Below are 51,802 nucleotides of genomic sequence, written 5' to 3' on the forward strand. Positions count from 1 at the left end.
ATAACTCATTCTATACGTCTTCGTCTTTCTGGTCAATCTCGTTGCCTATCCGCCTTCGTCTTGTCCGCACCGCGTCGCAAATAGACGAATTCGTATTGTCGCACTCCCTTGTTGGTTTTACGAACTTCGGCCGCCTCGACGGCTTCAGTCGTCCAGCGGGCTCTTCAGCCGCAGAACATCGTTGCGCGCTACGTGAGTGTAGATCTCGGTTGTCCGCGTGCTGGCATGTCCAAGGAGCTTCTGGATGTAGCGAATATCGATGCCACGCTCGTGCAGGTGCGTGGCGAAAGAGTGTCGCAATCCGTGAATCGACACGTCCTTTGTGATTCCGGCTGCCGCACGGGCCCGTTCAAAGACCTTTTCAGCGCTGCGCTCTGTCAGGTGTCGCGATGGATCCTGTCCCGAAAAGAGCCACGGTCCAGCGCGATAGTTTCTCAAATAATCGCCGAGCGGCGCCCGGACAGCCTTCGCCAACAGAGTGTAACGATCTTTCTTTCCTTTTCCCTGGCGGACCCGAATGACGCCGCGGTCGAGATCCAGATCCGATAAGCGCAATGCCACCAGCTCACTGACGCGCAATCCGGCGGAATAGCAAAGGGTGAGCAGCAGTCGGTGCTTTTCATTTTTCGGCTGCTGAAGCAGACGGTCGACTTCTTCGCGGGAAAGCACGACCGGCAAATGCCGATCGCGCCGGACAGGGGGTATTTCGGCGCCAATCGAGACCCGGCGCACTTTCCCAAAGTAGAATTTCAGCGCTCCGGCGGCGATGCGCAACGAAGTAGCTCCATGACGCTCCGCGATGCCGTGCAGGAATTCGCGCACATCCGCCGGCTGGATTTGCGCGGCTGGTTTCCAGCATTCGAGCAGAAGCTCCCGCGCCCAGTAGTAATAGGCGCGGATTGTTTTGCGACTGTAGTTGCGGATTCGTAGCTCACGTACCAGATCGCCAAGCTCAAAGCATTGGCGCAGGTCCAGCATTCGACCAAGCAATTTACGCATTTGTCGGTGCTGAGCGCTGCCCATTGGCAGCTCGTAAAGATGCTCAGCAACGCGCCGGGCATCCGGCAGGGCGAAACTGAGCCGCTCATGGACGTCGCTAGCGGCGTTTTGTCCGAGCTGCAGGCAAGCCAGCGTTGGACCGCAGTAAATCAGAACAACGCTTCGCGTCGAAATGCGGCCAGGGGTGCTCGGTCGATGCAGAACCATGTCCTGCCAGCGCACGTAGACGCGGCGCGACTCGTTCCGTCCCCTTTTTTCTGCCAGCCCCAGGCACGGCTTCGCCCAGTGAGTCCCAGGCGCTTTTTTCGCCGTCCCCTCACCGAGCTTCAGCAGACCATGTTTTCCAGACCGGCTTGTATGCTTTCAACAATTTTATCATTCATGGTCCCTGGCAATTTGCGGCGCAGTCGCCTCCGGCATCGCTGCGCTGCAGGGCGGCCGGCTGGTTGACGTCGAGGGCGGCGGTCTGGCGGCTGTAGTTGCACATGTCCTCAGTCTATCGCGGACGCCTCGCCCCTTCGCCCACCGGCGATCTGCATCTGGGCCACGCGCGCACCTTCTGGAGCGCATACAGTCGGGCGCGGGAGCGCAAGGGGCTGCTGGTTTATCGGGAGGAGGATCTCGATGTAGCGCGCTGTCGCCCGCAATACGCACAATCGGCGCTGGATGATCTGCGCGCGCTGGGCATCGTCTGGCAGGAAGGGCCGGACATTGGCGGAATGCTTGGTCCGTACAAACAAAGTGAAAGACAGCATTTCTACCAGGCGGCGTGGCGCGCGCTCAAGGCCACAGGCTTGATCTATCCCAGCGCCCATTCGCGCCGCGATGTGCAACGCGCCCTTTCGGCGCCGCAGGGCGAGGAAGAGAGCGAAGCGATCTTTCCCCCGACGCTGCGTCCGCCGCCAGGCGAGGGACAGGATGCGGCCTCGCCCGGCGATTGCAACTGGCGCTTTCGCGTTCCCGACGGCGAAAGCATTGCCTTTCTCGATCGACGACTTGGCCTGCAACGCTTCACCGCTGGCGTCGATTTTGGCGACTTTGTGGTCTGGCGCAAGGACGGCTTTCCCTCCTACGAACTGGCCGTGGTGGTCGACGATGCGGCGATGAAGATCAGCGAGGTGGTGCGCGGCGAGGATCTCTTGCTTTCTACGGCGCGGCAGCTCTTACTCTACCGTGCGCTGCAACATGCGCCGCCGGAATTCTACCACTGTGCGCTGGTGCTCGATGAAAACGGACAGCGTCTGGCCAAGCGCAGCGCGGCTTACAGTCTGCGCGCCTTGCTTGCTGAATGTGGCGGCGGCGAAGCGCTGCGCCGCCGCTACAGTTTTCCCTGAGCGCCTCGGCCTCAGCGCGCTGCAGCGGCGCCGGCGATCTTCAGCGCAAGCATGCGATTCAGTGCGTTGATGTAGGCGCGCGCGCTGGCCACCAGGATATCCGTATCGCTGGCATGACCGGTGAAGCTGCGGCCCTCCTGTTCGATGCGGATAGTCACCTCGCCCTGTGCGTCAATGCCCTCGGTGACGCTGCGCACGCTGAATTCCGTCAACTTGGGCTGCAAACCGGTGATGCGGTTCACGGCGCGATAAATCGCGTCCACCGGTCCCGTGCCAATCGATGCGTCGCTTCTGAGCTGACCCTCGGGATCGGACATGCGCAACGTCGCTGTAGGAATGGCGCGATCGCCGGCAGAGACCTGCACCTGATCCAGCTGCCAGGCCGGGCTGTCGCCTTCGCGCAGACTGTCGTTGACGATGGCCTGTAGATCGCGATCGTCCAGCGCCATCTTCTTGTCGGCCAGATCCTTGAAGGCCGCAAAGGCGCGGTTCAGTTCGTCTTCGCCCAGATCATAGCCCAGCTCTTTCATGTGTACTTTGAAGGCGTGGCGACCGGAGAGTTTGCCCAGCACCAGCTGCGTGCCCTGCGGAATGCCAATCTCCGTGGGGTCCATGATCTCCCAGGTTTCGCGCAGCTTGAGGATGCCGTCCTGGTGGATGCCGGAGCTGTGGCGGAAGGCGTTCTTGCCGACAATGGCCTTGTTCCACTGCACGGGCATGCCGGAGTAGGTCTCCACCATTTTCGAGGCGCGATAGAGTTCGCGGGTTCGTATGTTCGTATGGAAATTCAAGAAATCCTTACGAGTGGCAATAGCCATCACCACCTCTTCCAGCGAGGTGTTGCCGGCGCGTTCGCCAATGCCGTTGATTGTGGCCTCGATCTGCCGCGCGCCGTTCTGAATGGCGGAGAGCGAATTGGCCGTGCACAATCCCAGGTCGTTCTGGCCATGAAAGGAAAGCACGGCCTTGTCGATGTTCGGCACCTTTTCGCGCACCGAGCGAAACAGGTCGCCCAGTTCCTCGGGGATTGCATAGCCCACGGAGTCCGGCAGGTTGATGACGGTGGCGCCGGCGGCGATACAACGTTCCACCATCTGGTAGATGAAATCGCGATCGGAACGCGTGGCGTCCATTGCCGAAAATTCGACGTTCGGCGTAAAGCTGGCGGCCAGCTTGACCATCGCGGCGGCCTGCTCCAGCACCTCTTCCTTGTCCTTTTGCAACTGATGCGCCATCTGGATGGCGCTGGAGTTGATGAACACATGGATGCGCGGATCGACGGCTTCCTTGACGCCCTCCCAGGCGGTCTGGACGTCGCGCGGTATGGCGCGCGCCAGGGCGCAGATCGTACAATCTTTGATGACGCGCGCAATCTGCTGCACTGCCGCCAGGTCGCCGGGACTGGTGCAGGGGAAGCCGGCCTCGATGACGTCGACGCCCAGTCGCTGCAACTGCAGCGCGATCTCCAGCTTTTCATCCGGCGTGAAGGCGACGCCGGCCGATTGCTCGCCGTCGCGCAACGTGGTGTCAAAAATATAGATTCGTTCGCTCATTTTGCTACATCCTTATCGAAGATTTCAGCGAGGGGCAGGGCCCGAAGGGAGGAGGCGCGGTCGCACGCGACAGGAGCGTCGCCGCGCCATCATAGTGCGAGATTCAGCAGCAGCAGTTGCGCGGCGGCCGCAAGGCCAATGTGAAAGCGGGAAATCATGCGCGCGTCTGGCTCTGTTTTGAGCATCGGCGCCGGGGCCCCTGGCGTCAACAAAATCCTGAGGCCTTAGTGCTCAGCGGGCGACGGCGCAGCGGGCGGCGCGGGCGCCTCGCTCTCGAAGAGTTCCACCTGCTTGCGGATGCCGATGCGAAAGACCGCCGAATTGACATAGAGCGCATCAGGCGGCGAGCCGTCGCTGCGTTTGAGCTGCGTCTGCACCGCGTGTCGACTGCTGAGCTCCGTTACCGACTCCAGGAAGATGTGCGTGTTGCTGAACAGCCCGCTGTCGAAGTGCTTTCCCAGACGATAGGCCAGGATGAAGCTCTGTGAGAAGACCGGTCGCCAGTGAGATCGCGTATCGGTTACAACGACTCGATTTTCGGCAATCAACAGACTGTAGTAAGCCTGGCCCCAGTTCAGGCCCAGTGCAATCTGAAAGTCGTCGCCAAAGTAGCCGAGATAGAGCGTGCCATAGGCTTGCGCCTCTTCGTAGAGATAATCCATGCGCCTGGCAAACACGCCCTGGCGCGGCAGCAGCAAGATCGACAGGGCCTCTTGCGGATCCTGCGAGACGCGTCCGTCGTCGGGATAGTTATCCAGCACGCCGCGGTAGGTGCGCGGCGAGTTGAGCGTCAACTGCAGCGCCACCAGCGGATAGATCCACGTATCCTTTAGAAATTCCAGGCGCTGCGGCTGGGAACTGACATTGTAGAATCCGCGCGAACGTTGCTTGTGGCGCGAATGCGCCAGCACGCCCTCTTCATCGCCGCCCTTCTTGTAGCCAAAGTCTTCCACCAGCTGCGGCTTGTTGGTATAGAAGCGCACGCTGGCGCTTTCCAGACCGACAGCAATGTGCACCGTTTGAAAATAACTTTCGACGGTCTGGCAGGCGCCGGCTGCCGGCAAGAGCGCAGTCAGCGCAAATACTCTGGCAAGTGAACGAAGCTTCATGGCTGCAGCGCCCTTCAGGGATGATAGGCGCCGGCGCCCGGCTGCAATTGTTCCTCGCGCGGCACGCCGTAGAAGCGACGTCCATCGCGCCGCAAAAATCCGCGCAGCAGCAGATCGCCAGCCAGAATGACCAGAGCCTGCGAGGCCTGCTCGTTTCGGGAGCGATCGCCATCGTTGTTGGCGGCCATCAATTGATGAACAATTTCGCGTTGTTTGGGAGTCAGGATGCCCAGCATCGCGCCGGCCAGCCTGGAATCGCCGCTTTGAAAAACGCGCGCCAGCACTTCCGGGGGCGTGCGTTCCACCACGTAGTAGAGCGCCAGATTGTCGAAGAACAATAGATCGCTAGCCTTTTGAATGGGCGAGGCGGAAGAGGAGGCGCTCACCGGGAACAGGCGGCGAAAGATCGACGGACAGTCAAGGACGAATGACTGCATTGCAATGGCGATTGTCGGGACGATCGGTATTTCGTAGGAGCAGGTCGTAGTCTTGAGTCGCCCGAATATGACCGAGTAGGGCGCAGGCATGGGCGCCCGCAACCGGCAAACAACGCCGCGCTTAGAGTCGCAGCATCACGTTCAGTCCAAAAAGCAGGATCGGTCCTTGGCCCACGCCCTCGCCGCGCGTGCGCACATTGATTTCGCCGCCGGCGCTGAGCGAGGGCCCGATCAAAAGCGTATCGCTTGCCGCAAACAGATAGCGCAGCTCCAGCGTCGGCTGCAACACGTCGATTGTTGTGCGGCCCTGACGTTTGCCCTGCAACGTATGAAGGTTGCGCCACTCGGCCGGTGCAAAGAGCGCCACAAACAGCCAGTCTTCATCGCCGACAACGCGATCCAGTCGATTGCGACGCTGGTCGCTCCAGGCAATGTTCAACCGCCAGTAGTCCGCGCGCAGTCCCAGACCCCAGCCCTCGGCATTGGCGGAGTTCGAATAGAGCATTCCAAGCGAGGCGCCGGCGCCGCCGCCGCGTTCATCATCGTGAGCGCCAAAGTCCTGGCGAAAGGCGCCGTTGTAACCGGCGCGCAGCGTAAGTCCAAGATGATCGCCAAGCGGCAGATCCAATCGCAGCGTGCCAATGCCGCCGGCCGGATAGGCTTGCGCCTCGAGGCCCAGAAGCCAGGGCCGACCGTCAGCCTCGCCGTCGCCTTCGGCGGCTAGAGCGCTCAGCGGCAGGAGCAGGAATGCGACCAGGAATGCTACATTGAATAGAAGAATTACCCTGACCATATTGCAAAGTGGCAGCGGCAACTGCGCTCAAGGACTGGACACAACGGCCGATCCTGATATCATTAGAGGAAGTGTGACGCCCATGGTCTCTTACAAAGTACGCCTTTTTCTGCTGCTGTTGCTTCTTGCCGGCAGTCCGCTCTATGCCGATCGCCGCACCTATGAGGCCGAGCAGCCGCTGGGCGTCCTGATTGCAAAGCTGGTGGAAGAGCTCAGCGAAAGCAATGCTCCTTTCACCGTCATGCGCGTTTACAATCCGGATCGCGATGGCAAGCAGGGCATGATGCTGGTGCATGGCTCGGCGCGCACCATGTGCGAGCTGGTATTTCTGGAACATCCCGGCGGCCGTCGTTCTGGCATCCGCGTCCTGGCCCAGGACCCTGCCGTCGACAAGCTGATCCACGACTTGTTGACCGGTCCACTGGGCATGCGCGAAGCTGGCGTCAATGATGCGCCGCTGCCGCCCAATAACTGGCCGGTGCAGCCTTAGTCTGTACTTTCTCTTCGCCCTCGGCGCGCTGGGCGCCTTTTCTGCGCTCTGCCGGCCGACGCCGGGCTTCGAGCACGATGCGCGCTTTGATTCTGCGTCGCTGAAGGTTCTTGGCTTTTCGCGTGCATTGCGCCCGGTGTCCTTCGATGCGCAGCGGCACGCGGCGCGCTCGGGCGACAAGCTTTTGGCCAGCTCCGCCGGCTGCCGTTCCTGCCACCAGCAGGTCTACGATAACTGGCGCCAGAGTCGCCATCGCGTGGCCTTCAGTAACCCGCTCTACCAGGAAGCGCACGAGCGCGAACCCTCGGTATGGTGCTTGAATTGTCACGCGCCCTTTGTGCGTCCCGGCGGCGAGCCGCAGCGAATCGCCGATCGAGTGCAGGCCGAGGACGGTATTTCCTGCATCACCTGTCATGTACGCGATGGTCGCGTCTTGACGGCGCACAGCCCGCAACAGCAGGCGCAAAGTCCGGCGCATGACTATCTGATCGCCGCCGATTTTGGAACCGAAAAATTGTGCGCCAGCTGTCACCAGTTTAACTTTCCAACGGCGCTCAGTTCGCGACCGGGCCAGAACGTCGTCTACTCGGCATTGCCAATGCAAAACGTAGCCGCCGAATGGAGCGAAGCCAACCCCGGCGGGCGACTGAACTGTGTGCACTGCCATGTGAGTCCCAATAGCCCGGAGAGCCATCGCTTCCCTGGCGGCCACGCCCTGAGCGACCTGGCCTCCGCCCTGCAGGTCGAGGCCGAGGCCATGACGCCCGATACGATCAAGCTGAATGTGCTGATGCTGGGCGTCGGTCATTCCTTTCCAACCGGCGATCTGTTTCGGACGCTGCGCATCGAACTGCGCGACGCACGCGGACTGCCCTTCAGCGAGCTGCTTTTAAAAAAGACCTACACGCACAGCGCAGGCCCGCTGGGGCCGGAGACGCCAGCGCGTCGACTGGTTTCGGACACCCGTCTGCCGCCGCCGCAACTGGGCGCCTACTATGCCGAGCGCAGCTTTCTGGTAGCAGTGCGGCCTGTGCCTGATTTCATTACTGTAGAACTCTCTATGGATTATCTGGAGCCCAGCGCTCATATCCTGACGCGGTTGCCTTTGAGCGATACGCGGCCCCTGATCAAGACGCTGCGCCTGCCAGTGGTCAATGCCGCTGCGGCGCGCAGCGAAATGGCTCTGCGGCCCTGAGCGCTGCAGTCGGACAAAAAATAATGACGACAATCTGTGCGGGCCATTCCATTACCGGCCCTGTGAAGTCGACCATTCAAATTCTTTTTGTATCTTTGCTGATCGCGGCGGCTGGCGGCGTGGCCGGCGCCTGCAAGAAAAGCGAACCAATTGGCCTGCTTTTCGTCGTTGGCGATCGCGCTCCGGTTTTCTCTGCTCCGGAGGTAGTGCGCAACCCGCAGCAGCTTTTGCAGCGCGGTCAAAGCGCCGTGGTGCTTGCCCAGCGCGTCGAGGATGATCGCGCCGGCGATCGTCGTCTCTGGTATCGGGTGCGTGTGGGCGATCGCGAGGGATACGTTGCCTATGATGAAACCCTGATCCGGAACAATGTGATGGCCCTGATCAACGTAAGCGAAGCGCAGGTGGCGCTGGTTACAGGCGACAGCCTCCGTTTGCGCAGCGGGCCGACGTTGCGCTCCGGCGTGGCCGCTACGCTGCGTCGCGGCGATGTGGTCGATGTGCTGATGGAGGGTTCGCTGCCACAAACCATCGAGAACCGGCGCAGCATCTGGCTGAAGGTGCGCAGTAAGAACGGCATCGAAGGCTTTGCCTTTGCCGGATTTCTGGAACGAGCGCCGGCGGCAAATGCCGCCGAACTGGCCAGCTTTGGCGGCATGCAGGGCTTTCAGATCACACGCGGCTTTGTCTGTATTACCGGCGTCAGTCCGCGCTACTTTGGCAATCCAGCCCTGGGCACGCCGCCCGACGCTACGCTGCAGACTGGCTGCGGACTCAATCAGGTCAGTTCCCTGCCTGCGCCTGGGGAATGCGCGCAGGTCAGCGCGGTGGCCGCGCACCAGAATATTAAGTACTACAGAATAGATGAGGCGATAGGCAATGAGTATGGTTGCGAGGGCGGACGTCTGGCCTGGGTTTCACAGGAAGACGCTGAGTTCACCGACAACCTTACCGCTTATGACCAGCAGCATAACGGCAATCCGGAACTCTCGCCGCAAATGCAGGCTGTAGTCGCTTACCTGAATGGCAGCGGCGCTCAGCTAATTCCTTCCACGGCAAAACTGGCGGCGCTGGATGTTCCAGAGGGACAGCCGGTACAGCTCTACAACCTGAGCGTCGATGTCCAAGGCGAACAGTACCGCGGAACACAGTCCTTTCTGGTCAGCTGTGAGAATCAGCAGTGCAAAACCATTGGCTACTTTGAGGGCGGCAGGACCTTTGCCTATGACGGCGTGTTGTATCTGGTGACCAGCTACAGCGAGCGCGCCGAGATGAGCATCGCAGTTCGCCGCTACCACAACGGGGAATTCCAGCAGATCGGAGAGCTGTACAGTTCGGAGGAGCCGGAAATCGAGGCGCCCCTGATCCACATTAGCGGCTGGGACGAAAGCAGCAATCAGGTCAGTCGAATCAGCTACCGTGTCGAAGGCGACCATCTGACGCGAGTTGCCGCCGAAGGCGGCGCGCAATAGCAGGCGCAAAGCTTTCATCGCCATGGAGGGACTGCACTTCATCCTGCGCTATCCGGAGCGCCTGCCGCGGCTGCCTGCTCTGCTGCGCTTGCTTGGCCTGGTTGGTCTGATTGCGTTGCCCTTCAGCTCCGGCTGGCGCAGCGAGAGCGGCCAACAGCAGCTGCGTCTTGGCGGCGGTCTGCGCATCGTCGGCAACATCGAAGAGCGACAGTCCTACGGGGAAGCCTGGGGCTACGAGGCGCTGGACGTTGAACTGCAGGGCGCCGCGCCCGATCTGGTGCAGATTCTGGATGATGAGCTTCCGCTGCGCAAGGCGCCTTCGGCAAATGCGGAGCTGGCGCGCGAGGATGCAGTTCTGCGCTACCAGTTTGCGCTACTGCACGAAGGCCGCGGCGCCTGGAAACAGATAGAACTGCTCAACGGCGACGAAGGCTGGATCTATGGCCGCTGTAGCAACGACCTCAGTCAGCTGCGCGGCGGGCGGCTGCTGGTGCGCAGCGTCGATGTGCAATCTTTTGGTCCGCACTACCAGTACTCCTGGCGAGGCGTGGCGGCGCTGCCCTTTGCCCTGCTGAGCCTGTGCAACGTGGTCTGGATTCCGCTCCTGCCGGCGCTCTTGCTCTGGCCCTGCTTTCGACTGGCCTGGTTGGGCGGCGTCTTGCTCAACTGGCTGCACGCGCTCATCTTGCAAAAGCACAACAGCGATCTCTTACATTTTCTTGCGCGCTGCGACCTGTTCGGCTCCAAGCTATTGCTTTCGATCAGCGGCCTCTGCGGACTGACGCCGCACCTGGACCTGCACAGTGCGGAACGCGCCCGCTATCCCTTTCGGCTCTACTACGATGTTCCAGGCGATGCCTCGCGCCTCTCGAGCTTCCTGCGATTGGTCTTGCCCCTGGCTTTACTGGCGCTGGCCTACCTGTGCACTCGACTCTCTTCGATGTTGTGGCCGGCGCACGGCGAGCTGCTGGGCAAAGTCATTCTGATCGCCCTGCCGGCCCTGGCCCTGGTTGTAGCGGCGCTGTGCATCCTGGCGCTCTGGATCTCCGTGGCTATTGGCGGACGCGCCTGGCGACCGGCCGGCGACGCATTGTTCACGCTGGCGCAGATTGGACTGGCGCTCGCGGCGCTGATTGCCGGTCTGAGCAAGGCGCCTGGCTCTCTGCGCGCCTGGTTCTCTGCGCCGACAAAGGCCAGCGGCGGCGAGGCGCAGGCCGAAGATATCGATCCACAGAACGCAACGCGTATGGAAATCAGCCTGCCAGCGCTCTGGCTTTTGCTCCTGTCCACCGGCGGTCTGTATTTCTTCTTATGGCTGGGACGCACGCTGAAGATCCTTGGCGAAGACGTCTTTGGCAGCATCACGATTGCCCTGCTTGGTCTGGGCCTGCCGCTCAGCTTTCTTTTGCCGCGTTGCTATCGGCGCAGCGAGCTCTTGCTCAAGTCCGCGCCCGGCTGGCTTTTCGAGGCCTTGCTTGCGCTGCCTGGCTTGAATGTACTGCTGGGACCGCTCATCGTTCAACATCAAATCAACTACTATGCGCGTCTGCGCGCTCGCAGCGGCGGCTGACCGTTCCAGTTTTTTGCCAGGCGCCGCCCGTACTTTTGCCAGGCGCGCTGACAATTTTTGCCGCCGTAACTCGCCAGCAGCGGGATTTATTGTTGATTTCAATGCCTGAGGAGAGGCAGTCCGGAAGGGAATCGCGCCCGTTGCTGGATTTCGGGCGGCTGATTCAGGAGCCGGTTAATGGACATGAAAGAGCTTTTTCCCTGGAAGCGGGAGAAGGGTTGGCCCTTCGATGAATCGTTTTCATCCCTGCAGAAGGAGATCGGACGGGTTTTCGACGACTTCACGCGCGGCCTTGATGTACGCGGGCGCAGTATGCTGCGGCATTTCGATCCCAAGGTCAATGTCAGCGAAAACGACAAATGCATTCGCGTCACTGCCGAGCTGCCAGGTCTCGACGAAAAAGACGTTGAGGTGCACGTAAACGATTACTCGCTGAGCCTGCGCGGCGAGAAGAAGTTTGAGAAGGAAGAAAAGGATGAGGAGCATCATGTAATTGAACGCTCCTACGGCTCCTTTCGCCGGGTAATCCCCTTGCCGGAGGGCGTGGAGCGCGAAAAGATCAAAGCAAGCTTCAAGAAGGGCGTGCTGACAGTGGAAATTCCCAAGTCGGCCAAAGTTCAGGAATCGGCGCGCAAGATTGATGTGAAATCAGAGTAAGCCGGCGCCGCCGCGCCTTTCGGTTCTGGGCCGCGTCGCTCAGGGCGCCTGCAGGGCATTGCTGGCATTGCTCTGAGCGATGGCTGCCAGATCAAAAACGGTAGCGCGCATAACCACATAGTCGCCGGCATTGATGGTGAGCGGCGCAGCACAGATGCGATCCGTTGTGCCGGCGGTTACGCTGCTCTGTCCGGGCTTGGCTTCGATGTAGCGAATGCCGGCGGTCGTGGTCAGCAGATTGAGCGCTCCGCAATCAACGCCGCTGCTTGCGGCCTGCGCCGCCGTAGCGCTGGCTCCGGTAAACAGCCGATAGCCAATGAATCCCAGCTCCGCGTTTTGCGCCTGGACCTGGATCAGATGTCCGCTGCCCTCGCGCGTAATGGACATCAGGATCGGCGTGTTGATAATGTTGTCTTCTGCGGAAAAATTGGTGCAGGCGGCAAGCCAGACGAAGACGGCGGCGGCCGCAGCGCGAAGCCAAAGGTTCAATAGATACCGCACATCTGTCGCAAGAACATCCACAGCTTGCCTGCAGTACTGGAGTAGGGCGTTGGCAGCCGCCAGATTGTCCAGCCTGATTTGGCGCCAAGCTCGGCGAAGCCAGGCGAGGGATTGACCAGCGTTGCTTCGCTGGCCAGTTGCAGCATCGGCAGGTCCGCTGAACTGTCCGAATAGGCGCGCGCCGCCAGCGGCGTCGAAGGCGACCGCGCAGCGTGTTGTGCGATCTGCGGGAATTGTGCGGCCATGGCCAACAGCTTTTGCTCACGCTTGTTGTTCGGGCCCGTTACCAGCGGCAGTCGCGGCAGCGGATCAACAAGTTCGACGGCCGTGGCGTAGTAGTAGTCAAAGCCAAGCGCTTCGGCGATTGACTCGACGTAGATATCCGGACTTGCTGTGTTCAAGACCAGGGCGTAGCCAGATTGTTTCAGCTCTTGCAGTTCTTGTGCGGCGCGCGGATACAGTCGCATCACGACCTCATCGCGAACAAAGTCGCGCGCCAGTTGTTGCAACTCGGTCGGATGCAGGCCATGCAGATGTGAAAGAAAAGCGCTCTTCAGTTGCAGCAGGGAGCGCAGTCGTAGCAGATGTAGAGCGCTGTAGAGCAGCGCCAGAAACAAAAATACGATACGCCCGCCGCGCTTCTTCAACGAATAGTTGGCAAACAGAAAGATCGTATCGTGTGGCAGCAGGGTGAAGTCGAGATCAAAGAGGGCCAGCGGCCGTCGCTCCGCTTTTGCACTTGCGGCCATCAATGCGACTCCTGACGCATGAATTCCCAGGTATCGCGCAGCGTTTGATCCAGACTCAATTGCGGCTTCCAGCCCAGGGCTTCCAGGCGCGCCGCTGATCCAATGCGCGAGTTTACGGCTTCCGGCCGCAACAATGCCGTATCGGTTTCGGCGCGCAGCATCGCTCCGGCGGCGTTCAGACAGGATTGCAGGAGTTGTTCGATGCTCACGCCTCTTCCGGAGCAGATGTTGTAGACCTGGCCGTCGGCGCCTTTTTCCAGCAGCGTTACGTAGGCGCGAGCAACGTCGCGCACATCGGTAAAATCGCGCACTGCACGCAGCTCGCCGGTGCGAATGACGCTTTCACCGGCCGCAGCAGCGGCCGCGATGCGACGGAAAAAAGCCGGCGCCGCAAATTCATCGCGCTGTCCCGGGCCCAGATGGTTGAAGGGTCGCGCCGACAGCGTCTGCAGTCCAGGCGCGCGATAGAAGGAAACCAGTTGCTCGGCGCTCCATTTGCTGAGCGCGTAAGGACTTTCCAGACGGATCGGCGAATCTTCGCGCAGCGGCAGCTCCTCGGCCGAGGGCGTGCCATAGACATCGCTGCTGCTTACATAGAGGAATCTGCCCTGCCAGCCCAGATCGCGCGCCGCTTCCAACAAGGTCGCCGCCGAGAGCGCGTTGTTGCGAATGGCCGAGGCCGGGCTCTTCCAGCTATCGGGCACAAAGGCGTTGCCGGCCAGATGGATGATGTGCTGTGGCTGCTGGCGCTGCAGGATTTCGCGCGCCGATTGCTGATCGCTGAGACTGTCTTGATCAATGGCCACGCTGGCCAGCGCCGCACCATCGTAACCGGGCAGCGCCTGGCGCGAGCTGCTATCGAAGCGTCCGCGCCGATCGATGCCACAGACGCTGTAGCCCTGGCGTAAGAGTTCCACAGTCAGAAAGTAACCGACGAAGCCATTGATGCCGGTGATCAGCGCCCGTCCTTTCATTGGCGGCCGCCAAGGATCGATTGCAGCGCCCCGTCCAGTTCCGGATAACGAAAGTTGAAACCGGCGTCCAGGGCGCGTTGCGGAGAGACGCGCGCACTGTCCAGAAGCAGCGAAGACATCTCGCCCAATGCCAGGCGCAATGCGCCCTCTGGAATCGACGGCAGCAACAGGGGACGGCCCAATCGCGCTGCAAGAGCGCTGGTCAGTTCGCGGTTGCTGCAGCTCATCGGCGCAGTACAGTTGTAGACGCCGCGCCAGCTTTCGTCCTGCAAGGCGCGAAGGATCATCGCCGCGACATCTGCGCTGTGTACCCAGCTGATCTGCTGGCTTCCCGAACCAAGCGGCGCGCCGACAAAGTAGCGAATCGGTTGCATCATCTTCTTTAAGGCGCCGCCGCCAGCGTCGAGTACGACGCCGATTCTTAGAATCACCGTACGAATGCCCAATTGCTCAAAGCGAAGCGCAGCCTTTTCCCAGCGCTGGCAGACCTCTGCCACAAAGCCCTTGCCCGCCGGACTCTCTTCGGTGAGCAGCGTTTCGCCGCCGTTGCCGTAGTAGCCGATAGCCGAAGCAGCCACCAGCGTGCGCGGCAAATCACGGGACTCTTCGAGCTTTTGTAGAATGAGCTCATGGCTTTGCACGCGGCTTTCCAGAATCTCCTGTTTGCGTCGCGGCGACCACTTGCGATCCGCAATGCCCGCGCCTGCCAGATTTACGATGGCATCGACCTGATTCAGCGCATCCGGGTTTAGAAAGCCGCGCTCCGGGTCCCAGTAGTAACGTTCCTCGTCCGTATTTTGAGGCTGGCGGCTGAGCAGCCGCGGATGGAGTCCATTTTGCTGCAGCAGCGGCCACAGGGCGCGGCCAATCAAACCGCTTCCGCCGGCGATCAGGATTGCTCGCTGCTTCTTGGTTACGGCCATAGTCCGGGGCCAGCCAGTCTGGACGGCGCAAAGTCCAGCGTCAGCCCAAAAAAGCTGGCAGCAGCCCGGCGACCTCGACGCTCGAGGCCGCCGCGGCTGGCGCCAGTTTCAGCGTTTGTATAGTGCGGTTGCCAGGGGACTCGTACGTTGCGACCAGCGGCAGGGCTTGCTGCAAATTCGAAGCAGTTGTTTGAGGTCGCCATCCCGCGTTTTGCGCCGGGAACCATTGCAACTGCAAGGATCGAGCATTCCTGGTCAAACAGTCGCCAAGCCCTCGCCGCGTATTGCCATGCCAAAATCCATTTGAATCTAAACCACCTCCTGTCCGCCAACGCGCTAAGCTGACGAAAACGATGCTGCGACGATGGAGATGATCCTATCATTGTGAAAAATCAGTTAGCGGGCAAAAATAAGTTACGATTTCAAGGGTCTTTGCTCGTCCCATGCTAGTAGAGATTTAGAGGCGATAAAATGGCTGCAAAATTCAAAGGAAGCGCGCGCGATCGAGTTGTTCTGGATAGTTATGTAAAGCTGATTCGCGCCAGTGGATCGGTGGAGCGCGACATGGCGCGGGCAGTTGCCTCCGCCGGCTTGACCCACGGGCAGTTTGCCGTGCTGGAAGCGCTCTACCACGTCGGGCCAATGAGCCAGACCGACCTGGGACAGAAGCTGCTCAGCACCGATGGCAATATCACGCATATCGTTACCAATCTGGAAAAGCGGTCCCTGGTGAAGCGTATTCGCAATACGCGCGATCGGCGTTTCCTGACCGTCGAGCTCAGTGCGCGCGGTAAGAGCCTGGTGGCGCGACTTTTCCCGGCCTATGTGAAGCGCTTACGCCAGCGGCTGGAGCACCTGAGCGAGGGCGAATTGAAAAGCCTGTCCAAACTGTTGAAGAAGCTTGGCCTGGGCGGTTTGCGGCTCGCAGCTTGACCCTGCCGACTTGACGGTAGTGCGGACTGCCGGCTCACTGGCCGGCAGTCGTCATGAAGTCCCTGCACAGCAGCGCTACCTATTTCATGAAGTGGATACTGGGTCCGGCGCTGGCGCTTGCTGGCGGCTGGGCCGCCGCGCAGTACTACCTTTGGGCTCAAGCCGGCGGCGCAATTGCGCCCATTTTTGGGGCGGTGCTGGCGATGCTGGCCGGCCTCTGGCTGCTCTTGCGACCGGCCTTCTTCTGGTTTGGCGATCGTGAAATCGAATTCGCCGCTTTCTGGCGAAGACAGCGCCAGCCGGCTACTCGACTGCGGCGCGTATCCAGCGCTGGCATTCCGATGCGCAATCAACCGCTGCGCTTGCTGCTCGATGATGGCGCCGGCGACTTCTTGCGCTTGCTGATTATTCCGCACAGTCCCGGACCGCGCAGCGGTAGACACCCTGATGTGGAATCTTTTCTGCAATGGGCGGAAGCGCAGGGCGCCGTCGTCGACTCTGATCTCAAGCGTGCATCGCGGCCGGGCTAGCGACCGCCGGGCGTCGCCGTCTGTGGTCCCTGCGGTCGGCCGGCTGGATCGGTCCGCCACGGCACGCGCCACAAGAAGACATAGTGCTCGCGATCCGTTTCCGGATCGTAGAGTCGAATGCTGTCATCGGGAATAGCGGCGCCCATTGGAAAATCATGGGATACGATACGGCTGCCAGGCCGCAATCGCGCCAGTTGCGGCATCAGACGCTTGTTCAGCGATGGCAAGAGGTATAGCGTAACCACAGTCGCCTGGCTGAAGTCCAGAGCAAAGATATCGGCCACTTCAAACTGGACGCGCTGCTCCACATCAAAACGTCGTGCATTCTCCTGCGCCTCTTGCACGCGAATTGGATCAATGTCGTAGCCGCGTCCCTGTACGCCATACTGGCGGGCGGCTGTAACTACGATGCGGCCGTCGCCGCAACCCAGATCGTAAAGCAGATCATCAGGCTTCAGCGCCGCCATGCGTAGCATCTGTTCAATTACAGTTTGCGGGGTGGGAACATAGATGACGTCGGGTCGACGCGGACCCCACTCCCGTCTTTCATGAAAGGGCTGAATCCATTCAGGCGCGCCACAACTGAAAAAACTGCCAGCGATCAGCAAGCCAAGGCACAATACACAGGCTCGGGACATGCGGTCATTGCAGCCTGTAGCGCTGCGCCGGCAATCTAAGAGCGCGTCCCAAAACTCCATCCGTGGAATTTTTGGACCGGCTCTAAACCAGGCGACTTTCAGGCCTGGCGGCGATGAACCAGCGTCGCCTGTCGGCGGTAGTGGCGATGCAGCAGACCCGGCACAAAGCGTTCGGCAAGCCACGCCAATCGAGTCATCGCGCCGGGCAGGGTCATCCAGCGTCCCTTTTCGATGGACCGCAACATGTCGGCGGCGACACGCTCGGCGCTCAGCGGCTGGATTCCTGCGGAGATGGCCATAGTTTCAGCGGGCTTGCTGCGGTTTTCTTGCTGCAGTCCCGGCGTGTCCACATCCGGCGGACAGACCAGTCCCAGCTGGATGCCAAGCGGCGCCAGCTCCTGACGCAGAGAATGCATCATGCCCACCACGCCAAATTTTGCCGCACTGTAAGCGCTGTAGCCATAGATCGCCGTCAGCCCGGCCAGCGAGGAGACGACCAGAATCCAGCCGGCGCCGAAATCGGCCATAGCCGATGCCGCGGCGCGCACCGCGTAGGCGCTGCCCAGCAGATTGACATCGATCTGACGACGAAACTCACGTACAGGCATGTCCAGAAAGCGTCGCGGACCGGCAAAGCCTGCACAATGAATCAGCCCGTCGAGTCGTCCGTTTTCCTTGAGGATGGCGCGCACGCAGCGCTTCATGTCGTCGTAAGAGCGTACGTCCGCGCGGTAGATACGCGAGCGCGGCGCAAGTGAGAGTTCCCTTTCAATCTGCTGCAACTGTCGGAGCGTCCGCTGCAAGCGCGAACCATTGCGCGCCAGAACGTGACAGACGGCGCCGCGCCGCTGCAACTGCAGGGCGCATTGCAGCCCGATGCCGCTGCTGCCGCCAGTGATCAGGATGTGTCGATCTTTGAAATGATCCGCGGCCACGGACCGGTTCTCAGGCCTTGATCAGGTGAAAGGCCATCATGTCGCCTTGATTCAGCAGCTTTACGCCGCCATCGGCAATCTTCTTTGCCGTTCGGTAGATAGTTCCGGCACCCTTGCGCGCAGTCATACCAGAACCGTAGCTCAGCTCCGAGAGTACGTCAAAGCCGCAGCTCTGCGCCAGATCGCGAAAACCCTTACGACTGAAATAGAAGAGATGCTCGGGGACATTGAGGAAACGCCAGCGTTTGCCCAGGGCGCGCGCCAGAAGTCCATAGCGGCAGGTGCTCAGCAGCATCCGCCCGCCAGGCTTCAACAGCTCCGCCGCGCGCAACATGGCGGCGCGCGGTTGCGCCAGGTGCTCGATGGAGGCCCACAGCGTAAGCAGATCATAGCCGCCGCTTTGCAGCGCCGCACTTTTCATGAAGTCGTCCACGTGAATGGTCAAGCCCAGCTGTTCGCGACCAAAGGCCGCCGCCGCCGCACTGATTTCTACGCCTTCGGCCCGCCAGCCGCGGGCGCGCAGATAGTCGACAAAGTAGCCCGCGGCGCAGCCAATGTCCAGGGCGCGCGGCGCAACTTGACAGGCGGCTTCCAGCTCGCCGATGGCCTGCAGCAGCCACGCTTCGCTTTTCAGTTCGGCTTCATATTCAAAGAAGCCAAGTTCATGGAGATTGCGTTCGGTAGTGGCGTGGATGCTGGCGCGGACGCTTTCGGAGAAATAGTTGTCGTAACCGCGGTCGGTACGCCGCTCAAAATAGGATTCTCCATAGTAGTCGCCCAGATGATCTGCAGGCGGTCGCGGATTGACCTGCACCAGGTTGCAAAATTGGCAGCGCAGCACATGGAACATTTCGCCGCGCGCCGAGGCCTTGCTCAACACATGACGGAATTCCTGGCGGCCGCACTGATCGCAGGAACATTCGCGCGCCGCAGCGGGCGGCGCGCTGAGCGGCAGAACTACAAAGCGAGCGCCATGCGCTGGATTCTCGACCCGTTGCTCTGGTTCTGTCAATACGGCGGCCGGCGGCGTCATGGCATAGCTCCCCCGCCTTCATCTTCGCCAGAAAATGGCCCGGGATTAGCATTATTATTGGCGCAGCAGCGGCGCTCAGGCAAAGGACGACATGCGCCGCGATGAATTCTTTACCCGCGGCTGGAAGGTGGCGCTGGGCGATTGGATGCGCACGCCGCTGGGCGGCATCCTGGACCGTCGCCTGAGCGGCCTGGCAAATTTCCTTTCGCCGCGCGGTCTGCAGCAGATTGCAGAGGAGGCTGGCGTCGCCGGACAGCCGGCCTACGAAAGCGATCGTAACTTCTCGCGGCCGCCTGGCGCAGATGCGCAGCGCTTCCATGAGCTCTGCACGGCCTGCGGCGATTGCATTCGGGCCTGCCCCTATGGCGTACTGTTCAGCCAGGGGCCAAAGAGTGGTCCCTTGCTGGAGCCCAATCTGCTGGCCTGTCGGCTCTGTCAGGACTATCCCTGCATTGAGGCCTGTGCGACCGGCGCTCTGGTCGAGCTTCCGGCCGATGTTCTGCCACGCTTTGGTCAGGCCACGGCGGAGGCAGAGGCTTGCGTAAATGCACGGCCTCCGGAAAAAGGCCGCCGACGGCGCCTGTGTCGGGAGTGCATAGAGAGCTGTCCGGTGGAGGGCGCCGTTTCCTTGCGGCGCAGCGGCGTGGCGCAAATCTCCGAACACTGTACGGGCTGCGGCATCTGTGTAGCGCACTGCCCCGGCGGCGCAATTCATGTAACGGTGGGCGAGTAGTGCGGCGTCTGCGCCGACCCGAGCTGCCCGGATCGGAGTTGCCCTCTCCAGCTCAGCGCTGAAATCTGCGATCTTGCGCCCCGCAGCGGGCGAGGCACCTATGGCGGTTCGCAGTCAAAATTCCATCTACGTATTGCTGCGTTCGCTGCTGGTCTGGGCGCTGATGGTGCTCTGGACACTGATCATTGGCATCCTGCTTTTGCCCTTCATGATCCTGCGCATCGGCGCGGTGATCCACTTTACCGGCCACTACTGGGCCCGTCTTGGACTCTGGATGGCGGGGATGCGCGTGCATGTGGAAAATCCAGAGAAGCTCTGGCGCGGCGGTCCAACCATCTTCATTTCCAATCACCAGAGCATGCTTGATATCCTGGTATTTTTTCGCGAATTGCGTCTGCCCTTTGCCTGGATGGCCAAGGCCTCGCTGTTCAAGATTCCGATCATTGGCTGGGGGATGAGCGCTGCCGGATACATTCCCGTGGAGCGAGGCAATCGCGAAAAGTCGCTGGGATCGCTGTACAAGGCGGCGGACAAGGTGCGCGAAGGTCAGTCGGTGATTGTTTTTCCGGAGGGTACGCGCGGCCATCCAGACGGAACGATGCATGCTTTCAAAAAGGGCGGCTTTATACTGGCCAAGCGAGCGGGCGTCGTGATCCAGCCGCTGACCATCTCCGGCGCCGCCGCTCTGATGCCTCCCAAGCAGAAGGTCAGCCTGCAGCGTGTCTATGCTGGCGACATCTACCTGGTCATTCATGATCCCATACTTCCCGAGGAATATGCCGACGCCTCGGTAGAGGACCTGATGCAGCAGATTCGCGCTATTGTCGAGCGGCCGCTGGATCGACTGCGCCAGATCGCCGCGGCGCTGGCGCGATGAGCCGCGCCTAAGGGACCGGCGCCAATCTTCGTCGAATAGATGGCTGAATTGCGACTTGCCTGCGTTTGACGGCAGTGCAGAAAAATCGAAAGTTCAGCTATTTGCTGCAACTGGCGTTGATCGATGAGTTCATCCGAATCGACAAACGGTATTGAAGATCTTCAATATCCATCGGCCTGGAGCGAGAGGGTTCGTCCTTTCTTCCAACCGATTGTAGATCTGGATACTCTATCAATATTTGGCTTTGAACAACTGGGGCGACTGCGCGATGGGGCGGGCTTCAGTTCCATGGGCCCGATTTTTCAGAGCATCCATGGCGGCGGGGCTGAAGCCATGGCCCGCGCGCTGGCAGCCGATCTCGAGTTGCAGAAGCAGGGCTTGCAGAGTTTTCGTCAGCAGGGCGCCGGCCTGCTTTTCATCAACGTGAATCCGCGTTTGCTGGAGTACCAGTTTGCGGAGCAGGAGTTTCATCCTGATACATTTCCGCTTTCGCAAATGGCCCGCGCCATGGATGTGCCAGCATCGCGCATTGTACTGGAAATTACGGAGGAGGATTTTGCCGCCGAACGTTTGACGCTGACGGCCATGGTCAACGGACTCAAGGAGTACGGCTTTCTGATCGCGGTGGACGACCTCGGCGCCAAGATGAGCGGACTTTCCCGTCTGGCTCTGCTGGAGCCGGATATCATCAAGGTCGACCTGGAGTTCATGCGCAATTCGCGCAGCCACAGCGGCTATCGCAAGTTGCTGACAGCAATCGCGTTCGTCGCCGATCGTCTGGGCTCGACCTTGCTCTTTGAGGGCATCGAGGAAGAGGAAGAGCTGATGGGCGCTCTGCAGATGGGCGGCCGCCTGGTGCAGGGCTATTTTTTGGGAAGGCCAGGCGCCGAATTCGGCAAGGACGGCGGCTACGGAGAAATGCTGCGCCCGATCATGGAGAACTATACCCGGTATCGTATTGCGGAGCTGGTCCATGCCGAGCTGCAGCTCGATCAGAATCTACAGGACCTCGTGGACTTCATCGACAGCCTGCAGCGCAGCAGCGCCGAGGACCTCAACGAGCAGCTGCGTCAGGCCATTGGTCACGCGCCCGCTTCGGCCCGCGAGCTGACGATCTTTGACGCCTCCGGCAATCAGGCCTCCAGTTGCTTTGTACGCGAGGATGAGCAATGGCGGATTGCCCATGCCCCGCCGCGCAATATCAGCTGGCGCACTTTTTTTCAGCGCACACTTGCCCAGTATCGCAGTCGCGGCCGTCGCTACAACATCAGCGAAGCCTATCAGGAGAAGCGCTCTGGCGATCTGCGCGCTTCGGTAGCGGTTGTTCTTGGCGACGAGCGCGTATTGCTGGTAGAACTGGACTGGAACGAGTAGCTCTAAGGACGCGGCAGAAGTTGCGACTGTCGCCTGGCGGCAGGCCAATCGGAGAAAAATTCATCGCAGGCTCCAAAGGCCTGACGCGGAAACGTGGTCCCCAGCGCCAGCACGCGCATCCCGGCTTTCCGGGCGCCCGCTGCGGCCAGCGGCGCATCTTCAATGACCAGACACTCGCGCGCCTTAAGACTCAAACAGCGCGCCACGTACAGAAACAGCGCTCCACTGGCCTTCTCCAGGCGGAGGCTGGCGGCCAAAAAAACCGGTCCGGCCAGCAGCGGCCGCAAGCCCAGGCGCAAATCGACGCCTGCAAAAAGCTGCGCCGCCATGGCAGTAGTCAGCGCGCGCGGACATTGCGGCGGAAGATGGAGTAGCGCATCTTGCGCCCCGGGCAGCCAGCGCGCACCTTCCAGGAGCATGGCGTTCATTGTTCGCATACGCCATGCTGCAATCGCGTCCGGCGACATCGGCAGAGCCTCGCCCAGCGCTGCGCTGGCTTTGGCATTGCTCAGACCGGCCAGGCGCGGTTTCCACAGCTGGCGCTCGTACTGCAAGCCGGCGCTGGCAAAGAGCGCCTGATGCAGCCGATCCCAGATCGCTTCGCTATCCAGCAAGACGCCTTCCAGATCGAAGAGCACGCTGCGGCATTGCACGCCCGCCAGCCAAAGTTTGAGCGGGATGCGCTTCAATAAAAAAGCCCGCGGCGCGCCGCGGGCTTTTGCATGAGCCTTGCCGATTGCAGATTACTTGAGGTTTAGATTCACAAAGTCCCAGTTGATCAGCTTATCGATAAAGGTCTGCACAAAATCCGGCCGACGGTTTTGATAGTCCAGGTAATAGGCATGCTCCCAGACATCAACGGTGAGCAGCGCTTTCTTGCCATGGACCATAGGATTTTCGGCATTGGGCGTTTTCATTACGCTCAGCTTGCCGCCGTCTTCAATCAGCCACGCCCAGCCGCTGCCAAATTGAGTGACTGCGGCATTCTTAAACTCTTCGGCAAACTTCTCGACGCTGCCAAAGTCGGCCTTGATGCGCTCGCCAATAGCGCCGCTGGGCGCGCCGCCGCCGTTCGGCTTCATGCTGTTCCAGAAGAAGGTGTGATTCCAGACCTGTGCAGCATTGTTGAATAGGCCCTGATTTTTCTTTTCCCAGGCTGCTTTTACAATGAACTCCACGTCACGGCCTGCCAGATCGGTTCCTTCCAGCAGTTTATTGCCATTGACCACGTAAGCGTTGTGATGTTTGCCGTGATGAAAATCCAGGGTGTTGGCTGAGATGTGCGGTTCCAGTGCGTTCTTAGCGTAGGGTAATTCAGGTAGCGCGAGCGCCATCAAGTTCCTCCAGGTGTGCGCTTGGCAGCGATGATCGCGCCAATGCCGTGTTGTATAAGGTAGCGCCGGCGCCGGCTGATGTCCAGCCAATCTTGATCAATTTAGTTCCGTCAATTCCGGCGACTGGGGAGCTTCCATTGACTCGGGCCGACCGGCAATGCGCTCCACATCCAGTTCGCGCAGTCTCCCGCGCATCGCTTGCAGAATGCCGGCGGTGATATCCCTCATGATATCCCCCAGCACGCGGGTCTCCATGATTTCGGCGACCACATCGCCAATGTCCTCGCCCAGGCGATCGGCAAAGCCGCCGAGCATTGGAACGCGACGCAACTCGCCAACCATTGACTTCTGCTGGATGGCATCAAAGACGATCTGTTTCAATTCTGGACGATGTCGCTCCATGGCGGCGTTGGCCAGCGGAACATAGTCCAGACTGTTCATGACCTCCTCCACGCGATCCAGCGAACGCTTGAAGACCGCGTCGGAGATGGTGTCGACGATTACGTCGCGAAAGCGGAAGGTCAACTCGCGGGTCAGGATCTGTCCGACCGGCTGCTCGGCGCGGCCGAACTTATAGAAGGCAATAGCCAGCTTTGCGGCGCGCAGCAATAGAAACCAACGCAGAGTTTGCAGAGGTATCAGGCCCATCGCCTCGTACCAGTGTCGCTTCAGATAATCGACGCGATTGTCAGCATGACGCACGCGGCCGATGAAGGTCAGACCCCAGACGGTCAGAGTAAAAATATCAAACACCAGCGAGGCGACGCCAAGGCGCGTTTCACGCGGCAAGAGCGCGCTGAGCGTGGTAGTCAGCATGATCAAAACCAGATCAACGGCCACCAGCGCCAGCAGCAGATAGTCGCGACGCGATCCTGGCAGCGAAGCCTGCCAGTTGCGCCAGCGCTTGCGCCAGCTGCGGTCCTGTTGCCTGGCCTGGGCCTCAGCCATTCTCGTCGTCAGAATCCGATTTCTTCGCCAGGCGATTGTAGAGCAGGGCTATGGACAGTGAAAAGATCAGACCATCAATGGCCGCATAGAAAAGATCAAAGGTCGCGCCTGCTGCTTGTTCGCCAACGGAGAGCGATTCCAGTGTAGCCCGGAAGGGATGCGGATGTATAGAGTTGTAGGCATCCATAAAAGCGTCGCCAAAGTCCGCGGAGACTCGGGTCCAGATGCTGATGATCAAAATCGCCGCGGCGGAGATAGACGAAAAAGCGATCGCAAAAGCGCGAAGATGAATCTTCATGGAGTCCAGAGATTCTCTGCGTCGTAGCGTTGAGGTCAACCCGAAATCGGCAGTCCGGCCGCCGGCGCAGTCTGCCCTTGCTGCATACGGCTTGCGATCACGCGGGCCCGCTCGCCGTGGCGTTTTTGCCTGGGCGAGGGCATACTGGCAAGGTATTGATACAATTTGACTTCGAATTCGAGATTGCGCTCAACGCCTTCATTGACGCGGCCCAGCAGCGCACGGCAAGGCATGACCATGTGGCGGGTATTGACCGTTTCCGGTCGGACGCGCTCAATGATGCGCTCTACGGCCGGCGTGTGGATTCCGCCGCCGACGGAAGTGCGCAGGTCATTTTCACGCGCGTGGGCCACAATGATCGAGCAGAGTTCGAGGACGCGGTCATCGTCGGCAGAAAGGCCCATCGAACCGGAAAGATCGGAGCGCGCCGCCGTCAACTGGTCCAGCTCGCGGGCTTCGGCCGATTTCAGTATTTCATTCAAATTGCGAAAGCCGACGATGGTCTCCAGATTTACGCCCTTCTGCATGCGCTCATAGCCGGAGGCGCCCAGCACATCGTGCAAAGTTTCAATGAATTTTGCAAGAGCGTAGTGTGATTCAATCATCGGCGCTATGATGGCATCCACGCCAATGCGCGCCATTTCACGTATATCGTTGCGCGCCTCTGGCCCGCCAACCTTGACGTAGAGCGGGATGATTTGGTCGCTGATGGCGCGCAGCAGCCTGATTTCATCGAAGGACATATCCTCGACTTCAGTGCCTGTTTTTAGCGCACAGAGGAATCCGGCGGAATGAAGCTCGCGGAGCTGCTCGCGAAGACTGGCAAAGCTGGGCGTCATAGCGGAATTCCCCCTGAACATTCTATCGGCTTTTGCTCCAGGAAAATTATGAAAAAGTAGAGCGTGCGCCGAACCGCCGGCGGCCCGGAATTCAGTGGCAGCAGAAGCGGCGCCCTGCGGTCATGACGCGGCCAGAATGGCGGCCTCGCGGTCGCCGGGAGAAAGCGATGTCGACCGTTCAAATTGAGAAGAAAGAGCGCTACAGTATCCTGACTATCGATCGGCCGCAGGCGCTCAATGCACTCAATGCCACAGTACTCAGCGAATTGAAGCATGCCGTGCAGGCCGTCGCCGGACAGCCGGATCAGCGCGCCATCATTGTTACCGGCGCAGGCGCCAAAGCCTTTGTTGCCGGCGCGGACATCGCTGCCATGCAGGAGATGAGTTCCGGCGATGCTCATCAATTTGCGCAACTGGGTCACGCCTGCATGAACGCCATTGCCCACTCAAGGCTGATCTCCGTGGCCGCCGTCAACGGCTTTGCGCTGGGCGGCGGCATGGAGTTGGCTCTGGCCTGCGATATGCGCTTTGGCGCAGATAGCGCGCGCGTGGGACTGCCGGAGGTAACGCTGGGTTTGATACCGGGCTTCGGCGGCACGCAACGCCTGGCGCGCCTGGTGGGCGCGGGGCTCGCCATGGAAATCATTCTCAGCGGCGAGATGATTCTTGCCCCGCGTGCGGCGGAGATTGGGCTCTTGAACCGCATCTATCCGGCGGCGCAACTGCTCGAGGAAACAGAAAAGTTTGTACAAACGATGCTCAGCGGAAAGTCCTTCGTAGCGCAAGCATCCGCGCGGCGCGTCATTGCTGAAGGACTCGACCAAAGTCTGGCGCGCGGACTGGAGACAGAGATTGAGTTTTTTGCGGAGCTCTTCAAGGGCGAACATCCGCGTCTGGGAATGAGCGCCTTCCTCTCCAAACAAAAGCCGGATTTCTAACTCTGCCGATTGGACGCCAATTTTGACGTTTGCGATGCTCAAACATTGGATGCAAAGGCGCTGGCGGGCGCTGCATGGACCCGGCGAGCAAGAGCGGATTCTGGCATCGCTCAGCGAACTGATTGCAGACCCCGATGATGCCAGCGAAGCATCGCTTCAACGCCGCCTGGTGCGCGGACTGGCGGCAGCGCTCAATGCAGAGTTTGCTTGCCTGGCGGTCGTGGAAGAGGGCGAGTCGCTTGCACTTCGTCCGGTCGCCCGCCAGCTGCCGGCCGATGCCGACGACGCCCAGGTGAAGCTTGCATCCGATGCAGTCTTTTCCGGGATCTTTCAGGAAGAATTGCGCCTGGTTTCGGACCATGCAGCGCGGAAAGTAGGCGGCGCCGAGGGCGCCGCAGCGCTTGCGTCGCTAGGCCTGCGCAGTTGTGCAGCGCTGGCGCTCTTTGACCATCGCCGCCAGCCGCTGGGCGCGCTGGCCGTCGCCTCGCGTCGCGCCTTCCAGGACCCGGACGCGACGCTGTCCATCGCCCGTTTGTTTGCCGGTCGCGCCGCTGCCGAGCTGCAGCGCGAACGCACACAGCGTCGGCTGGAAGCCACCGAGCACGATTTCCGTCAGTTGATGGAGCATGCGGCGGATGGAATCGTAGTAACAGATGTTGGCGGCCGCATTCAATTTGTGAATGAACGCATCTGCGAGATGGTTGGCGCCAGCGCCGCGGAATTGCGCGGCCGTTTCTTCCGCGATTTCTTGCAAGAGGATGAGGCGCGCCTGCTGGCCTTTGATCACAAACGTCTCAGTCGCGATCACAGCGTCTCGCTGCTGCGCAGCTTGCGTCGCGCCGACGGCAGCGAACGGCCGATTGAAGTTAGCGCCAATCGCTTGAGCGATGGCCGGATCATGGCGATCATCCGCGACGTCAGCGAACGGTTGCGCGCCGAGCAGGAGCGCAAGTCCTATCTGGAAACGCTGGCGCTGCTGGAAGAAGCGGTCGTTGAACTCGATGCCCAATGTCGGATTGTTCGCGTGAGCGATTCCTGGCGGCGCCTGTTCAAGAATCAGAGCGAGGAAGGACCTGTTGGCCGTCCTCTGGAAGAGAGCATTCACCCCGATTACCAGTACTACCTGTCGCAGAATCTGCAGCGAGCGCTGAAGGGCGAGCGGCAGCAGGCGACAATTCAGGCGCCGGCGCCGCTGTCAAACGGCAGTAACATGTGGTTGGAGGGGAAGTTCGTGCCCCTCCAGCGCGAGGGGAAGGTGGTCGGTTTGCGCGGGGTATTGCGCGATGTTACCCTGGACCACCTGAATGATCGACAGATCTCCTTTTACGCCTACTATGATAATCTCACCGGATTGCCCAATCGAATTCGAATGGAAGAGAATCTGACGCGCGGTCTGATTCGCGCCGAACATGGCGGCCAGAGATTGGCTCTTGGCATCATTGACCTCGACAAGCTGGACGAAATCAACAGCTCCTTCGGTCATCGCATTGGCGATAAGGCGCTGCTGCACGTCTGCGATCAGATTCGCGCCGCGCCAGGCGGCGGCGAGAACCTTTATCGCTGGAGCGGCGATAAGTTCGTTGTTATTCTTTCGGAACTCTCAGACCTGGATACGTTAAAGGCGATTGGGGCAAGATTGGTTGATGCCTGCCAACAATCCCTGGACGTCGAAGGCGAGCAGATTCGCATCTCCTGCAGCATTGGCTTTGCAGTGTATCCAGACGACGGCTTGACCGCCGAGATTTTGATGGGCCAGGCCGATCGGGCGCTGAGCCACGCCAAGGCGCAGGGCGGATCAAACTACCAGCTGGCCAGATCAGCGCCACAGAAGGGGCTGCAGCGAGAGCAACTGGCGATGCGCAACCGTCTGGCAACGGCCATTGCCAATCGCGAGATCACCGCATTTTTTTAAGCCAAGGTGCGGGCGCGATCGCACGAGCTGGTTGGATTTGAGGCGCTGGCTCGCTGGCTCGACCCCTCGGGCAAGCCGCGCGTGAGTCCGGCGATGTTTATCCCGGTTGCCGAAAATATGGGTCTGATTGCCGATCTGGGCGAGCAGATCCTGGAGCGCGGTCTGGAAATGCTGCAGAAGCTGCAACGACAGGGCGTGCTGTTGCAGATGTCGGTCAACGTATCGCGCCGTCAATTGAGCGATCCGTTTTTCATCGATCGCATCAAACGAGCAGCCGATCGCTTCGGCATCGACGCCGAGCGGATTACACTGGAAGTTACCGAAAGCGTCGCTATGCTGGAGGTGGACTTTGCCATCGAACGTTTACGCGCTTTGCATCACGAGGGCTTCGCGCTCTCCATCGATGATTTCGGCACCGGCTATTCCACTCTGGCGCAGCTGCATGAAATGCCCGTCAACGAACTGAAGATCGATATGTCCTTTGTGCGTCGGATCGAAACCTATGAGGGGCTTCAAGTAGTGCAGGCAATCTCCAATATGGGTCGTGCGTTGAATATGGATGTCGTCGCTGAAGGCGTCGAGTCGCTGAATACCATTCGGCGATTGGAAGAGATCGGGATCAATATCCTGCAGGGCGACTATTTCAGTAAGCCGCTGCCGCCGAATGAGTTCCTGGATTACGCGCTGGCTCAGCGGCGCTGAGCTTCCAGCTCCTGCAGGGTCGCTGCATCGGGCCAGAGGCGATTGGTTTGCTGCAGTGTGCGGGCAAACTGGTAGTAGCGCTGCGCATTTTCCAGATAGCGCGCCAATATTTCCGGCTGCTGTGCGCTGAAATCGCGGTCCGAGGCCGGGTAGCGAGCGGTGAGTAGCGTCTGCTTCTTCACGGAGGGCCAGCGAATCAAAAGATAGTCGCCTTCGATCCAACCGATGACATTGGCGCCGCTGTAGAATGCATAGCTTTGCTGCGTCGGCGGCGCAAACAGGTCGCGACCCATACTGGAGTAATAGACGCCGCCGCCCGCCAGATGCAGGACCGAGGGCAAAAGATCAATTTGTGAAGCGACCTCCTCGATGCGCGCCGGCGCGATCCGTCCTGGCGCATAGATCAGCAGCGGGATATGACGGTCATCCAGATAACTTAGGTCCGTATGATGCGCATGATCGGCGACCAGGATAAAGATTGTATTGCGAAAATAAGGTCGCTTGCGCGCCTCTTCGAAGAACTGGCCGATCAAACGATCGCTGTAGTGATAGCTGTTCAAATAAAGGTGCTGCGGCGTGGACTCGTCGTAGATCGCTTCGCCCGGCCCAGGTTGCAAGTAGGGATGGTGCGTATTCAGGGTAAAAAGCGCCGCCAGAAATGGCTGTGGCGTGCGATCCATGTTCTGCAGCAGGGTTTGCAGCGTATCGCGGTCATCGAAGCCCCACGCCGTTCCTTCGGCATTCAGCCCGGCAGCATGCAACTCACGATCGCTAATCGTTCGCTGGAATCCGGCGCGCGGCACAAAGCGATCCAGATTATCAAAAGTCAGATCGCCGCCGTAAATGAAAAGGCTGCTGTAGCCCAGCTTGCCAAGCAGGCCGCCCATCCCGCCCAGACGATCCTGGATTTCCGTTGAACGTAAAATCGTTCTGCTGCTGCGATCAGGGAATCCGCCAAAGATAGCATAAATGCCGTTGGCGCTGCGTCCGCCGGTAGAAAAAAAACGACGGTAGTATCGGCCGCCCTCAATCAGCTTTTGTAGATTTGGCGCAGTGCGCGGATCGCCGCCATGCTCCTGCAAGTAGCGCGCCGTGTAGCTTTCCAGAATCAGGAATACGAAGTTTGGTCGATTTTGCGCAGCGGCATTGGCTGGCATGTAACGCAGCGCCGGAAAGCGGGCGCTGACAAAGGCCTGAGGACGATCGATCAATGATTGCACGCGTTCGATGTTTTGCTGTTCGTCGAAATTGCGAAATTCCTCTTCACGGTCGCGGGAATCGCGCGAAACAGTGAAGGCGCCGTTGAGCGGCAGATTGTTCAGGTAGACATTTTCTTTGCGCATGGCATCCGGCGGGCGCAAAGGGCTTTCCTGCCATCCGCCGCGCAAGGCAACCAGGAGCAGCGGCAGCGTCGCCGCCAGGTGCAGGGCGAAGGCAGCCGCCGGTCGCATTGTTCCGACGGGCTGCGCCGCGCGATGCGCCGGCAGCCAGCCGCCGCGCCGCAGGACCAGCCAGACGCCGAGCGCCAGCCACAAGGGAATTTGCAAAAGAAAAGTTGAGAAGAGCCAGGGATTGCTTTCTTCGACGCTGGCCAGTAGCGTGGGCAGATCAGTGAAGTAGGCGTAAAATTCCCAGCCAAGGTGCTTGTCGTTCACCGAAAAATTGAAGGCGCTGCCAATCAGGATCAGATGGACAAAGCCAAGCAGAATCCATTGCCCGAATTCGAGCAGACGCAACAGTGGCGCCAGTCGCGGTTCGGCGCGCGCCAGATGGTAGAGCGGCAGGATCAACAGGATTGGCGCAATGACCGGAATTGTAGCCAGATCAAAGCGCAGACCGAAGAGCCATTGTTCGACGATCTGCTGCCAGGGATTTGGCTGGTAGTAGATTACCAGGAATAAGAGGCGGTGGAAAATCAATAGCAGCCACGCCGCAGCGATCCAGAAGGCCGTTTTTTTTATCGCCATGGCGGGGGAGTGTACCAAATTGGATGAGGTTGAGCGCGGTTGCTGGTCGCAAGAAAAATTTGACCGGCTTTCCGGCCCCAGGAGTGGCAATGTATTTGCTGCGTAGTTTGAAGGGCTTCCATTGCCTTTTTTCTCTGCTGTGCATTTTCGCTGCAGGTCCGCTCCTTGCTGGAGAAACCCGGCTGGAGGGCGCAGGCGTCAGCGTATGGATCCCGGAAGGCTGGACGGTGCGCGAGGAAAGCGGCCGCAGCTCCATTGCCGATCCGGAGGAGAAGGTCTTCCTGCTGATTACGCCTCTGGGCGATAGCGGCGTTGATCCGCTCAGCGACTACCAGAGCGTAATCGATCATATGATCGCGCAGGCCAGCTGGAAGACCGCCCCGCATCGAACGCTGATCCACGGCCAATCGGCCTTCTCGGTAGATGGCGAAGGGCAGACCGGCGACGGCGAGGAAGTTGAGTTTTCTTTAGTAATGCTCAGAGCCGCGGACGGACGAACCGTACTGGCGTTGGGAGTCGCCCGCGAAGGCGCCATGCCACAATTCCGGCAGACGTTGATGCGCATTGTTCGCAGCATTCGCCCGGCCCCGGCGGCCCCGCAGAGCCCGGCGCAACCGGAGCAAGCGCCGCCAGGCAATGGCGACAAGGCCAGCGAGCAAGCGCAGGTCTAGGATCGACTACGGCGCCGGCTGAGGCGCCGGTTGCGGACGCTGCGCCGGCAAGGGATCGTCTTCCGAATAGTAGTCGATGTGATCGATTTGATTCACCTCAATACGGAAGACGCCATCGGTCGCATGCATGATCAAAATTTCGCCAGCCTGGGCTACTACCGAACCGGCCTTTTGCGATCCGCTACGAAAGGTTACAATTTCAAGAATCTGATAGCGAGAGCGCAACTGATCATGCGTCAGCTGACCTGTTTCACGCTGCAGATTTTGCTGTAGATCGGAAGCGGCTGCGTCGAGCCGCCTGTTGTAGCTTGAGCCAACGGCCTCGCGCACGCTGCTGGACGGACGCCCCTGAGTCTGTCCTGGATCTTCGATCGCCGATTGCAGTTCCGTGTCAGGCAGGCGAACGATCAGCGCGCGCTCGGCCTGCTCCTGGGCGCTGAAGGTTGCAGGCGCGCTTTCTGGCGCGGCGCTGCGCTCCAGCAATTGCAGCGCCGACTGGCTCTCCCGGTTCTGCAATGCCGCCTGTGCAGCCGCCGCGCTGCCCTGCGCTTCGATGATGACGCGGTCGAGCTGCTGCGCGCGCTCAAGCATGGCTGGATCAAGCGCGCCTTGTTGGCCGGCGCCAATGGTTACGCTCTGATGTTCGATGGCAGCCACGATGCGACGCAATTCGGAACTGGCCTGCAATTCTTCGGGAGCAATCCGGTCCACTCCGGGCAAATCCGGCGAAACGCCCACCTCGCCCTCGAAAACGCGCAAGGTTGCCAGACGACCGCCCTCATCCAGTTCGACAACAAAGGTCGTACCATGAACTTGAAAACGCGCCCCGGCGCTGCGAATCTGCAACGGCGGCGCACCCTCCTCGCGTTTGTAGTCGACCAGTACGCTGCCACGTTCCAGCACCAGCACTCGAGCGCGATGGAGATCGGCGGGAATCAACAGCACGCTGTAGGGTCGCAAGCGAATGGAAAGTCCGCCGATCGCCTGAATGTCCGCCGGCCGTTCGCCTGCCAGAATCCGATCGCCAGGCAGTAGCGCCATCCCGGATCGCCCGGCCAGGCTCTGGCCCCCGCGCTCTACTGTAGCATCCTGACCGGCATAGAGGACAAGCAGCGCCGCCTGGAGACCATCGCTGCAATGCAGCCCCTGCCGATCGAGCAGGCAGGGGCGCCCCGGCCGGCCGCCAAGCGCGCCTTGCGCCTGCCACATGCCGCGAAATTGACCCTCAAAACTGCGACCGTCCTCGAAGCGATAAATGCCTGCGCCGCGGGGCGCGCCATCGGCAAATTGACCGCGAAAACTGGCGCCGTTGGCAAAGCGGTATTCGCCCTGGCCATGGCGCTGGCCGTCGACGAAGCCGCCGCTGTAGGTATCGCCATTGGCATAGCGATAGGTCCCCGATCCATGGCGTCGCCCATTTTGAAACTGACCTTCGTAGACGCTGCAGTCGGCGTAGAGGACGCGACCGGAACCTGTCTGGCAATTGCCGTGCTGGCAAAGCGAGCTACAGCCTGACGCAGCGCCGTGTTCGGCCGCCTGATTACGAGCCGGCAAATCAGGCGCCGGAGCGCCTTGCGCTGCAAGCGAGGCAGCGGCAATCAGCACAGTTAGCGCAAGTAGCACAGCAGGGATGCGGAACGCCATAGATCAAACTGACCACGCTTGAGGGATGCGTGCGTCGCGACCTTTTTTGTTCAGAATGGAATTTTTCGAGGCCAGCCAGAGGCAGGCGTCGGCGCTTTGTTCAATCTGATGTATACAACAGTGAGCGCATTGATATGGATGCGTTCTGAAAACCCTGCACCGGAAAGCTCAGTCGATCGCTGCTATCGCTGGCGCCGGCAACATAGAGCAACGGCCGAAAATGTTCGTCGCTGGGATGAGCCAGTCGTCCTTCCGCTCGACTGCTTGTCGCGCCGGCCAATGCGGCGATATCGCCGGCCGCCGCTCGTTCGCTGATGTAGGCGTCAAAGCTCAGGTTCCATGCAAGCGGTCCCTGCGTATCGCTGAAGTCTGCGGCGCGCAAATTGTGCACCACATTGCCGCTGCCCAGTATCAATACGCCAAGATCGCGAAAAGGACGCAATAGGGCGCCAAGCTCCAGGCAACGATCATGGCTCAAGTTTCGATCGAGGGCCAATTGGAAGACCGGCAGCGAGGCGTCGGGAAAAAGCCAGCGCAACACGGACCAGGCGCCATGGTCCAATCCCCATGAATCGCTCAGTCCGGCAGCAAAGTTCTGATTGGCCAGATGCTGGGCGACGCGACGCGCCAGCTGCGGCTCGCCGGGGGCCGGATACTTCAGGGCGTAGAGTTCCTCAGGAAATCCATAGAAATCATAGATCGTCTCCGGCTGCGCCACATTGCAGAGCACCGAGGCCGGCATCATCCAGTGAGCGCTGATGCACAGGACCGCTTGAATGCGGCCGCTGGAGCGCAGCTCTTCGCCCAGGGCGCTCCAGCAGCGGGTTATCTCGTTATCAGCGATGGCGTTGATGGGCGAGCCGTGACCGACAAATAGCGCCGGCGCACGCGGGATGAATTCGCTTTCCTCTGTCATCGGTTCGTTAGCACGCCAGGACTATGCCTATGTTCTCACGGCAATCAACGGCGAAGACTGGCAACCAGATAGATGGACAGGTTCTTCTGCTCGGCGCGCCCGCTGCCAGGTCCAATTGTCGCACGGGCGCCGCCTGACCCGAACTCGTAGACGGCATTGACGCTGATCGAGGAGTTGGCGTCGGCCAGGCCAAAGCCCAGGGTATAGGCCTGCAGGTCAATATGCTCCGATCGTTCCGCAGGGTCCTCGAGCAGCACGGGCTGGTAGAGCAGTCCCGGTCCCAGCACCACTATTCCCGAGGAGTAGATGCTTCGCAAAACCTCGGATAACACGACTTCGTTGAATTTGATATCTTTACTATTCGCTTTGTTTGTGAAGTAGCCAAATCGAACCGAAAACTGGTCGTTCAAGAAAAACTCAGCGCCCGCTGCAATATTGGCGGTGTTGTCGCGATACTGATCGGTCTCTTCGCGATCGCGCAGTACCAGCGCGTTGGCGCCGCTGACGCTGGCGGCGGCAGTCCGATCCCGTTGCAGGCTGAAGCCGTCGGTATAAATTACATCCATGCTGCACAAGACGCGGCTGTTGGGAAACCAAGCCACGCCGCCGCGGATCTCCGGCGGATTGGGAATGGTCGCTACCAGATTGGGGGCGGCCAGGATTGTGCTGCCGCCGTAGGCCCAGGAAATATCGTCTTCGTCGCTTTCCAGAAAGGTGGCGCTGTAGCCCTGTCCCTGAACCGCAGTAATCGATTGTCCGGATTGCGAGCGCTCAGCGCTGGTAATGAAAAGTTTGCGGACGCTGAGCCCGAAAGAAAAAGAATCGGCCGGCATCCATTGCACGCCCAGGATCGGCAGGGCGCCGCGGACGCTGCTGCGCAACAGTCGACCGCGCGTAAAAATCCCGCCGTTCCGGCCCTCGGCAGTTACCGATTCAGCGATCCGCGAACGCTCATCGTGTAAGAGAGCGCTGATGCCAATCGCCAGTCGATCATTGATGCGCCATGACATGGCCGGCCCCAATTGCAGTGCTGTGTTGGTTTCGCTGTATTCCAGGTTGATCTGACCCAGGCTGAGCAGGACCAACGGCGATTGAATTCGATCGGACTGATCGTAGGCTTCGCCGCGCGGATTGGCCAGCACGAAGGCCAGTTGTACTTCGCCGAAATCGCGCACGGCGCCAAAGAAATTGGGAAAGTAGTTTTCGTAGTTGCGATGATAGTTCTGCCCGGGTCCAAGGGCGTTGAGGTAGCTCTTCTTGGACGAGCGATAGTTGCTCGCTGAAATGGAAAGGTAGTCGTTGTAGATAAAGGCGAGGCCGGCCGGATTGTAGAGAGCGCCGGAGGGATCATCGCTTATGGCTACAAACGCGCCGCCCATGCCCGGCGCTCGTTCGCCGAAGAGATTCTCCACATTGTGCAGCGGATCAGCGCTCAATTCAACCAGAGCAAGCGGCAGCAGCGCAATCGTCAGCCATCTGATAGCTTTCATCGTCTCTCCAATCTTCGTTTCAATTCCATGAATTCGGGGCTTCGCGTTGCGGCGCCGTGCAGCTTGTTTTCTTCCACGAAGATGGCGATCGCGGCCAGACGATCAGCAAGTCGCGGATGCGTGCGGTTCAAGCCGGCCGCGCTGCTCTGCGCGGAAACGCGTTGTAGATAACGGCCGGCGGCCTGCGGGTCATAACCGAGAGTGGCGGCATAGAGAGCGCCGGCGCGGTCTGCATCCAGCTCCAGATCTTTCTGGCGTCCATTTTCCAACAGCGTGCGATGCAGCGCCTCCGCCGAATTGGCGACAGCCGCGCTCAAAAAGCCAGCGCCGCCCAGCAGACCGGATACAAGTTCCATCCAGCTGCCCTCGCTTTGAAAATTGCCGGCATGCTTCAAAACCACATGCGCCATCTCATGCGCCAGCACTCCAGCCAGCTCCGCCTCCGACTCCATTGCTTCAATTGCGCCGCGTGTGATGCAGAGGTAGCCGCCAGGCAGAGCAAAGGCGTTGGTATCCTCGACATCGAGAATGGCCACATGGTACTGCAATTCCGGTCGCGCTGAAACCTGAGCCAGGGCGGCGGCCAGCAGGTTCAGGTAGCGAATCGATTGAGGGTCGCGAATGATTCCAAAGTCGCGCGCCAGTCTCGCTGTTGCCGCGCGACCGACAGTGCGTTCGCGCTGAAATTCTCGCTCACGTTCCCGATCGCGAAGCGATGCGCTGCTGCATACCGCCTGACTGAGGGCGAGGCCAACGACCAGCGCCGTCAGGCAGATTCGCCAAACTCTTGCACGACGGGTCATCCGATCACTGCTCCTGCGGCAGACGTGCGCCAAGAAAGCGAGCCAGCGCCGCCGAATCGTACTGTTGCTCTTCGATCCATTGCACGGCCGAGAAATCATACTCCGCCGGCGCTCCGCGCAGGCGCAATCCGACTGCGCTGCGTTGCAGCCCGCGCGCCGCCACTGTCTCGACAACATCCGATGCCCGTCGACGCGGCGAGCGCCGCGAATCTTCGCTGCCCTGCAGTTCAAGGCGCACGCGGCTGGGCGGGTACTCGGACAGGAAGAGGCGCGAAACATAGCCGCTCCGTCCTTCATAGCGAACGCGCAAGAAAAGGCCGCTTTCGCCAATCTGCTCCAGCTGTGCGCCAAGGGGCAGGCGGCTTCCGGCGTTGGCTGGCGCCTCCGGATTCAGTCGCGCGGCAGGGCTGGCCACAAACCATTGCCGGGCATTCAAGCCGGCTGCTACGCAAATCAGCAGCAACAGGGAAGCAAGCCAGAACAGGCGCAGAGAATGGCCGGACATTGCAGAAGAACGGCGCCCTTTCCTGTGCAGTTCAAGGAAAAAATCAAGCAAGCGCTTCACGAACGGCGGCGGCGATGTTAGCGGCGCGCAGGCCGTAGTGGTCCATCAGCGCGTCCGCCGACCCGCTCTGACCGAAGGTATCGCGCATGCCAATGCGAATGACGCGAACCGGCGCTTGCTCGGAAAGCAGTTCGGCAACGGCGCCGCCCAGGCCGCCCAGGATATTGTGCTCCTCGGCAGTGATGATCAGGCCAGTCAGCTTTGCATAGCGAATCAAGAGCTCGGAATCCAGGGGCTTGATCGAGGCCATGTTGATCACTGCAGCCTCGATGCCGCCGGCCGCCAGTTCCGCGGCCGCCTGCAGCGCCTCGTGGACCATAACGCCACAGGCGACAATTGTCGCCTGCTTGCCCTCGCGCAGCACTTCGCCCTTGCCTTCGCGAAATTTGTATTCGCCGGCATGCTCAATCAGCGGCACTGCTGCGCGACCGGTGCGTACATAGCAGGGGCCTTTGATTTCAGAGAGTCGCTGTACAACCTGGATCGTCTCGTTGAAGTCCGCCGGACAGATTACGGTCATGCCTGGAATGGCGCGCATCAGTGCAAAGTCTTCGATGCACTGATGGCTGGCGCCATCCTCGCCCACTGTGATGCCGCCGTGGGAGGCGACCAGTTTTACGTTGAGGCCCGGATAAGCCACGGAATTGCGCACAATTTCCCAGGCGCGACCGGATAGGAACATGGCAAAGCTTGAGGCAAAAGGCGTAAGACCGGAGAGCGCCAGGCCGGCAGCAACGCCAACCAGATTCTGCTCGGCCACGCCGACATTGAAAAAGCGTTCCGGGAATTCTCTGGCAAACTTGTGCGTGCGCGTGGATTCAGAGAGGTCGGCGTCCAGAACGACGACATCCTTCCGCTCACGGCCCAGCTGGAGCAGCGCTTCTCCGTAGCCGTCGCGCGTCGCTTTTCTTTCCAGAGTTCGGTCCTCCCCGGCCCCAGTCGCTCAGCCCTTGAGAGCTGCGGCTTTGTCGGTGCGCTCCCAGGTGAAGGTCTCGCCGCTGCGGCCAAAATGGCCGTAGGCTGCCGTGTCCTGGTAGCGACGTCCCTTCTCGGTGAGTTGCAGGGTGCGATTGATTCCGGACGGACGAAAATCGAACACACTGCGCACGCGCTTTGCAATTTCGTCGTCAGCGATTTTTCCGCTGCCGAAGGAATCGACCATAATGGAAACGGGCTCCGGAAACCCGATCGCGTAAGAAACTTGTACTTCGCAACGATCGGCCAGTCCTGCCGCCACCACGTTCTTGGCGGCGTAGCGGCACATGTAAGCGGCGCTGCGGTCGACCTTGGAGGGGTCTTTGCCGGAGAAGGCGCCGCCGCCGTGACGACCCCAGCCGCCGTAGGTATCGACAATGATCTTGCGCCCGGTGAGGCCACAGTCGCCATGCGGGCCGCCGACCACGAACTTGCCAGTCGGATTGATCAAGTAGCGGGTGTTCTGCAGCAACTCTGCCGGCAGCACCTTCTTGATGATCTGCTCAATCATCATTTCTTCCAGCTGCTTGTGCTGCAGATTTTCGCGGTGTTGTGTTGAGACGACTACAGTGTCGATACGCGCCGGCTTGCCATCGCGGTACTCAACAGTTACCTGGCTTTTCGCGTCCGGGAGAATGTCTTTCATCGCGCCGCTATGGCGCTGATCGGCCAGAAGGTGGAGGATGCGATGCGAAAGCGTGATCGGCATCGGCATCAATTCTTCTGTCTCGTTGATGGCAAAACCAAACATCATACCCTGGTCGCCGGCGCCCTGTTCTTTGAAGAGACCCTCGCCCTCGGTTACGCCCTGCGAAATATCCGGGGATTGTTCATGGACGCGAACCATGACCTCGGCGGTATCCGCATTGAAACCAATATCATTGTGCGTATAACCAATCTGGCGAATCACCTGACGCGCAATCTTCTCAACATCGACGCTGCTTTTGGAGGTAATCTCGCCAGCCACGCAGCAAAAGTCGGTGGTCACCAGGGTCTCGCAGGCTACCCGGCTCTTATTATCGCCGGCCAGATAGGCATCCAGCACCGCGTCGGAGATCTGGTCGCAGACCTTGTCAGGATGGCCCTCGGACACGGATTCGGAAGTGAATAGAAAGTTTTTCAAAGACATGCTCAGGTTTCCTGATTGCCGCCAACTATGGCGAATCTGATACGATTTTTCCAGCGACTCGAACGTCAATGAAAATGTCCCACTCAAACTGGCGGAACCGGAGCGGCTGGCTGGCAGCGCGCAACATGATGCTTGCGGCGGCGGCGCTGCTTTCTTCGGCTTGCAGCTGGGCTGGCTACCTGGGACAGGCAGGTTGCGGCCAGGCCAGTATTCTCTGGCGTCGGACGCCGATTGACCGCGTTCTGCAATCGACCGACTTATCTCAGACGGATCGCGAGGCCCTGCTCTTCGTGCAAGAGGTGCGTCGCTTTGCCATTGAGCGCCTTGGGCTGCGCGCCGGTCAAACCTACACCCAGATCTCGCGCATCGATCGCGAAGCGCTGGCCTGGAACGTAAGTGCGGCCCCGGAGCTGCAACTGCAGCCAGTTACGTGGTGGTTTCCAATCGTGGGTCGGATACCCTATCTTGGCTACTTCAGTCGCGAGGAGGCCGAGGCGCGAGCCCGGCAGTTGAGTGAGGAAGGATATGATGTGCAGCTGTCAGAGGTGGCTGGATATTCGACCCTCGGCTGGTTCGACGACCCGCTTACCTCTCCGCAGTTGCGCTATTCCCGCTACTATCTGGCGTCGTTATTGATCCATGAATCAACGCACGCGACGCTGTGGTTTCCGGGTGATGTCAATTTCAACGAATCTTTTGCCTCCTTTGTGGAGCGTGAAGGCGCCAGGCAGTTTTTTGCCGAACGCGAAGGACCCGGCGGCGATACGGCGAGGCGGATGGAGCGCGCCGCGCCGGAGAAGGCGCAGTGGCGAGCCCTTCATTTTGATTTTGCCGAGAGGTTGCGGCGCCTTTACGCCGACACGGAATTGGCCGAAGAAGTCAAGCGGACTAAAAAACGAGAGGTGTTGCTGGAATTTGTTCAGCAATCACAGAAATTGCGCGCCGGTTTCAGGGCCTTTTTGCCCGCTCCGCCGCAAATTGCAGATGTGAATAATGCTTACTTTCTTGGCTATTTGCGATATAGTTCTGGCAGCAGCTATTTTGAACGCCAATTTAACGCTGCCAACCGTTCCTGGCGCGCGTTTTTTGAGCGAATGGAAGGCTTGCAGGCGCTCAGCGCAGAGCAAAGACGCGCTCTACTGCATGACGAGCCGGCCGGCGAACCATCCGGAATGTAGCGATCTGTTAGCGTCTATTTCAACAATTTACCTCTCTAAACCGTTCCGCAATGAAAAAGAAGGGTTAAATGAGTTGACGTCAGAGGATTGTTGATTTCCCGATCAATGTATGGCAGCATCATCCAGTCTTCTTCTTTCCATTGGCGCCGCATATCGCGGCTCCCTGGAGATTATCAGAAAGTCGGCGGTTCTTAAAGATAAGCATTCAACCCTTGCCGTCTCCATTCTGCAGTACGTAGATCGTAATAGCGGCGTGGCGCAGGGCGAACTCGGGCGCATTTTGCGTCGCGATCCAATGACGATGAGTCAGGCGATCCGCGCCATGCAGGAGGCCGGCTGGCTGGTCAGCAAGGCCGACGCGGAAGATCGTCGTGTGAAGCGCCTGGCCGTCACCGCCAAAGGGAAAAAAGTCAGCAAAGCGATTCGCAGCAGCGAAGAAAAGCTGGCCCGGCATCTGGCCAAAGCGTGGGGTAAATCGCGCTATGAGCGCTTTCTCAAAGACCTCAATGATTACGATGGCGTGCTCAACGCAATTTCCGGCAACGGCTGAGGCCGCTTAGCTTTTGACGTAAAGCCATTCATCCCGGCCGCTGCGATAGCGGCCGGCAATTGCATCATGCGGCGCCGCTAGCGGTCGCAGCGGCTGCGGCGGGCTTGCCAGCCGTTGCACTCGTATGATTTTCTCATATAATAGGCCGCGCCGGCTTCCTGGCTCAGAACCATCAAACACCATCATCCCGTAGCGGCGCGCCGAGTCGGGCCTTATTCCAAGCGATCGCAAATCAGGAAACATAGCCAGATCTTGACCGCGCTCAATAGCATAGCGGCCGAAGCCGTCGGCCTCGCGGACATTGTAGCGAAGTCGGCCCCAGCTGCAGAGCTTCAAACCGGCGCATTCGTAGAAGACCAGCGCAGCTGCGGGGCCTGGCTGTAACAATTGCAGACCCTTCTGCTCTCTGCGCCGTGCGTGGCGAATCCGTTCGGTCCAGAGCGGACTCTCGCGCAGCGATTGTAGTTCTGATTGCAGTCGTTCGTGCCGCTGCTCGCTGCCCGAGGGACTGCGCAACAGGGTTTGCAGCAGGACCATGGCTCGTTTTGCTCGCTCCTGTAAAACCGGATGGGCCTCCTGGACCGCTTGCTGCAGGGCCAGGCAGTGCTCTGCCGCCTCTTCATATCGCTGACGAGTTTGCAGATTGCTGTCGTGCAGGGATCGTGCGGCATCGGCCGTGCGCCGCGCGGCCTCGCAGGCCTCGGATATGCGTTGTTCCAGCTGGTCCAGATCCAGACTTGCCATGGCGTACTTCGGCCCTCTCAGTCCTTTCTATATCGTCGGCCTCGAGACTGATCCGACTCGCGGCCCGGCTTGAGAAGGGCGGCAGCGGCGGGACACCTGTCTGCACTCTGTCCGCAGTGCAGCAAAAATCAATTGGCAAAGCGCCGGCGAAAAATGCTCAGCAACATTCCGGCGCCGGCATAACTTACCAGCAGATGCGATCCGCCGTAACTCATAAAGGAAAGGGGCAATCCTGTCACCGGCAGAAGGCCCAGGGCAATGCCGGCATTGAAAGCCATATGATGAAAGTACATAGCTGCCAGACCGCCGGCCAGCAAGGCGCCAAAGCGGTCGCGCGATTCAAAACTGACCTGCAGGGCGCGCAGCGGAATCAAAAAGAGCAAGGCCAGCATCAGTACGCTGCCCAGAAAACCAGTACGCTCCGCCCAGGCGGTGAAAATAAAATCGGTGAACGCTTCAGGCACCAGCGGCCGCGCGCCAACGGTCATATCGCCTTGAAAAAATCCGCGACCCGTTAGCTCGCCGGAGCCGATGGCCGCCTTTGAGGCGCGAATCTGGTAGGCCAGATCGCGCGGAAATTGATCCGGATTCACAAAGGCCGTGATGCGCGCAATCTGGTGGTACTTAAATGAAAGGGTTGTCTGAAAGGTGGCTGCCGCCAGCAGGGCGACGCCGAGGACGCCCAGCGGAATGTAAGCCTTGCGCAGTCGCGCCATGCTCTGTCCCTGCGTCATTCGAACAACGAAGAGAGCCAGCGCAATGACGGCGAAAATCGCCCCGAGGATGACGAGCAAGGTTGTGTTCTCGAGAGCAAGCAGCAAGACGCCGCCAGATTCAAAACGCACAGTATCCGCAGCGTCGCGCAGCGACTGCATCAGTGCGCCGTTGCCCAGTAGATTTGTTAAGTAGCTTCGATCCTGTTCGGCGATGCCTGCCGGGATGGCGCCGTCGCTCACGAATCGCCAGATGTCCGTTTTCAGGATACGAACCGCAGGCAAAAGCGACTCTGCGCCCAGAGAGGACAGGCGATCGAGCAGCGGGCTGACCAGCGTGATCTTGTGATACTCAACATAGAGCGGGATCAGCGTCGCCACGGCCCCCAGCACAACGACTGAGCCAATGTGGTAAATATCTGCGCCTGCCAGAAACAGCATCAGGAAAAGAATGGGAGCAATGGAGACGGCGCCGCCAAGGTCAGGCTGCACCACGATTAACAACATCGGCAAGAGGGCTATGCCGGCGGGAATGACCAGCGATTGTAGCTTATTTAGTTCTCGTTCCTTCAACTCCAGGTACTTTGCCAATAACAGAACAGTTGCCAGCTTGGCAATTTCTGAAGATTGGAAGCCAAACCAACCAAATCGAATCCACGAACGCGCGCCCTTGCTTTCGTCGCCGATGATCATCGTCAACAGCAGCAAAAAGATGCCGATGCCGTAGAGCGGAAGGGCCAATCCGCCAAGAACCTGGTAGTTTACGCGCCTTATAGCAAAGCAAACAATCAAAGCTAATCCGAAAAATATCAGCTGCCGGTACCAGCGGCCCGGCGGCTCTTCCAGGATCGACTCCTGCGCATAGAGCGTGAAGATCCCGGCAATGGTAATTGCCGCAGCTGCGCCAAAGAAGATCCAGTCGATTCGCCTGAGTTGGTCCACTGCTATGCCGCCGGACTGCCTTGCCTATTGTTCAACCTGCGGCGCTGGCAGCGGCGCCGTCGGACCAGCGCCAGATGGCGCGCTTGCGGCCGCGCCGGCTGGCGGCGAGCCAAGCTCCAGTGCAGCGCTGCCAGCGCGCGGCGGGATGTAGTCGCGAAATGCGGCGCGAAACATCTCGCCGGCTACAGGCGCCGCCATTGCGCCGCCGCCCATGCCGTACTCAACGAAGACAACGATGACCAGTTGCTCTTCGGGCGGAGCGCCGTAAGGCGCAAAGCCGGCAAACCAGGCGTGGTTGCGGCCGCGCGTACGGCTGCGGGTCTGCGCAGTGCCGGTCTTGCCCGCGATCGGCACCGGAATGGCCATCATATGGCGTGCACTGCCGCGGGAAACTACAGCGCGCAAGCCCTCCTGCACGGTGGCCAGCGAATCCAGCGATACGGGAGTTTCCGCCAGCAATTGCGGCTGAAAGCGACGCAAAACGCCGTCGTCCACTGGATCGCGCACCTCGCGCACCAGATGCGGACGATACATCTTGCCGCGATTGGCCAGCGCCGAATAGAACAAGGCCAGCTCCATCGGCGTCGTTTCCAGATATCCCTGTCCGATGGCAAGATTCACCGTGTCGCCGTCATACCAGCGACTGGACATGTGCAATTGTTTCCAGCGCGCATCGGGGACGCGTCCTTCCACCTCGCCGGGCAGATCAATTTCCGTCTTGCGATCAAAGCCAAAGGCGCGTGCGTACTGTATGATCGGGCGCGCGCCGATATGGTAGCCCAGATTGTAGAAGTAGACGTTGCAGCTCTGGGCAATGGCGCCAACCAGGTCATTGGTTCCATGGCCGGCCTGCCAGCAGTTGAAGTTTGTATCAGGGATGCCGGGCATGCTGGAGTGCAGGGTGAAATGACCGTAGCAGCTGTAGCTGGTGCTGCGCGTTACATCGTGGCGCGGCGAGGCCTCCAGCGCCGCCAGCGCCACCAGCGGCTTGAATGTTGAGGCAGGCGGAAATTTTGCCTGGGTCACAAGGTTCAAGAATCCTTCGTGATCGCGCACTTCTTCCAGATGGCGGGCCCGTTGCTCGCTATTGCCGCTGGAGAGAATATTGGGATCGTAACTGGGCTGTGAAATCAAGGCTACGATCTCGCCCGTCGCCGGACGAATGGCCACTGCGGCGCCGCGCAAACCGCCGTTGATCAAAGCGCGATAGCCGGCGGCCTGAACATTACGATCAATCGTCAGAATCAGCGTATTGCCCTGTTCGGTGTAGGCGACCTGCTCTTCAGCATCAATGATGCGGTGGCGCAGCCGAACGCCGTCGGTGCCGCGCAGCTCGGAATCATAACGCGCCTCGATCCCATCTTTGCCAAGGGTCTGATAGGAAAGGGCCAGGCCCTGGTCCAGTTGAGTGGCCGAGGGCAGGCCGATGTAGCCCGACACATGCGCCAGCGCCGGTCCCATGGTATAGTAGCGCATATGTTTGACCAGGAATTCGCCCTGATTGCCAAGATGCAGATCGGCCAGGCGCTCCTCTTCGCGACGCGTCATGCGCGTCAGCAGAATAATTGATTCGTTCTTGCGCACCAGAGAACGCCACGCGGCCGGCTGCAGGTAGCGGGCAAATTCCGCATAGTCCCGACCCATCACGCTGCAGAAGCTTTTAAGGAATCGCTCGCCTTCCTCGCGGCTGGCAAAGCGCGCCGGATAGACCACAAAGTCTTTGAATCGAATGTTCTGCACCAGCGGTTCGTCGCCTGGCTTGTAATTGCGATCAAACATAAGGCCGCGCGGGGCTACGGTGAACTCCTGCCGCGATACAAACTGTCGCGCCCGCCGGCGATTTTCAGCGCCCTGGACCAGTTGCAAATTGCCAAGCTGAATCAGCAAAGAAAGGATAACCGCGAAAACAACGGCAGTAAGTATGTACAATCGAATCTGAAACTTTCTCTCCAGGCGCCATTCGTACAGGGAGCGACTCATGGTATCATTCCTCCCCCGTTTCGCGGATACGGTAGATCCAACCCATCAGGGTGAACCAGAGCGGCGCAATGAATGCGGTGTAAAGGGCTGGACCAAAAAGTGAATAGTTCTTGTTGAAATCGTCAACGATTCCTTGCAAGAGCCAGGTGAGTATTCGGACGACAAAAGTAGAAATCAATACGAGGACTATAATTGGCAGCGTCCGGCGGCGATCGATTACCCGATTGATTTTACCCAGAAAGAAGCCGCTCAGGGCATAAATCAGCGAATGGATCCCGATCAGCGGGGTGAATTCCGCCGAGGACTGGCCAACGACCCAATTGGCGCTGTCCTCAAGCAGGCCCGCAAAGAAGCCGACCCACAAGCCGGTTAGCTCTCCTCGAAACAATGCAAAGAAGATTACAAACATCAACAGGAAGTCCGGATTGATGATGCCGGTGTTCATGAAGCTGAAGTTCAGACTCAAGAACTGGATGTCCTTGAGAAAATAGCAGATCGCCATGCCGAGGGCGATGACTCCGCTTTCGATCAACATCTATGGATTTCCTGCGCCCGGCGAGGGCAAATTGAAGTTCTGGATGCGCCTTCGGGGCGGTTGCTGGGTTTCGCCCGGTTTTTCCGCTGCGGCGCCCGGGTTCGGGACGGGATTCGCTTCCGGCAATGGTTGCGGAGCGCTCTGGGCGGCATTGGTCGGAGCAGCGCCGCTGTCGTTGTCGCGACGTCGCCGCGCAGTCTCGCGCAACGTGGAATCCGTATAAACCGGAGGTCCGAATTCTGTTTCCAGATGCTCTTCCCATCGTTCCCGCTGATCCCAGCCGCTGGACCAGGGCGTTGGCCGCTTCAGCAAGACCGAGACGATGTCCAGATTCTCGATCGGGGCGATGGGTTGGATGTAGGCGGTACGAAAATCATTCTCGCGCGGCCCTTCGCCCCGGACAAAGCCGATGGGAATACCCGCAGGAAAGACGCCGCCTTCGCCGCTGCTGTATACGATTTGATCCTTCGGAATGGCTGAATCGGTGTGCGAAAGGATGGCCCGGTTCGGATCGCTATCTGCAGTAATGAAGGTGATGATTGGCTCCAGTGAACGGCCGCTGTTGCCGTTGAGTATTGCCCATTGACCTGAGTCGCCAATGCGTACGCCCATCTGAAAGCCAGGGTGAACCAGCGGTTGAACTACAGCCGTGCTGGAGTCGACAGAAACAATGACGCCGACCAGACAGCGGATCAGATTCTGATTGGCGTCATGGGCCCGGGCGATTACCGGCATCAAGGGCGTTACGCCCTGGTCGGCGCCGCGATTGATGATGATGCGCGGCGACAGAGTGTTCAGACGCGCGCCGATGACCTGAGCGCGTACTTCCGGATAGTCTGCAGAGGGCAGAAAGCCCAGCGCTTCGCGCAGTTTCTCGTTTTCGCGGCGCAGCAAGTCGAACTTGTCCTTTTCCAGGCGGTGCTCTTCCAGCGCTTTCTGCGCCTGCTCATAGCGTTGTTCCAGTTCGCGGTACTTATCCAGTTCTACCCAGATGGCGCCGCCAAAGCTCAAACCGGAATTCAGAGTGGAAGTGAAGCGATCGGCCAGTCGGCCAAAATAGCCCATGCCCTGTGAGAACGGATTCCGTTGCCAGAGGAGGCTGATCAGCGAAAAGCCGATGCAAAACGTCAGGCTGAAGCTGTTGCGGTTCCGCCAGAGTATGTCCCAGAGCATGGCCCGATTTCTCCCGCCTATTCAGGAAGCCGATCGCGGAGCAAACATCGCTGGCGTCGCTCCACAGGTCCCGGTAATTTTGACAGCGCACTCATGGGCGCAGGCAGCATCGACCGATTTGTCTCTCATTCAACGGTCCGGCGGTCTGCGATCGGCCTTATTTCATTCCTGACCGAACGTACTTCAATTCGTCCAGGTATTTCCCGGTGCCCATCACCACGCAGGTCAACGGATTCTCGGCCCGAAAGACGGGGACGCCAGTTTCCTTACTCAGGAACTTGTCCAGACCCTTGAGCAGGCAGCCCCCGCCGGTCATTACAATGCCGCGTTCGACGATATCGGCGGCCAGCTCCGGAGGGGTGCGCTCCAGGGTCGACTTAACGGCTTCGAGAATGGCGTCGATAGGCTCCTTCAACGCCTTGCGGATCTCGTTGGAATCAATTTCCAGGGTGCGCGGCAGGCCGCTGATCGCATCGCGGCCGCGCAGCTCCATCACCTCGGTTTTCTTCTCGGGGTAGGCATTGCCGATGGTCAGCTTCACATCTTCGGCCATGCGCTCGCCAATGACCAGGTTGTACTGCGTTCTGAGATAGCGAATGATTGCTTCGTCAAACTCGTCGCCGCCGATGCGAATCGAATCGGCGATGACCATGCCGCCCAGGGAAATAACGGCGATCTCCGTAGTTCCGCCGCCAATATCGACAATCATAGTGCCGGCGGGCTCGTTGATTGGAACGTTGGCGCCAATGGCGGCAGCCAGGGCTTCCTCAATCAGCAGGATTTCGCGCGCCCCGGCTTGCTCCGCCGATTCACGCACGGCGCGTTTTTCCACCTCAGTGATTCCCGATGGAACGCCAATGACCATACGCGGCTTGACCAGCGTGGTGCGCTTGTGCACCTTCTGGATGAAGTAGCGGATCATCTTTTCTACGGTTTCGAAGTCGGCAATAACGCCGTCTTTCATCGGTCGGATGGCAACGATGTCGCCGGGCGTGCGTCCAAGCATACGCTTCGCTTCGTGACCTACGGCCAGAACCTTGCCGGTGGAAGACTGAACGGCAACGACCGACGGCTCGGACAGGACAATGCCCATTCCTTTGACATGCACCAGGGTATTGGCAGTACCCAGATCGATGCCCATGTCGTTGGAGAACATGCCGTAGATTCTATCCAGGAACATGGATTCGATTTCCCTGCTGCGTTTTGGGCGACCATCCAGCGGATGGTTACCAGCCCGCCCATGGCGTCGCAGGGGGGCCTGCCGTCAAGCAAAGGATGTTGCAGCGCCCCACGCTCAAGGCGTTGCGGGCTTCACAGCCTCAATGCGCTCTTCGAGGAAGGGGTCGGCGCCGCCGGCCAGCTGTAAGGCCTGCTCAAAGTAGGGCAGCGCCGCCAGCTTGCCGCGCTGGACCAGAAACACCTCGCCTTCCAGTCGCGCCGCTTCGCTGGCATAGAGCGGAGATTCAGTCGATTGCTGTTTGACCTGACGCGCCAGATAAAGGGCCTGCAAATAGTCGCGCGAATGCAAGGCGCCGTGCGCGAGGATCAGGATGCGCGCCCGCTCGCTCAGCGCAAGGCGAGGAACCGCGCCTGCTGCCGCAGGCGCTGCCACCTGTGCGGCAAGCGCTGTGAGCTCGCCATTCTTGCCGAGAATTGAGTAGAGCGCCATACCGATCCAATCGCGCAACGCCAGTTGCGGGCCGCTGAGTTCTTCCGCTTTGGCGCGCGCCAGCAGCTCCAGCAGCTGTGGATCTGTCCGGCCAGTGTAGAAAAGGTCTCCGTAGACCAGGGCCAGATGCGCCGCCGAGGAGTGCTTCAACTCGGGCTCGAGCGCCAGCGCCTTGCGCATTTCTCGAGAGATGCGCAAGGCCAGCGCGGCAATGCCCATGCGACCTTCTTCCGCGGCCGCCGGCTGTGGAAGGTAGCCCCGTCCGCTGAGCTGCACCAGCGAGTCGCCATCCAGCGGGGCGCGCAAGGCCAGCTCATAGAAGTCAAGGAGTCCCTGATAGTAGAAGAATTCAGGGTCCCCTGGCTTGTTCCGGCCATGAATCTCCAGTAGCTTGCGTATATCCTTCAGACTCTCCAGCAGATCAGCGCTGTCGCCGGTGCGCTTCTGCCACCGCTCTTCGAGATCATCCAGTTTGCGCTCAATGCGCAAGATTGCATCGCCAGTGATGCGATAGTAAATGCGCGTACCGAACCAGTAGCTCAAAAACGCGACCGCAACCGCCAATCCGGCGAGTAACGCCCAGAGCCACCGGCGTCCCGGTTTGCGACGCGAAGTAACGCGGTAGTCTCGGGTGAGCATGCAATGAGGACCGGGCAACGCCGGCAAGGGCGCTGACGTTTGAAACCTTATTTCTTGAGCGCAAGGGAAGGGCCAGAGATTTTCAGGCGGCGCCAACCTGCGCGCGCCGTTTCAGGTACTGCCGGACCTGTTCGAATTGATCTGTCAAAAACAGCGGCGCTGGAACCGCAGGGCTGGAGGGCAGCAGAGCCAGACCGCCCGACTGAAAGAGAATTTGCTCCAGTTCGCTGGCAGTGTAACTGTAGATAGCCGGTCCGCACAGAATGCGAAAGGCGGCAGCATCGATCGACATTGTGCCAGCGCCAATGCGCTTCAATTCTGGAAAGAGTTTGAGCATTTGGTCGCCGTCGCCGCTTTGCAGCCGAAAGATGCGGCGGCCATAGTCCAGATAGAGCGTTCCCTGCACCGTGATGCCGCTGTCCGGGTTTTGCCGATGGGGGCGGGCGGCCGACAACACGCGCAGCGTCTCGGCCAGACCTTCCAGCTCTACGCGACGAAAGGCCGAGGGCGAAGCTGGCACACTGGCGCCGGACTCTACGCTGTAAGGCGGGGGAACAAGCGGCGATGCGGGCCCTTCCGCTGTCTGCCGCAGGCCTTCGCTGGCGGCGGCCGGGCGCTGCAGCGCAGGTCGGCCAGTATGAAACAGCGCATAGGCAACGTAAGCTATGCACGCTGCGCCGCCGGCAATTAACAAGAAAGCCGCCCAGACCATACTATGCCTACATCATCGGCCGCCGGGAGTCTCCTGCCGTCGATTTTCCGCTGGCGGCGGAGGCCATAGAACAAAAGCTGCGCCGGTGAATGATGCACTCGAGTTACTGAAGAAAGGCGCCGCCTGGTTGATCATCGCAATGCTGGCGATTATCATGGGCATCGGACTGGTATTCAATCGCGGCGCCTCGCGGGAATACATGGATCAGCTGGCGCAGAGCGGCAGACTGGGCGAATTCGATGGCCAGGAACTGGACAGGGCGCTGCTAGCCGCCGCCGATTCGCGCTGCGAGGCGCAGTACAACCTGTTTGCGGCGCAACTGTCCGCCCAATTTGGCGGCCAATCCAACCAGGATTTTTCGCGCTTCTTCAACCGGGCCCAATGCCGGCGCGGCCAGCTCACGGAAACCTACGGCCTGGCCAAGCTTGGCGAGAGACTTGGACTCGATGTAACGGAAGAGAAGATCATAGCCGATGTGGCCGAAGAAGCGCGCAATCTGCATGGCAATCAGAACTCGGTCCTGCCTGAAGACCGTATGCCGGTGGAAGAAATTTACCGGCGACGACTGCTGGCATTGCCGCTACGGACGCGTCGGCTGTTGCGCCGCGCCGAGCTGGCCTCCACTCAGCTTTACAATTCAGGTCATCTGGTCAGCCAATCGATGGTTCGCGCCAGCATGCTGGCCCAGACTACCAGCTTCGACGCTCGTATCATTCGTTTCACCAATCCGCAATTGCAGGATTTGATCCGGCAGAAAATGACCATTACTGAAGATCAAATTCGCAGAGAATATGATGCGGAACAGGCCAGGCTGGAGGAGTCGCAACGCAAGCCCTACGAGAGTGAGAAACTCTTCACCGAGAATCGACTGCGCACCCGTCTGGCTCAAGAAGAAATGAACCGGCGTCGCAAAACGTTGACCGAACTGCCGCGCGGCTTTTCGATCCAGCAGGCGGAGCAGCTGTTGGGAATGACGGCCGAGCGTGCAGTCAATGTATCGCTCAGTTCCGTAGGCAGCGTCAAGCTGAGCAGCGGACAGCTCGTTTCACTGGCCATTCCAGCCTTCATGACGGAACTGGCCACCCGGGGTGCAGGCGCTGGCGCCGGCGTCTACGTCGACGGCGAATACACAATGGTGGCTGCGATTGATGCCGTGCATACCCCCAACCAGCCGGCTGCGGCCGCATCGCTGGACCGCAAGCGCGAAGAAATCAACGGTCAGCTTGGCAATCAGGCGCGGGGCTATTTGCAAAACGAAGAAATATTGCGTGGTCGCTTCCATATTCCCGGGGAAGAGCAATCGCCTGTGGACCAGGAACAGTGAAGGCAGAGCTGATCAATCCGATCCTGGCGGCGACCGCCGGCGTGCTGCGGCAACTGGCAAAGCTGGAAGTGGTTCGGGGTCGATCGCTGCTGCTGAACAATCCGCGGCCCTCGCACGAAGTAGCCATTTTTGTTGGAATCACGGGGGCGCAAAGCGGTCACGCCATCTATTCGATGAACTATGAATCCGCATTGAAGCTTGCCGCGCGCCTGATGCCCGGGTCCGACGAGGCCCTTGTTCGCAGCGAGTACCGCGATGCGCTGGGCGAAGTGGCCAATATGATTACCGGCGTCGCCATCCAGCAATTCATGCGCGGCGCCGCCGGCGTCGATCTGACCACGCCGATGGTCGCCGATTTGCGCCACAACGCAGCGCCGGACATGCCAGACATGCCGACCCTTGCTCTGAATCTCTATACTGTCGCCGGCTTGATAGAAATCCATTTCGCAATGAAATAGCCAGCGGCGCGCCGCGGTTTCCCGCCGCCCCGAGATCCTGCTCAGCTCTTGAAAAATTCTTCTACGGCCGGCGCCAGCCGCTCCGACATAGGAAGAGTCATTCGTGTAACTCCTGAGGGCCCTGGCAACGGGGCCCTTTTTTTGTTTCATTTTTACGTGCTCCTCGCCGCGCGTCGTGCGCGTCTCGTCGCACGTTTTCAATCAGCAGTTGGGACGCAAAATGCATCCCTGCATTTTGCTGGCTTCAG

The 51,802-nt window shown here is 59.9% G+C and carries 52 protein-coding genes; 19 read left to right on the forward strand and 33 right to left on the reverse strand.

Annotated elements, in window-relative coordinates; genetic code table 11:
- Positions 1–144: 144 nt before the first annotated feature.
- On the reverse strand, positions 145–1,206 hold the full coding sequence (locus K1X75_16390; protein MBX7059644.1) for a site-specific integrase: 1,062 nt from the start codon (positions 1,204–1,206) through the stop codon (positions 145–147).
- A 278-nt stretch (positions 1,207–1,484) separates the two neighbouring features.
- Here K1X75_16390 and K1X75_16395 point away from each other — a divergent pair, with 278 nt between their 5' ends.
- Positions 1,485–2,333 (forward strand): hypothetical protein, encoded by an 849-nt coding sequence (locus K1X75_16395; protein ID MBX7059645.1) that lies wholly within the window; start codon positions 1,485–1,487, stop codon positions 2,331–2,333.
- An 11-nt stretch (positions 2,334–2,344) separates the two neighbouring features.
- Here the strand turns inward: K1X75_16395 and K1X75_16400 are convergent, their stop codons facing one another.
- The 4 genes from K1X75_16400 to K1X75_16415 form a co-directional block, all read right to left on the reverse strand.
- A complete protein-coding gene (locus K1X75_16400) occupies positions 2,345–3,886 on the reverse strand; it encodes a 2-isopropylmalate synthase (protein ID MBX7059646.1) in 1,542 nt (513 codons plus the stop codon).
- A 224-nt stretch (positions 3,887–4,110) separates the two neighbouring features.
- Positions 4,111–4,995: a hypothetical protein gene (locus K1X75_16405; GenBank protein MBX7059647.1), complete on the reverse strand. Its 885-nt coding sequence runs from the start codon at positions 4,993–4,995 to the stop codon at positions 4,111–4,113.
- Positions 4,996–5,009: 14 nt separating this feature from the next.
- Positions 5,010–5,522, reverse strand: coding sequence for a hypothetical protein (locus tag K1X75_16410; GenBank protein MBX7059648.1), 513 nt, complete (start codon positions 5,520–5,522; stop codon positions 5,010–5,012).
- A gap of 31 nt (positions 5,523–5,553) precedes the next feature.
- Positions 5,554–6,225, reverse strand: coding sequence for a hypothetical protein (locus K1X75_16415; protein MBX7059649.1), 672 nt, complete (start codon positions 6,223–6,225; stop codon positions 5,554–5,556).
- A gap of 82 nt (positions 6,226–6,307) precedes the next feature.
- Here K1X75_16415 and K1X75_16420 point away from each other — a divergent pair, with 82 nt between their 5' ends.
- From K1X75_16420 to K1X75_16440, 5 genes are all read left to right on the forward strand, one after another.
- A complete protein-coding gene (locus K1X75_16420; protein ID MBX7059650.1) occupies positions 6,308–6,715 on the forward strand; it encodes a hypothetical protein in 408 nt (135 codons plus the stop codon).
- 136 nt (positions 6,716–6,851) lie between these two features.
- On the forward strand, positions 6,852–7,910 hold the full coding sequence (locus K1X75_16425) for a cytochrome c family protein (protein MBX7059651.1): 1,059 nt from the start codon (positions 6,852–6,854) through the stop codon (positions 7,908–7,910).
- A 62-nt stretch (positions 7,911–7,972) separates the two neighbouring features.
- Positions 7,973–9,379, forward strand: coding sequence for an SH3 domain-containing protein (locus K1X75_16430; protein MBX7059652.1), 1,407 nt, complete (start codon positions 7,973–7,975; stop codon positions 9,377–9,379).
- Between the two features lie 22 nt (positions 9,380–9,401).
- Positions 9,402–10,949, forward strand: a complete 1,548-nt coding sequence (locus tag K1X75_16435) for a hypothetical protein (GenBank protein ID MBX7059653.1) — start codon at positions 9,402–9,404, stop codon at positions 10,947–10,949.
- Between the two features lie 183 nt (positions 10,950–11,132).
- Positions 11,133–11,606 (forward strand): Hsp20/alpha crystallin family protein, encoded by a 474-nt coding sequence (locus K1X75_16440; protein ID MBX7059654.1) that lies wholly within the window; start codon positions 11,133–11,135, stop codon positions 11,604–11,606.
- A gap of 39 nt (positions 11,607–11,645) precedes the next feature.
- Here the strand turns inward: K1X75_16440 and K1X75_16445 are convergent, their stop codons facing one another.
- The 4 genes from K1X75_16445 to K1X75_16460 are packed head-to-tail and all read right to left on the reverse strand — an operon-like array spanning position 11,646 to position 14,753.
- Complete coding sequence (locus K1X75_16445) at positions 11,646–12,095, reverse strand: hypothetical protein (protein ID MBX7059655.1); 450 nt, start codon at positions 12,093–12,095, stop codon at positions 11,646–11,648.
- The gene (locus K1X75_16450) at positions 12,092–12,856 is read right to left on the reverse strand and encodes an HAD-IB family phosphatase (protein MBX7059656.1); all 765 of its coding nucleotides are present in this window, start codon (positions 12,854–12,856) and stop codon (positions 12,092–12,094) included. The genes K1X75_16445 and K1X75_16450 overlap by 4 nt, the downstream gene beginning before the upstream one ends.
- Complete coding sequence (locus K1X75_16455) at positions 12,856–13,830, reverse strand: GDP-mannose 4,6-dehydratase (protein MBX7059657.1); 975 nt, start codon at positions 13,828–13,830, stop codon at positions 12,856–12,858. Before K1X75_16455 ends, K1X75_16450 begins: the two co-directional genes overlap by 1 nt.
- Complete coding sequence (locus K1X75_16460; protein MBX7059658.1) at positions 13,827–14,753, reverse strand: TIGR01777 family oxidoreductase; 927 nt, start codon at positions 14,751–14,753, stop codon at positions 13,827–13,829. The genes K1X75_16455 and K1X75_16460 overlap by 4 nt, the downstream gene beginning before the upstream one ends.
- A 471-nt stretch (positions 14,754–15,224) precedes the next feature.
- Here K1X75_16460 and K1X75_16465 point away from each other — a divergent pair, with 471 nt between their 5' ends.
- Together K1X75_16465 and K1X75_16470 are read left to right on the forward strand one after the other, a co-directional pair.
- The gene (locus K1X75_16465; protein MBX7059659.1) at positions 15,225–15,686 is read left to right on the forward strand and encodes a MarR family transcriptional regulator; all 462 of its coding nucleotides are present in this window, start codon (positions 15,225–15,227) and stop codon (positions 15,684–15,686) included.
- 53 nt (positions 15,687–15,739) lie between these two features.
- A complete protein-coding gene (locus K1X75_16470) occupies positions 15,740–16,216 on the forward strand; it encodes a hypothetical protein (GenBank protein MBX7059660.1) in 477 nt (158 codons plus the stop codon).
- On the opposite strand, the gene K1X75_16475 is transcribed toward K1X75_16470, so the two are convergent.
- The 3 genes from K1X75_16475 to K1X75_16485 all read right to left on the reverse strand — a co-directional run bounded on the left by K1X75_16475 (position 16,213) and on the right by K1X75_16485 (position 18,822).
- Positions 16,213–16,854: a class I SAM-dependent methyltransferase gene (locus tag K1X75_16475; GenBank protein ID MBX7059661.1), complete on the reverse strand. Its 642-nt coding sequence runs from the start codon at positions 16,852–16,854 to the stop codon at positions 16,213–16,215. The two genes, K1X75_16470 and K1X75_16475, sit on opposite strands and share 4 nt — an antisense overlap.
- A 98-nt stretch (positions 16,855–16,952) precedes the next feature.
- On the reverse strand, positions 16,953–17,789 hold the full coding sequence (locus tag K1X75_16480; protein ID MBX7059662.1) for an SDR family NAD(P)-dependent oxidoreductase: 837 nt from the start codon (positions 17,787–17,789) through the stop codon (positions 16,953–16,955).
- Between the two features lie 10 nt (positions 17,790–17,799).
- On the reverse strand, positions 17,800–18,822 hold the full coding sequence (locus tag K1X75_16485; GenBank protein MBX7059663.1) for a class I SAM-dependent methyltransferase: 1,023 nt from the start codon (positions 18,820–18,822) through the stop codon (positions 17,800–17,802).
- A gap of 91 nt (positions 18,823–18,913) precedes the next feature.
- Between K1X75_16485 and K1X75_16490 the strand changes: the two genes are divergently transcribed.
- The 3 genes from K1X75_16490 (at position 18,914) to K1X75_16500 (ending at position 21,806) form a co-directional block, all read left to right on the forward strand.
- Entirely contained in the window at positions 18,914–19,555 is a 642-nt protein-coding gene (locus tag K1X75_16490) for a 4Fe-4S binding protein (GenBank protein MBX7059664.1), read from the forward strand.
- Positions 19,556–19,655: 100 nt separating this feature from the next.
- The gene (locus K1X75_16495; protein MBX7059665.1) at positions 19,656–20,432 is read left to right on the forward strand and encodes a 1-acyl-sn-glycerol-3-phosphate acyltransferase; all 777 of its coding nucleotides are present in this window, start codon (positions 19,656–19,658) and stop codon (positions 20,430–20,432) included.
- A gap of 123 nt (positions 20,433–20,555) precedes the next feature.
- Entirely contained in the window at positions 20,556–21,806 is a 1,251-nt protein-coding gene (locus K1X75_16500) for an EAL domain-containing protein (protein ID MBX7059666.1), read from the forward strand.
- 2 nt (positions 21,807–21,808) lie between these two features.
- Here K1X75_16500 and K1X75_16505 read toward each other — a convergent pair whose 3' ends face one another.
- The 5 genes from K1X75_16505 to K1X75_16525 form a co-directional block, all read right to left on the reverse strand.
- Positions 21,809–22,459 carry an HAD family phosphatase gene (locus K1X75_16505; protein MBX7059667.1) on the reverse strand — a complete coding sequence of 217 codons (651 nt, stop codon included), beginning with the start codon at positions 22,457–22,459 and terminating at the stop codon, positions 21,809–21,811.
- Between the two features lie 90 nt (positions 22,460–22,549).
- Positions 22,550–23,140, reverse strand: a complete 591-nt coding sequence (locus tag K1X75_16510; GenBank protein MBX7059668.1) for a superoxide dismutase — start codon at positions 23,138–23,140, stop codon at positions 22,550–22,552.
- 96 nt (positions 23,141–23,236) lie between these two features.
- Entirely contained in the window at positions 23,237–24,088 is an 852-nt protein-coding gene (locus tag K1X75_16515; protein MBX7059669.1) for a hypothetical protein, read from the reverse strand.
- A complete protein-coding gene (locus K1X75_16520) occupies positions 24,081–24,386 on the reverse strand; it encodes a hypothetical protein (GenBank protein MBX7059670.1) in 306 nt (101 codons plus the stop codon). Before K1X75_16520 ends, K1X75_16515 begins: the two co-directional genes overlap by 8 nt.
- A gap of 35 nt (positions 24,387–24,421) precedes the next feature.
- Positions 24,422–25,225, reverse strand: a complete 804-nt coding sequence (locus tag K1X75_16525; protein ID MBX7059671.1) for an aldolase — start codon at positions 25,223–25,225, stop codon at positions 24,422–24,424.
- A gap of 167 nt (positions 25,226–25,392) precedes the next feature.
- Here K1X75_16525 and K1X75_16530 point away from each other — a divergent pair, with 167 nt between their 5' ends.
- From K1X75_16530 to K1X75_16540, 3 genes are read left to right on the forward strand one after another with little or no spacing between them, the layout of a single operon-like run.
- Complete coding sequence (locus K1X75_16530) at positions 25,393–26,163, forward strand: enoyl-CoA hydratase/isomerase family protein (GenBank protein MBX7059672.1); 771 nt, start codon at positions 25,393–25,395, stop codon at positions 26,161–26,163.
- Between the two features lie 49 nt (positions 26,164–26,212).
- The gene (locus tag K1X75_16535) at positions 26,213–28,075 is read left to right on the forward strand and encodes a diguanylate cyclase (protein ID MBX7059673.1); all 1,863 of its coding nucleotides are present in this window, start codon (positions 26,213–26,215) and stop codon (positions 28,073–28,075) included.
- Between the two features lie 6 nt (positions 28,076–28,081).
- Complete coding sequence (locus tag K1X75_16540) at positions 28,082–28,777, forward strand: EAL domain-containing protein (protein MBX7059674.1); 696 nt, start codon at positions 28,082–28,084, stop codon at positions 28,775–28,777.
- On the opposite strand, the gene K1X75_16545 is transcribed toward K1X75_16540, so the two are convergent.
- Positions 28,765–30,744, reverse strand: coding sequence for a sulfatase-like hydrolase/transferase (locus K1X75_16545; protein ID MBX7059675.1), 1,980 nt, complete (start codon positions 30,742–30,744; stop codon positions 28,765–28,767). The genes K1X75_16540 and K1X75_16545 overlap by 13 nt on opposite strands.
- Before the next feature lie 23 nt (positions 30,745–30,767).
- Here K1X75_16545 and K1X75_16550 point away from each other — a divergent pair, with 23 nt between their 5' ends.
- The gene (locus tag K1X75_16550; protein ID MBX7059676.1) at positions 30,768–31,415 is read left to right on the forward strand and encodes a hypothetical protein; all 648 of its coding nucleotides are present in this window, start codon (positions 30,768–30,770) and stop codon (positions 31,413–31,415) included.
- 6 nt (positions 31,416–31,421) lie between these two features.
- On the opposite strand, the gene K1X75_16555 is transcribed toward K1X75_16550, so the two are convergent.
- The 7 genes from K1X75_16555 to metK form a co-directional block, all read right to left on the reverse strand.
- Positions 31,422–33,059 (reverse strand): FecR domain-containing protein, encoded by a 1,638-nt coding sequence (locus tag K1X75_16555; GenBank protein ID MBX7059677.1) that lies wholly within the window; start codon positions 33,057–33,059, stop codon positions 31,422–31,424.
- A 100-nt stretch (positions 33,060–33,159) separates the two neighbouring features.
- Entirely contained in the window at positions 33,160–33,975 is an 816-nt protein-coding gene (gene ygiD, locus K1X75_16560; protein ID MBX7059678.1) for a 4,5-DOPA dioxygenase extradiol, read from the reverse strand.
- A gap of 44 nt (positions 33,976–34,019) precedes the next feature.
- The gene (locus K1X75_16565) at positions 34,020–35,465 is read right to left on the reverse strand and encodes an outer membrane protein transport protein (protein ID MBX7059679.1); all 1,446 of its coding nucleotides are present in this window, start codon (positions 35,463–35,465) and stop codon (positions 34,020–34,022) included.
- On the reverse strand, positions 35,462–36,268 hold the full coding sequence (locus K1X75_16570; protein ID MBX7059680.1) for a M48 family metallopeptidase: 807 nt from the start codon (positions 36,266–36,268) through the stop codon (positions 35,462–35,464). The genes K1X75_16565 and K1X75_16570 overlap by 4 nt, the downstream gene beginning before the upstream one ends.
- Before the next feature lie 4 nt (positions 36,269–36,272).
- The gene (locus tag K1X75_16575; protein ID MBX7059681.1) at positions 36,273–36,773 is read right to left on the reverse strand and encodes a hypothetical protein; all 501 of its coding nucleotides are present in this window, start codon (positions 36,771–36,773) and stop codon (positions 36,273–36,275) included.
- A 43-nt stretch (positions 36,774–36,816) separates the two neighbouring features.
- Positions 36,817–37,749 carry a transketolase family protein gene (locus tag K1X75_16580; protein MBX7059682.1) on the reverse strand — a complete coding sequence of 311 codons (933 nt, stop codon included), beginning with the start codon at positions 37,747–37,749 and terminating at the stop codon, positions 36,817–36,819.
- Between the two features lie 27 nt (positions 37,750–37,776).
- Entirely contained in the window at positions 37,777–38,937 is a 1,161-nt protein-coding gene (gene metK / locus K1X75_16585) for a methionine adenosyltransferase (protein ID MBX7059683.1), read from the reverse strand.
- 74 nt (positions 38,938–39,011) lie between these two features.
- Between metK and K1X75_16590 the strand changes: the two genes are divergently transcribed.
- Together K1X75_16590 and K1X75_16595 are read left to right on the forward strand one after the other, a co-directional pair.
- Positions 39,012–40,115 carry an aminopeptidase gene (locus tag K1X75_16590; protein MBX7059684.1) on the forward strand — a complete coding sequence of 368 codons (1,104 nt, stop codon included), beginning with the start codon at positions 39,012–39,014 and terminating at the stop codon, positions 40,113–40,115.
- A gap of 109 nt (positions 40,116–40,224) precedes the next feature.
- On the forward strand, positions 40,225–40,665 hold the full coding sequence (locus tag K1X75_16595) for a MarR family winged helix-turn-helix transcriptional regulator (GenBank protein MBX7059685.1): 441 nt from the start codon (positions 40,225–40,227) through the stop codon (positions 40,663–40,665).
- 6 nt (positions 40,666–40,671) lie between these two features.
- Here K1X75_16595 and K1X75_16600 read toward each other — a convergent pair whose 3' ends face one another.
- From K1X75_16600 to K1X75_16635, 8 genes are all read right to left on the reverse strand, one after another.
- Positions 40,672–41,409 (reverse strand): hypothetical protein, encoded by a 738-nt coding sequence (locus tag K1X75_16600; GenBank protein ID MBX7059686.1) that lies wholly within the window; start codon positions 41,407–41,409, stop codon positions 40,672–40,674.
- Positions 41,410–41,537: 128 nt separating this feature from the next.
- Positions 41,538–43,064, reverse strand: coding sequence for a rod shape-determining protein RodA (gene rodA / locus K1X75_16605; protein MBX7059687.1), 1,527 nt, complete (start codon positions 43,062–43,064; stop codon positions 41,538–41,540).
- 24 nt (positions 43,065–43,088) lie between these two features.
- On the reverse strand, positions 43,089–45,044 hold the full coding sequence (mrdA, locus tag K1X75_16610) for a penicillin-binding protein 2 (GenBank protein ID MBX7059688.1): 1,956 nt from the start codon (positions 45,042–45,044) through the stop codon (positions 43,089–43,091).
- Positions 45,045–45,048: 4 nt separating this feature from the next.
- Positions 45,049–45,579 (reverse strand): rod shape-determining protein MreD, encoded by a 531-nt coding sequence (gene mreD, locus K1X75_16615; protein MBX7059689.1) that lies wholly within the window; start codon positions 45,577–45,579, stop codon positions 45,049–45,051.
- A complete protein-coding gene (locus K1X75_16620; protein MBX7059690.1) occupies positions 45,580–46,752 on the reverse strand; it encodes a hypothetical protein in 1,173 nt (390 codons plus the stop codon).
- A gap of 157 nt (positions 46,753–46,909) precedes the next feature.
- Entirely contained in the window at positions 46,910–47,932 is a 1,023-nt protein-coding gene (locus K1X75_16625; protein ID MBX7059691.1) for a rod shape-determining protein, read from the reverse strand.
- Positions 47,933–48,046: 114 nt separating this feature from the next.
- A complete protein-coding gene (locus K1X75_16630) occupies positions 48,047–48,964 on the reverse strand; it encodes a hypothetical protein (protein MBX7059692.1) in 918 nt (305 codons plus the stop codon).
- A gap of 178 nt (positions 48,965–49,142) precedes the next feature.
- Positions 49,143–49,772, reverse strand: coding sequence for a hypothetical protein (locus K1X75_16635; GenBank protein ID MBX7059693.1), 630 nt, complete (start codon positions 49,770–49,772; stop codon positions 49,143–49,145).
- A gap of 85 nt (positions 49,773–49,857) precedes the next feature.
- Between K1X75_16635 and K1X75_16640 the strand changes: the two genes are divergently transcribed.
- Positions 49,858–51,096, forward strand: coding sequence for a hypothetical protein (locus K1X75_16640; protein MBX7059694.1), 1,239 nt, complete (start codon positions 49,858–49,860; stop codon positions 51,094–51,096).
- Entirely contained in the window at positions 51,093–51,554 is a 462-nt protein-coding gene (locus tag K1X75_16645) for a chemotaxis protein CheX (GenBank protein MBX7059695.1), read from the forward strand. Before K1X75_16640 ends, K1X75_16645 begins: the two co-directional genes overlap by 4 nt.
- Positions 51,555–51,802: the final 248 nt, after the last annotated feature.

The sequence above is a fragment of the Leptospirales bacterium genome (assembly GCA_019694655.1).
In the GTDB taxonomy this organism is placed as follows: domain Bacteria; phylum Spirochaetota; class Leptospiria; order Leptospirales; family Leptonemataceae; genus SSF53.

Coding starts and splice junctions, on each gene's coding strand:
- K1X75_16390 (MBX7059644.1), bottom strand. CDS start 1,206: ATGGTTCTGCATCGACCGAGCACCCCTGGCCGCATTTCGACGCGAAGC.
- K1X75_16395 (MBX7059645.1), top strand. CDS start 1,485: ATGTCCTCAGTCTATCGCGGACGCCTCGCCCCTTCGCCCACCGGCGAT.
- K1X75_16400 (MBX7059646.1), bottom strand. CDS start 3,886: ATGAGCGAACGAATCTATATTTTTGACACCACGTTGCGCGACGGCGAG.
- K1X75_16405 (MBX7059647.1), bottom strand. CDS start 4,995: ATGAAGCTTCGTTCACTTGCCAGAGTATTTGCGCTGACTGCGCTCTTG.
- K1X75_16410 (MBX7059648.1), bottom strand. CDS start 5,522: ATGCCTGCGCCCTACTCGGTCATATTCGGGCGACTCAAGACTACGACC.
- K1X75_16415 (MBX7059649.1), bottom strand. CDS start 6,225: ATGGTCAGGGTAATTCTTCTATTCAATGTAGCATTCCTGGTCGCATTC.
- K1X75_16420 (MBX7059650.1), top strand. CDS start 6,308: ATGGTCTCTTACAAAGTACGCCTTTTTCTGCTGCTGTTGCTTCTTGCC.
- K1X75_16435 (MBX7059653.1), top strand. CDS start 9,402: ATGGAGGGACTGCACTTCATCCTGCGCTATCCGGAGCGCCTGCCGCGG.
- K1X75_16440 (MBX7059654.1), top strand. CDS start 11,133: ATGAAAGAGCTTTTTCCCTGGAAGCGGGAGAAGGGTTGGCCCTTCGAT.
- K1X75_16450 (MBX7059656.1), bottom strand. CDS start 12,856: ATGGCCGCAAGTGCAAAAGCGGAGCGACGGCCGCTGGCCCTCTTTGAT.
- K1X75_16455 (MBX7059657.1), bottom strand. CDS start 13,830: ATGAAAGGACGGGCGCTGATCACCGGCATCAATGGCTTCGTCGGTTAC.
- K1X75_16460 (MBX7059658.1), bottom strand. CDS start 14,753: ATGGCCGTAACCAAGAAGCAGCGAGCAATCCTGATCGCCGGCGGAAGC.
- K1X75_16465 (MBX7059659.1), top strand. CDS start 15,225: ATGGCTGCAAAATTCAAAGGAAGCGCGCGCGATCGAGTTGTTCTGGAT.
- K1X75_16470 (MBX7059660.1), top strand. CDS start 15,740: ATGAAGTCCCTGCACAGCAGCGCTACCTATTTCATGAAGTGGATACTG.
- K1X75_16475 (MBX7059661.1), bottom strand. CDS start 16,854: ATGTCCCGAGCCTGTGTATTGTGCCTTGGCTTGCTGATCGCTGGCAGT.
- K1X75_16485 (MBX7059663.1), bottom strand. CDS start 18,822: ATGACGCCGCCGGCCGCCGTATTGACAGAACCAGAGCAACGGGTCGAG.
- K1X75_16490 (MBX7059664.1), top strand. CDS start 18,914: ATGCGCCGCGATGAATTCTTTACCCGCGGCTGGAAGGTGGCGCTGGGC.
- K1X75_16495 (MBX7059665.1), top strand. CDS start 19,656: ATGGCGGTTCGCAGTCAAAATTCCATCTACGTATTGCTGCGTTCGCTG.
- K1X75_16500 (MBX7059666.1), top strand. CDS start 20,556: ATGAGTTCATCCGAATCGACAAACGGTATTGAAGATCTTCAATATCCA.
- K1X75_16510 (MBX7059668.1), bottom strand. CDS start 23,140: ATGGCGCTCGCGCTACCTGAATTACCCTACGCTAAGAACGCACTGGAA.
- K1X75_16515 (MBX7059669.1), bottom strand. CDS start 24,088: ATGGCTGAGGCCCAGGCCAGGCAACAGGACCGCAGCTGGCGCAAGCGC.
- K1X75_16520 (MBX7059670.1), bottom strand. CDS start 24,386: ATGAAGATTCATCTTCGCGCTTTTGCGATCGCTTTTTCGTCTATCTCC.
- K1X75_16525 (MBX7059671.1), bottom strand. CDS start 25,225: ATGACGCCCAGCTTTGCCAGTCTTCGCGAGCAGCTCCGCGAGCTTCAT.
- K1X75_16530 (MBX7059672.1), top strand. CDS start 25,393: ATGTCGACCGTTCAAATTGAGAAGAAAGAGCGCTACAGTATCCTGACT.
- K1X75_16535 (MBX7059673.1), top strand. CDS start 26,213: ATGCAAAGGCGCTGGCGGGCGCTGCATGGACCCGGCGAGCAAGAGCGG.
- K1X75_16545 (MBX7059675.1), bottom strand. CDS start 30,744: ATGGCGATAAAAAAAACGGCCTTCTGGATCGCTGCGGCGTGGCTGCTA.
- K1X75_16550 (MBX7059676.1), top strand. CDS start 30,768: ATGAGGTTGAGCGCGGTTGCTGGTCGCAAGAAAAATTTGACCGGCTTT.
- K1X75_16555 (MBX7059677.1), bottom strand. CDS start 33,059: ATGGCGTTCCGCATCCCTGCTGTGCTACTTGCGCTAACTGTGCTGATT.
- ygiD (MBX7059678.1), bottom strand. CDS start 33,975: ATGACAGAGGAAAGCGAATTCATCCCGCGTGCGCCGGCGCTATTTGTC.
- K1X75_16565 (MBX7059679.1), bottom strand. CDS start 35,465: ATGAAAGCTATCAGATGGCTGACGATTGCGCTGCTGCCGCTTGCTCTG.
- K1X75_16570 (MBX7059680.1), bottom strand. CDS start 36,268: ATGACCCGTCGTGCAAGAGTTTGGCGAATCTGCCTGACGGCGCTGGTC.
- K1X75_16575 (MBX7059681.1), bottom strand. CDS start 36,773: ATGTCCGGCCATTCTCTGCGCCTGTTCTGGCTTGCTTCCCTGTTGCTG.
- metK (MBX7059683.1), bottom strand. CDS start 38,937: ATGTCTTTGAAAAACTTTCTATTCACTTCCGAATCCGTGTCCGAGGGC.
- K1X75_16590 (MBX7059684.1), top strand. CDS start 39,012: ATGTCCCACTCAAACTGGCGGAACCGGAGCGGCTGGCTGGCAGCGCGC.
- K1X75_16595 (MBX7059685.1), top strand. CDS start 40,225: ATGGCAGCATCATCCAGTCTTCTTCTTTCCATTGGCGCCGCATATCGC.
- K1X75_16600 (MBX7059686.1), bottom strand. CDS start 41,409: ATGGCAAGTCTGGATCTGGACCAGCTGGAACAACGCATATCCGAGGCC.
- mrdA (MBX7059688.1), bottom strand. CDS start 45,044: ATGAGTCGCTCCCTGTACGAATGGCGCCTGGAGAGAAAGTTTCAGATT.
- mreD (MBX7059689.1), bottom strand. CDS start 45,579: ATGTTGATCGAAAGCGGAGTCATCGCCCTCGGCATGGCGATCTGCTAT.
- K1X75_16620 (MBX7059690.1), bottom strand. CDS start 46,752: ATGCTCTGGGACATACTCTGGCGGAACCGCAACAGCTTCAGCCTGACG.
- K1X75_16625 (MBX7059691.1), bottom strand. CDS start 47,932: ATGTTCCTGGATAGAATCTACGGCATGTTCTCCAACGACATGGGCATC.
- K1X75_16635 (MBX7059693.1), bottom strand. CDS start 49,772: ATGGTCTGGGCGGCTTTCTTGTTAATTGCCGGCGGCGCAGCGTGCATA.